This window comes from Streptomyces sp. NPDC054849, from assembly GCF_053610945.1.
In genome coordinates, this window is record NZ_JBSGZI010000022.1 from 52,509 (window position 1) to 94,388 (window position 41,880).

The following is a 41,880-nucleotide window of genomic DNA, read 5'->3' on the forward strand; positions in this document are numbered from 1 at the left end:
GCCGGCCTGGACGAGGAGCTGCGCGCGGCGATCGTTCACGAGTACGGGCAGTGGTGCGAGGAGCGGAGCGATCCGCGGTGGCGGATCGAGGCCCTGTGCACCGAACGGCCGTCCGGTTCCGATGCCGCCGAGCGGCTGCTCCGGGCCACGGCCGCGCTCACCGCCGCGGGACTCGCGCCGAAGGCTCCGGTCTCCTGCGGAGAGGCCAACAGCCAGGGGGACGGTACCTACGACGTGATCGGCTACGGCGCGGGCGACCGCGAGGTGCACATCAGCACTCTCGGCCGCTTCGCCGCCGATCACGACGACGATCCGGCTGTCCGCCGCGCCCTTGAAACGGCCGGCTTCCGCTGGATCGACCCTGCCGTCGGCTCGGTCCGGGTCACCGGCCTCGGGGTGTACTACTTCGGCAGCCGCGAGCCGTTGGACGTCCACACGCTGTTGTTCTACTGGCAGGACTAGACATCGCCATCGGAGCGCGCACCACACCGGCGCGCTCAACGGTGTGGCCCCGGGCTGCTGGGTCCGGGGCCACAGGGGGCTGCTTTCGGCAGTGGACGAGGTCACCGGTACCGGGGCCGGCCGGCCCGGCGCCGTTCGTGGTCGCCGAGCTGGTGCTCAGCCCATTTCGTCGCGGATCACGTTGCGGTGCTGCTCGTAGACGAGCCGCGCGTCGGCGTCCGGGAGCGCCGACGTCGTGAGGCCGCAGGCGCAGGTGACCACCGTGAGGTCGCACAGAGCGCGCAGGGTTTGCCCCGCGGGGCTGGTCCGGGCCGCCCCCGCCGGCTTCTCGTACCGGAGGTGGTGCGGGTAGTGAGGTCTGCGTACAACGTCCGGGGCGACGTGGGCGCTGGAGTCGTCGAGGGTGAAGCGGTGCTCGCTCATGGGTCCAGTGTGTCTTCTGCCGGACGCGAGTAACGAGCGCACGCGCGGCAGAACGCGACGACGCCATCACCGAGCTGCCCGCGGGACACCGGTGAACCGTTCGGCGGGTCGCCGCGCCTACCGCCTCGCAGGTGCCGCCCGGGTCTCGGGAATGCGTTCGAGGACGCCGCCCGCGAAGACGTCGTAGAGCGGGAGGGACTCCAGATGGACGTAGCCGATGTGACAGTCGCAGACGGCCAGGGGGCAGGGCCGGGGGCTCAGGGCGGCCCGGTATGAGCCGTCGTAGAGATTGCCGAGATCGGTTCGGACGAAGTGGCAGCGGCGGACCGTGCCGTCGCCGTCCACCGAAATGACCGACTCCCCCGTGCGGCACGGCAGCCCGGCCGAGCGGTGGGGGTGGCGGCTGTACGGGAAGAGCGGGTCCAGGGCGGTCCAGTCGTCCGCCTCGGCATCGGTGTACGTGTGGCCCTCGGCGGCATTGGCCCAGAGGTAGACGTGGTCGGGCAGATCCGCGCGCAGCCGGCGCGCGTGGGGCAGGTTTTCGGGCAGGCCGACGATGCCGACGCTGTGGCGGATGCCCCGTTCGTGCAGCTCCCCGACCTTCGACAGGAAGCGTGCGTAGGGCGTCTGGCCTGGGTGGTACGTGCACCAGAGGGCCACGGTGGCCGGGTCCGCCTCGGCGAGCCAGTCCGTCCGGCAGCTGAGGTTGGTCTGGATGACGACGCGTTCGACGTGCGGCTGGTGCGAGAGGTCCACGAGGGCGCGGCGGTACCAGGACCGGACCAGGCCCTCGCCCCAGGGGGTGAAGAGGATCGAGAGCCGGTCGTCGCGCTGCGCCGCCGCCCATGCGGTGAAGCGGTCGAGGGCCGCGCGGTCGGCGCGCAGTTGGGCGGCGGTGTCGCGACGCTTGGCGAAGGGGCAGTACGGGCAGTCGTAGTCGCAGGAGGCGAGCGGGCCGCGGTACAGGATGGTCAGGTCCACGGCGGCTACTTCGGATCGTAGGCGGCCATGGCGGCCCGCACGGCGGGTGAGAAGAGCGCCGGGCCTAGGGCGTCGGAGTGGGCGAGCCCCTCCGGGGTCAGGCGCAGCTCCTCGCTCTGCGCCCCGGCTCCTTCGAGCCAGCCGCGGGCGGCGAAGGCGGCGAGTTCGCCGGGGAAGTCCTCGTACGGGTCGGTGCCGAAGCGGTCGCGGTAGTCGGCGAGCGGCATGCCCTGGGCCTGGAGGAGGGACTGCAGGAGGTGGCGGCGGCGCGCCTCGCCGCCGTCGACGAACCTGCCGTGCACGGCGCGCCCGAAGTCGTCGGTGGCCGTGTAGTCGTCGATGATCGACCGGATCTCGCCCATGTCGACGGCGTAGTCGAAGGAGTAATGGAGGGCCGAGGTGTAGGAGCGGGCGCCGCAGCCCAGGCCGATCATGCCGTCCGTCTGGCATGCGTGGTCGTCGGGCCCCTGCGGCGCGGTGCCGGCCCGGCGGAACATGCGCATCGACACCTGCTCGTATCCGCGGGCGAGGAGGTGGTCGCGGCCCTGACGGTAGAGGTGCAGGCGCTGCTCGTCCCACTGGGTGTCGGTGTGTGCGGTGCGCCGGGCGAGGCCGGTGAGGGGGCGGACGTACAGCGGGTAGAGGTACAACTCCTCGGGCTCCCAGGCGAGCGCCGCGTCCAGGGAGGCGCGCCATGTGGCGGGTGTCTGGCCGTCGATGCCGTAGATGAGGTCGATGTTGAGCACCGGGATGCGGGCCTCGCGGATCCGGCCGAGCGCGGCCTCGACGTCGGCACGGCGCTGAGGGCGTACGGCGGCCCGCGCCTCCGCGTCGACGAAGCTCTGGACGCCGATGCTGAGACGGGTGGCGCCGCGCTCGGCGAGCACGGCGAGCCGGTCGGCGGTCGCGGTGGCGGGTGAGGTCTCGACGGAGAGGGGGACGGCGCGCAGGTCGGCGCCCAGGCGCCGCTCGGCGATGTCGCAGAGCCGGGTCAGCTCGTCGGCGGTGAGGAAGGTCGGCGTGCCGCCGCCGAACGCGGCGTTGACGAACCTGACCGGGCCGTCGTCGCCGTTGCCGAGGGCCTCGTGGACGGCGGCGGCCTGGCGGTCGAGTGCGTCGAGGTAGCGGCCGGTGAGGCCGTCGGGCGCCCCGATGCGGGTGAAGAGGTTGCAGAAGCCGCAGCGGACCTCGCAGAAGGGTATGTGGAGGTAGAGGGAGAGCGCGTTCTTGTCCTCGCCGCGCCAGAGGTCGCGCAGGGCGGGCCGGTCGGGCAGCGGGCGGTAAGCGGTCTTGTGGGGGTAGGCGTAGACGTAGCTCTGGTAGGGGCGGACCTGGCGACCGGTGTCCGCCTCGGTGGGAGTGGCGGTGGCAGCAGTGGCAGCGGTGGCGGCGGTGGCGGCGCCGGCCAGGGCGGGCGCGGTGTCCATGCCGGTGCCGGTGCCGGCAGCGGTGGCGGTGGCGGTCATGCGGACGGCTCCAGGAAGAAGTGGGCGTACGGCACGGTCCACACGGCCTCGTGGGCGAGGCGGTGGCCGGTGTAGCCGTCGTCGCCGTAGGTCGTGCCGTGGTCGGAGCAGACGAGGGCGAAGCAGCGGCGGCGCGAGCTCATGGCGGCGAAGAGCCGGCCGATGTGGCGGTCGATGTACTCCAGGGCGGCGGCGTGGGTGGCGCGGCTGTCCCCCGCCTCGCGGGTGGCGCCGGGCAGGTGGAACCAGTTGGGCTGGTGCAGTGCGGACGCGTTGAGGAAGAGGAACAGCCGCTGCTCCGCGGCGAGGGATCCGACGATCCGCTCCGCCCGCTCCACCTGCGCCTCGAAGGAGGTCGGGGACGCCACGCCGAACTCCGGCTCCCAGTGGCTCTCCTGGAACATCCCGGGGAGTACGTCGCCCAGGGCGCCCTGTTTGTTGAAGAAGCCGACGCCGCCCACGCACACGGTGCGGTACCCGGCCGCGGCCAGACCGGAGACCAGGTCCGGGGTGTCGAAGACGTAGGTGCGTCCGGCGGTGGTCTCGCTGCCGGCGAAGCGCGCGGCGAACAGCCTCGGGTGCGGTCCCGGCACGGCCGGGGTGGGCAGGAATCCGGCGAACATCGCCTGGTGGGACGCATAGGTGAAGCTGCCCGGGGCATGCCGCCGCTCCCACGCGCCGCCGGGCAGATGGCGGGCCAGATGCGGGATGCGACCTGCTGCGGCCAGTTCCGCCGCGACGTCGTACCGGAGGGTGTCCAGGGTGAGCAGGAGCAGGTCGTCGCGGCCGACGACCTCGTTCATGTCGGGCCCAGCCGTTTCCGGCGCGTTCCCACCGGGCTCGTTCACACGCGGCTCGTTCGTGCGCGTCCCGGTGGCACGGGGCTCGGACGTGCCAGGGATCGGGCCGTGCTCAGGCTGTTGCATGGTGGTGCTTCCTCGCGTGGTGCTGCGGACGTGCGCGGTGCCGTACGTACGGCGGGGCGGCGGCGACCTGGGCGGCGTACGTGTCGAGGCCCTCGGCTCCGCTGCCCGGCAGGCCGCTCAGGCCGGGCAGCAGGTCACCGAAGGCGTTGACCTCCGCGACGGCGAACCGCCGCCAGCCGACCGCGGGCAGCAGGTCGACGCCGACGCACAGGGTGCCGGGGAAACAGGCCGCGGCCCGTTCGCAGATGTCCAGGGCGTCGGCCCAGCCGGGGCCCGCCGCCTCGACCACGGCGGACAGGTCGCCGCGGGTCCCGCCGAGGTGGAGGTTGGTCATGGGCGAGTGGCTCGTGCGGACCACGGCGTGGGTGGCCCGGCCCGCCACGACGACGACGCGCAGGTCGGCCGCGCGGCCTCCCAGGGAGGCCTTGGGCCACCAGCGTTCCACGTGGAGTCCGTCGGGGGCGAGTGCGTCGACCAGCGCGGCGGTCTCCCGCTCGCCCGTGAGGCGCCGCACCCGCAGGGAATTGTGCAGGCGTCCGTCCTGGGCCGTCTCGACCGAGGTGGTGGCCCGGACGCGGCCCCGGCCGGCCGTCTCGACGGCGACGATGCCGGACGCGGACGAGCCGTGGGCGAGTTTCACGAACACGCGGGGCATGTCGTGCGCGTCCATGAGGGCACGTACGTCGTCCCAGCCGCGCACCGGTGTACCGCCGCCGGAGGTGGGGGACCGGGGAACGGGTACCCCGGCGGTGTCCAGGGTGCGGTGGCAGTGCCGCTTGTCGAAGAGGACGGCCAGTTCGTCGGGGTCGTCGAGGCGTACGCCGCCGGTGAGGCTCCGTACGGCCGCGGTGAATCGCGCGTACCAGCGTGCGCCGCCCTCCACGCGGGTGGGGTCGTCAAGGCCGCGCAGGGCCCGGTCCACCTCGGCGTTCTCCCCCGGGGAGTCGAGGCGTACGAACTCGTCGGTGGCGAACGCGGCACCGCCCTCGCGCAGGACGGAGGTCCAGGGCACGATGCGGGGCGCGGACAGCCCGGAGTCGCGGACGGCCCGGGTGAACAGGGCGACGCGGCGGTTCTCCGGGTTGCCGACGACCGCCCAGCGCGGGGGCGTGTGCTCCGTCATGGCCGCCGCGCTACTCGCCGACGGCCACGAAGCGCCAGACGCGGCCGTCCCACTCGTCCTCGTCGGCGCGGCCCCGGTCGAGGTTCAGCCGAACGCCGGCGCTCTCCAGGGTCTCCCGGAAGCGCTCCTTCAGCGGGTCGCTGAGGTAGTTGTGGTGGAGGTCGAGGGCGGCGAGGTGGGTGAGGGGCTGGCCGCCGAGCAGTGCGGCGCCGCCCTGGTCGGTGAGGACACCCATGGACAGGTCGAGGATCTCCAGCCGGGCGACGACCGGCGCGGAGGCCATGGCCGTTGCGATCTCGTCCTGGATGTCGCTGTTGCGCAGGCCGAGGTGGGACAAGCTCGGCAGACGGTCGCCGGCCATGATCGGTTCCAGGTCGCCGAGCGTGCAGTCGCCGCTGTACTCCGCCGTGCCCAGCCAGAGGTCGAGGCGCTCCAGGGCGGGCAGGTCGCCGGCGGCGACGTTGCGTACGGCCCGGGCGGGCATTCCGCCGGTCTCGACGGTGAGGGAGCGCAGCCGCTGGTGGGTGAAGGGAGGGATGACGAGGCCGCTGCCCCCGCGGACCCCGAACTCCTCCAGTTCGGGGAAGCCGTCGAGGAGCGGGCCGACGTCGCCCTGGTTGATCCAGGAGATCTCGCACTCCTCGGACTCCATGTCCCCGAGGAACAGGGCCCGCAGAGCGGGGAGTCGGGGGCGGGCGTCGAGGAGCGCGGCGATGATTTCCGCGGGGCCGCTGTCGTACGCGTCCTCCCATGCGCCGACGACGATCGCGCGGACGCGGGTGGTGTCGACGGCCGCGGTGAACCGGGCGAACGCCTCGGGCCAGGTCTCCTCCGCATCGTAGGTGTCGGAGGAGACCCGCCATGCGACGGCGTCCGCCTCGGGCAGCCGGTCCATGCCCTTCTCGTCGCCGGACCCCGGAAAGTCGAAGACGGGCAGTCCGTACGACTCCCGCAGATGGCTCGCGTAACTCATGGTCCCCGCCGTTCCTCGCCTGTCTCGTCCGGTGCTGAGTCCGGTGCGCCGCTTCCGATGCGTCAGCAAGTTGTAGCAAGCGGCTCTGACACCGCCCGAGGCAGGGCGGGTGAAGAGCCGTTGTCAGTGCCTCGCCGTAGCTTCGGAAACGACGCGGCGCACCGGGCGGCGCGTGGGAAGGGGACACGCATGTACCGGCAGGGGGACGTTCTCATCGTGCCGCTCGCGGAGGCGGAGGTGCCGCTGTACGCCGCGGATGCGCCTTCGGAACCGCGGGACGGGCGCGGGCGGCTCGTACTGGCGCTGGGCGAGGTGACCGGGCACGCACACGCCGTGCTGGGGCCGGGCCGGCTGGTGCGGGAGCCGGGACCGCTGGCGCCGCTCCTGCTGCATCTGCCCGACGGAGGGCGGGTGGTGCACGAGGAGCACGCAGCGATACCGCTGCCGAAGGGCTGGTACCGGGTGGTCCGGCAGCGGGAGTACGTGCCGGGCTCGGTGCGGATCGTGGCGGACTGAGTGACGGCGGGAGATGTGGTGAGCGCGACGGAGGGGGCCTTGGTGGAGGGGACGGACGAGGTGGGCGGGGCGGAGCTGCGGGACATGACGGGAGCGGCGGGTGCGAAGGGTGCGACGGACATGACGGACGTGACGGACGTGACGGACGTGACGGTCGATGTGAGGGACCTGCCGGAAGTGACGGGCGCAGTGCACGGTCTTGGCGGGTGGCGGGCGGTCGCGGCGGCGACCGGGCCGGCGGACCGTGCGTCGGCGGAGGCGGGCGTGCGTCTCGCGTACCGCGCGGCGGGCCTCCCCGAACCCGAGCGGATCGTATGGGCGGATTCGCCGCGGGCTGCGATGGGCCTGCTGGGTGATCCGGACGGCCCGTGGGGGACGGACGTGAGGGGGCGGAGCGTGCGGGAGACGGTTCGCAGCGCGCCGTGGGCGGCCGAACGCGCGCGCTCGCAGGAGCGGCTGGGTCCCCGGGGCTGGGGCCGGAGGTGGGGCCTGACGGGCGCCCGGTTGTGGGAGAACACCGAACGGCTGGCCGGGCGTATCCGCACCGGGCTCGTGGAGGAGCTGGCGGAGGACGCCGCAGAGGAGGCGGAGGTCCGACTGCTGCTCCTGGACGCCGTACTGGGTCAGCACGACGCGGCCTGGCTGTGCGCGTTCGACACGGGCGAGGGCGCACCGCTGGAGGGGCTCGCCGCGGTGGCCCGGGCAGCGGGCTGGTGGTGGCCGTACGAGCGGCTGGCCGTGGTGTGCGAGCGCCCGGTGGAGCTGCACCGTGACGAGGCGGGCCGCCTGGACCGCGGTGACGGGCCCGCCCTCGCCTTCCCGGACGGCTTCGCGCTGTACGCGTGGCGTGGGATGCCCGTGCCCGCGGATTTCCTGGCCGGCCTGGACGCGTTGACGCCCGAGCGCATCAGGGAGGAGGAGAACGCGGAGCTGCGCCGGGTGATGCTGGAGCACTACGGCTACGAGCGCTACCTCACCGCATCCGATGCCGAGCCGGTGCACCGGGACGGGACGGGTGTCCTGTGGCGGATGCCGCTCCCGGGCGACGAGGACGTCGTGATGGTGGAGGTGGTCAACTCCACGCCGGAGCCGGACGGTACGAGCCGCACGTACTGGCTGCGGGTGCCCCCGGACACACGGACCGCGAGGCAGGGGGTGGCCTGGACGTTCGGCCTCGACGCGGAGGTGTACTCGCCGATGCGGGAGACCTGACGTCGCGGCCGGCAGCCGCAGCCCTGGACCGACGTGTGGAGGCAAGCGGCCGCGGAGGCCGAGCCGACCGTCCGTCCGGTCAGGCTCCCGTGGCCGGCGCCCTGGGAAGGAACGCCGCGGCGGCGAGTCCTACGAGTCCCACGGCGGCGAGGGCCATCATGGCGGCGGCGTAGGCACTGGTGGTGAGTCCTGCGACGAGGATCGTGCCGGCGACGGCGGTGCCCAGTGAGGAGCCGAGGTTCGACACGCTGCGCGAGAGGCCGGAGATCTCGCCCTGCTGAACCTCGGGGAAGCTCGACTGGACGATGTTGACCGACGGCGTCAGCATCACGCCGAGGCCCAGGCCGAGCAGGAGCAGTCCGGGGGCGAAGGCCCAGGCGCTCGGGAAGCTGTTGACCATGGCGATCAGCACGACGATGCCGGTGACCGTGACGACGAACCCCGCGATGATCAGGGTGCGCTGGGCCCGCTGTTTCGCGAGGCGTTCGGCGGCCAGGGACGAGGCGAGCAGGCCGAGGGTGGCCGCGGTGAAGACGATGCCGGTCTCGATGGCGTCGTAGCCCCGTACGACCTGCAGATAGGCCGCCACTGTGAACGAGGACCCCATGAGCAGCAGCCATTGGACGTTCTGGGTGACGAGCCCGAGATTGGAGGTGCGGTTGCGGAACAGGCTGGTGGACAGCAGCGGTTCCTTGCCGGCCGCCTCGCGGGCGCGTACGTGGCGGAAGAACCACAGCAGAGTCAGTGCGCCGAGGGCGACCAGGCCGGTCATCAGCCAGACGTTGTCGTCGGCGGCCAGGATGCCCAGGACGACGAGGACGAGGCCGGCGGCCGAGAGGAGGGCTCCGACGGTGTCGAAGGGGCGCGTCGGATCCGGCGGCAGGGGATCCTCGAGGTGACGGCTCAGCACGATGATCAACGCGATCACCAGGGCCTGGAAGACGAAGGCGGCCCGCCAGCTGATCCACGTGGTGATGAGCCCGCCGATCAGCGGACCTGCGGCGGCGCCGATGCCGCCCAACGCCATGATCGTCCCGAACGCGCGAGCCCGGGAGGCCATGTCCGTGAAGAGAAGTGTCGTAAGGATGTACACGGGCGGGATGAGCAGGGCCGTGCCGACACCCTCGAGGATCGAGTTGCCGAGGATCAGAACCCCCAGACCCGGGGCGGCCGCGCTCAGCAGGGCGCCGATCCCATAGACGACGAGGCCGGCCAGGAAGCAGCGCTTGCGGCCGTACCGGTCGGTCAGCTTGCCGCCGGGGATCATCAGCGCAGCCATGACGAGCAGGAAGATCGTGATCGCGACCTGCACACCCTGCACGGTGGTGTCGAGGTCCTCACTGATGTCATTGATCATCACGTTCATGTTGGAGCCGGCGAAGCTGCAGATGAACTGAGCGAGGGCGAGCGGGGCGAGGATCCGCCGCTGTGCCGCCGACGGACGTCCCGGCGCATCTGTGTCAGCCACTGGCTTCACCTCCGCTCCCCGCAGGGCGGGGACGTCCGGCCCCGGGGCCCTGCCGTGTCTCCGCCTTGTCGAGCTGTTCGTCGAGGGCCATGGCCGCGGCGACGAGGGCGAGATGAGTGAACGCCTGTGGAAAGTTGCCGAGTTGTTCGCCCGAAGGTCCGATCTCCTCGGCGAACAGGCCGACGTGGTTGGCGTAGGTGAGCATCTTGTCCCGAGGCGACAGGAAGCCGACCCGGGGCATGAGCAGGAGCGAGGCGTCCAGGACGTCGGTGTCGTAGTGCTGTACGAACGCCTGCCGCTCCTCGTTCCACCCGCGTTCGACGATCTGCCGGAAGACCGCGTCGCGGGCCCCTGTCCAGCGGGTGACGTCGGCGGGACGGGAGTGGGTGGTCGCCAGGCGGATGCCGCGGTCGAAGGCGACCCAGGTCATCAGCCGGCTGTAGGTGAAGTTCTGGCGGCCCCCGCGGGTTTCCCAGATGCCTTCGTCCGGGCGGTCCCAGTTGTCGGCGAGCCAGTCCAGGACGTCGCTGATGGCCTTCCAGCCGCGGATGGCGCCCATGTCGCCGGGCACGGCGAGGGCGTCGGCGGCCTCGCCGTAGATGTCGAGCTGGAGCTGGTCGGCCGCCGCGTTGCCCGCCCGTACGGGCGAGGAGCCCATGTAGCCCTCCAGATGGTCGAGGGTCTCCTCGCTCAGATGGGGCTCTCCGTCGACCCGGTACATGATCTGCAGCGGGTCGCCCGATGGGGTCGGGCCGGCCTCGATGCGGTCGCGCAGCCAGCGGCGGAAGGCGTGCGCCTCGTCCTCGAAACCCAGGTCGATCAGGGCCCGGACGGACAGCGAGGCGTCGCGGACCCACGTGTACCGGTAGTCCCAGTTGCGCTCGCCTCCGACCTGCTCGGGCAGTCCCATGGTCGCCGCGGCGATCGGTGCCCCGGTGGGGGCGTACGTCAGCAGCTTGAGGGTGATCGCCGAGCGGTTGACCATGTCGCGCCAGCGGCCGCGGTAGGTGGAGGAGCGCAGCCAGGCGTGCCAGAAGGTGCGGCAGCTCTCCAGCTCGTCGGCGACGTCGTCCGGGGAGGGCGCGAGCGTGCCCGGGTCGCCGCTCGCGGTGCTGGTCAGGACGACAGCGGCCACTTCGCCGGCCCTCAGGGTGAAACGGGCTGTGACGTCGTCACCCTCCCGCTGCAGCGTGACGCGATCTGTCGCCTGAACGTGAAGGTCCGTCCCCGGACCGTGGAAGACCGCCGAGTGGTCATCGGTCCGGGTGAGCGAGTGGGAGGCCCGGGCGTAGTCGAAGCGCGGGCTGCAGGAGAACGTGAAGGACAGGCTGCCCCGGACCACCCGGACGGCCCTGACCAGACGGTGCCGGTCCGTCGGGACGGTGCCCTCGATCGGCTCCATGAAGTCGGCGACCTCGCCGACGCCATCCGGAGTCAGGAAGCGGTTCACCAGGACGGCGGTGTCGGAGAGGTACAGCTGGCGAACCGTCCCACCACTGTCGGCCGGGAGATCCGCGGCGAGTCGGCAGTGGCCTCCTCGCTCACTGTCGAGGAGCGAGCCGAAGATGCTCGGGGAATCGAAGCGTGGCGTACACCACCAGTCGATCGTTCCGCCGGATGACACCAGCGCGGCCGTCTGGAGGTCGCCGATCAGACCGTGCTCGGCGATGGGCGGGTAGTGGTTCACACAAGCCCTCCTTCGTTCGGCCGAGGCCCCGCAGGCCAGCAGACCCCGGACGCTGAGGGAGGCCCTCGCCGGCCCTGCGCCGGCCGAGTACCGCGATGCCCCCGAGACCGTGGCCCCGACGGCTTTGCGGGGTCGACAGCGCCGCCGGAAGGGGGACGGACCCTCTCGCTTCGGTCATGCGCCACGCATAGCCTGCGCCCGGTGTCGGCGCCGCGCATGCGGAGGAGGACGGGCGTTCGCCACGGGGCACCCCGGGGAGGCGCCCGGTAGCGTGAGGCCGAGGGGAGGGGGAGACGAACCGTCGGCGAATCCGAAGGACTGACCCTCATGCCCTGCCGTGACCCCGACGATGCCGAGCGGCGAGAGGTACGGGGCCGCGCCGCGGGCGGCGCGGCAGGGACCCGACGTCTCGGACGGATCGGCACCTGGCCCGCCGTGGTCCTCACGGTTGCCGTACTCCTCGCCGCCAACCTGGTCATGCACCGATGGACCGCCTTGTCAGGGCTGTCAGGGCTGGCCCGCCTGGTGCCGGCCGTCGTGGTCGGCGTCCTGCTGCTCGGCGTGCTCCGCTGGGCCGGCGGTACCCGGGCCGACGTGGGCCTGGCGTCCGGCACGCTGGCCCGCGGTACCCGGTGGGCGCTGGTCCTGATCGGTCTGGTCGCCGCCGTCTACTTGGCCGGGGCGCTCCTGCCGGCCACCCGAACGCTGTTCGAGGACCGGCGGTACGACGGGATGGACGGGGGCGAGCTGTTGATGCGTGTGCTCGTGCTCGTGCCCGTCGGCACCGTTCTGGTGGAGGAGTTCGCCTTCCGCGGCGTGCTCTACGGTCTGGTGCTCCGCGACCGCGGGGCCGTCTGGGCCACCACCGTGTCGAGTCTGTTGTTCGGCCTGTGGCACGTGCTGCCGTCCTTGCACCTGGCGACGGCCAAACCCGCCCTGACCGCGGTCTTCGGCGACTCCGCGCTCGGTGGCGCCCTGACGGTGTCGGCGACCGTGCTGTTCACGGCGGCAGCGGGCGTCCTGTTCTGCGAACTGCGTCGCCGCAGCGGCAGTCTGCTGGCTCCCATGGGCCTGCACTGGGCGGTCAACGCGTTCGGCTACGTGGCCGGGTTCCTGCTGCGCTGAATGCGCTGAACCACGCGACGGCGAGGCCGCGTGGCGTCCGGGCTCAGCCCTCCGGCCGGATGATGTTCCTCAGCCGCTCCAGGTCCTGCGCCGTGAACCCCGTCGGCCGCATGACGGCGTTCCAGCCGTCGACGTACGCGGCTTTGTACGTGTGGCCGTGGCCGTCCGGGACGCCCGTGGAGAACGGCAGGTCGGCGGTGACCTGCCAGAAGGTCACGAAGGGCATCCAGACCATCGCGCCGAGCACGTCCTTGCCGGGCGCCTGTCCGATCCAGTCGGGTTCGGAAAGGGCCAGATTCGGGCTCCACCAGACGATCGGGTCCGAAGGGTGCATGAGGTAGAGCACCCTCGTACCGTCCCACGGTCGCTGCGCGGGAGACATCCCGGCGGTCGGGTCCTCCGTGAACCGCACGGTCCGCCCGTCCTTGTAGACGGGCTCGATCTCGGGACTCCCCGAGTCGCGGTGATCGCTGAACTCGCGGAACAGGGTGTTGAAGTTGGGCGGACCGGCGAACAGGGTGCCGGCGGTGCGGTTGCGCAGGTCGTATTCCCCGCTGAAGGCCGTCTCGCCGCCGAACGAACCAAGGCTCTCACCGGCCACGAACAGCTGGGGACGCCGGTCCGGGGGCAGCTTGGACCAGACGTCGTAGACGGCGTCGAACAGTTCGCGGCCGGCCGCGCGCGCCTTGGACTGGTCGACGAGATAGGACAGCCACGACGGCAGATACGAGTACTGCACCGCCACGGTGGCCGCGTCGCCGTTGCCGAGGTACTCGAACGAGTCCACAGCGGCGGGATCGACCCAGCCGCTTCCCGTGGTGGTCATCACGAGCAGGTTCTCGCGTGTGAAGCCGCCCGCCCGTTCGAGGTCCGCGACGGCTCGCTCCGCCCGGCTCTCCGCGTCGTCGGACGTCGCCAGCCCGGCGTAGGCCCGGACGGGCTCCTGCGCCGTGCGATGGGTGAACGCGCCGATGTCCCGGGCCGACGGTCCGCTGCCGGTGAAGGCCCGGCCCTCCCTGCCCAGCGAGTCCCACGGCACCAGAGAACCGGGCCCGCCCGAGCGCAGAGCGGACGTGGGCTGGTGCACGCCCTCCGGCGTCTGCGTGTCGCGGACCGAGAACGCCTCGTTGGCCGCGTTCACGAAGCCGCCCAGCAGCAGACCGCTGAACGCGGACCAGGCCAGCCCCGCCACCAGCAGCCAGCCGACCACCCGCGCCGCCCGCGGCCCGATCCAGCGCCCGAGCAGGCGGGCGGCCCAGCGGTACAGGCGCCGCAGCCCGCGGCCGGCCAGCAGCAGGAGCCAGAAGACGAGAGCGGCGACGAACGGGCAGGCTACGGCGGTGAGGACGTTGTAGTCGGTGACTCCCATGAGCCTGCGGATCTCGTGCTGCCAGTACTGTCCGAGCCCGAACGAGAGGCCGAAGAGCACGATCGTGCAGACGATCAGAACGAGCCATGACCTGTGTGAGGGGGGCCGTGCGTCCCGGTCGGCGAAGGCACGCCACACGTAGGCGGCGAGCACGCCGAGCCCGTACCCGATGACTGCGGTGATGCCGCAGATCAGCCCTTGGAGAATGCCCCCGCGGGGAAGCAGCGACGGAGTGAAGGACAAACACGCCAGGAGGAGCGCGCCCCAGCAGCCGGGCAGCGTCAGGCGGGGCGACCAGCGCCGCTTCCCGGAGCCGGTGGACGGCTCGGGTGGCGGCCCCTCTGACGCGGACACCGGCGGATCGTGATGCATGGCTTTCCTTCGGGGACGGAACGGCTGGGTGCACCTGTCCCCAGGCTCTGGGGGTGGTGCCGTCCGCGCCCCTGCCGACCGCCGACGTCACCCCGTGGCACGCGCGTCTACTCCTCGTCCTGCCCCGTCTCCGTGCCGGCCGCCGTCCGCGATGAGGCGGCCGCGGTCTGCGCGATGGGCCACTTGAGTTCGAACTCCAGCTCGATCTGTCCGTCGTCGACCTCGACCTCGATCTCGGTGCGCAGCTCGTCGGGGATGCGCAGGGTCAGCGTCCCCGGGCCGAGTTCCAGTTCGGCACTGCCGCCGCGCCTCAGCGCCTCCGCGAGCGCGGAGAGCTGATCGGCGGCCTCCAACCGTGACAAGGAGCGCTTCTGCTCGAACGTGAGGTCCGCCATGGGTGGCTCCGATCCGCCAACGATCAGGGGAACAGCAGATAGCCCATTGTCACGCCGCGCGGCAGACCGGGCATCTCCGGGCGTGGCGGGAGGCCGGGGGACGTGCCGCGCGGGGTGACCGCCCCTACCCTGAAGGGGACATCTGCGGGCGGGCTGTCCGGCGGTCGGTCAAGCAGCGGGAGGTTGTCCCATGAGCAGGCGTTGGACCGCGCGTCTGTCCCTCGCGGCGGGCGCGGCGGCGCTTCTCGTGCTGGTGGTCTTCGCCGGGCTCGGAAGCCTCGTGCTCATGGCGGTGGGGTGGGCGGGACTGGTGCTCACGGCGGCCGGCGGGTGGTGGATGCTCACCCACACCGGCTGGATCAGGCTGTTGGCCGCCGTGCTGGTGGTCGCCGCGCCGCTCGGGGTCCTGATCCTCTACGCGGCTGCCGGGCTGCTGTGGGTCGTACTGGTCTCGCTCGGACTGTGGGCGGTGGCCGTTTCCGCGGGCAGGGCCGCCCTCGTGGGCGACGCCACGCCGGGGATGCCGGAGCGGTCCGCCGGCCGGCCCGCACACCCGTTCCTGATCATGAATCCGCGCTCGGGCGGCGGAAAGGTCGAAAAGTTTCACCTGGCGGAGCGAGCCAGGGCCCTCGGTGCCGAGGTCGTCGTGCTGGATCCGGCCCGGCCGCAGGATGTCGCCGAGCTGGCGCGCCAGGCCGTCCGGGACGGGGCCGACCTGCTCGGCGTCGCGGGCGGTGACGGTACACAGGCCCTGGTCGCCGGTGTGGCTGCGGAACACGGCCTGCCCTTCATGGTGATCAGCGCCGGCACTCGCAACCACTTCGCGATGGACCTGGGCCTGGACCGGCAGGATCCCTCCACGTGCCTGGAGGCTCTGACGGACGGAGTCGAACTGCGCATCGACCTCGGCTACCTCCATGCGGGAGAGCTTGCGGACCCGAGCGCGGAGCGCGTCTTCATCAACAACGCCTCGTTCGGCGTGTACGCCGAAGTCGTGCAGAGTCCCGCCTATCGCGACGACAAGGCCCGCACGATCCTGGAGATGCTGCCGGATCTGCTGACCCACCACAGCGGCGCGCGGCTGAGTGTCCGAGCCGGTTCGCTGAGCCTGGACGGCCCCCAGGCCGTGCTGGTGAGCAACAACCCCTACGAGAGGGGCGACTCGGCGGGCCTGGGACGCCGACAGCGTCTGGACTCCGGCGAGCTGGGGGTGCTGGGCGTCGGCGTCGGCAACGCGGCCGAGGCGACGGATCTCCTGCTGCGGGGCGCCCAGGGCCGCGGGCTGACCGCTGTCACCGTCCACGAGGTGGTCGTCGACGCCGACACTCCCGTCGTTCCGGTCGGTGTCGACGGTGAGGCGCTGACGTTGCCCACGCCGGTGCGCTGTCGTGTCGCGCCCGGCGCTCTGCGCGTGCGCGTGCCCAGGAACCGGCCCGGCGTACCGCACGTCGCACCGCCGATGGACTGGCGCCGGGTACGGAGTCTGGCCCTGACGATGGGGCGCGTCGCGGCAGGACGCGGTAGCGCCTGATCAGGGGCTGTTGCCGGTCCACTCGGCTCCCGTGTGGCGGCGGAATGCGGCGACGGCGGCCTCCACGGTGGGGAAGAAGTGGTCGGGGTCGATGGTGCGGGTGAGTTCGTACCGCTCGATCTTCCGCCGCACGGGGTCCTTCAGCTCGGCGAACACCAGGTGCACGTGCTCCGCGTTGAGCGTTTCGTCGAGGTCCTCCAGAACGTCGGCGGCGGTGGTGTCCACGTCGGTCATGGGCTCCGCCGCGACCACGATCCAGATCGGCCGCGGGTCCGCGCCGGCCAGTCGCCTGATCTCGTCGCGGAAGGTCTTGGCGTTGGCGAAGAAGAGCGGGGCGTCGAACCGGTAGATGACCAGCCCCGGCAGCTGCCGGGCCTGGGGGTGGAAGCGGACGTCGTGGTAGCCCTCCAGACCCTTCACCCGCCCGAGGACGGTGTGGTAGGGCCACCAGGCGCGCCGGAAGACGTTGAGGACGGACAGGGCCACGGCGATGGCGATCCCGGGCAGCACGCCGAGCAGGGCCACACCGAGGAAGGCCGCGCAGCACAGCAGGAAATCCGCGCGGCTCTGCCGCCACAGCCGTACCGACCCGGGGATGTCGGCCAGGGACAGCGACGCCGTGATGACCACGGCGGCGAGGGCCGGCTGGGGGAGATTGCGGAACAGGCCTGGAGCCAGCACGAGCATGAGGGCGATGAGCGCCGCTCCGACGACCCCGGTGAGCTGACTCCTGGCCCCCGCACGCTCCGCCACCGCCGTACGGGATCCGCTCGTGCTCACGGGGAAGCCCTGGAAGAGACCGGCCGCCAGGTTGGCCACGCCGACTCCGGCCATCTCCTGATTGCCGCGGATCTCCTGCCCCGTGCGGGCTGCGAAGGCCGACGCGTTGGAGATCGTGTCGGCCAGTGAGACCAGCGCGATGCCCAGGGCACCGCCGATCAGCAGCGGCAGGTCGGCGAGCCGCACCTCAGGGAGAGTGAACGGCGGGAAGCCCTCGGGTAGTTCTCCGACCAGGCTCACGCCGCGACCGCCCAGGTCGAAGACTGTGGCCGCGGCGATCGCCAGGACCACCATCGCGAGAACGGCGGGGATCTTCGGCAGGAAGCGCTGCAGCACCAGGATCACGACGAGCCCGCCGACGCCGACCGCCGCGGCGGCCGGCACCGCCGCCCCCTCGGCGAGCTTCTGCACGAAGCCGGCGCATTCGCCGATCAGGTGGTCCGCCTCGACGTTGAAGCCGAGCAGCTTGGGAAGCTGACCGATCAGAATGGTCAGCGCCAGGCCGTTCATGTAGCCGATCATCGTCGGTTTGGAGATCAGGTCGGCGATGAAACCGAGCTTCGCCACCGATGCCAGGATCATGACGGTCGCCACCATGAGCGCGAGCATCGACGCCAGTGCGACGGCCCGGTCGGGATCCCCGTCGGCCGCCACCAGGGGCAGTACGGTGGCCGCGATCATCGGCCCCAGCGAGGAATCCGGACCCAGCACCAGGAGCCGCGACGGCCCGCACACCGCGTATCCGAGCAGGCAGAGGATGGTCGTGTAGAGGCCGGTGATCGGCGGCAGGCCTGCCAGCTCGGCGTACGCCATGCCCTGCGGCACCAGCAGCGTGGTCAGGACGACCCCCGCGACCAGGTCCTTGACCAGCCACTCCCGCCGGTAGGACGAGACCGCGCGGATCCCCGGCACAGCCCGTGCCCGGGCGAGAAGCCCGTGGCTGTTGTGCAGCCCGGTCGCCGCGGACCGCCGGCGCATCAGGAGCCTCCGGACCGGCGGGCCAGGAGCTTGTCCGTCTCCCACCAGAGCAGGAGCAGGAGCAGCAGCAGCCGAGGAGTGCGAAGCACCAGCCGGCCGAACTGCCCCGGCGTGAAGCCGAAGGAGGTGTGGGCGGGCGCGCCGTCGACGCCGTACCAGGTCACTGCCACCGCCACCGCGTTCGGCATGATCGCGCGTCGTCGATGCCCGCGCAGGTGACCGCCGAGATGGTGGATTTCCCCGTCGAGCCTGCGGCCCGTGCTTGAGACGGTACGCCAGGCGCCGGGGGTCACCACTTCAACGGCGGTCATCCGGTGCGAGCGAGTGAGCGGTCAGGCCGAGAGGACTTTGGCCTTGGCCTGTTCGAACTCGGCTGCCGTGATCTCACCGCGGTTCTTGAGATCGGCGAGCCGGGACAGTTCTTCCGCCGGGGTCGCGGCCTGGGCGCTCTCGCGCACGTAGGAGCGGAACTGCTCCTCGTTCCGCTGAACCCGCCTCAATTCGCGTTCGCCCATTCCACGCCCGCGGGCGATCAGGTAGACGAACACGCCCAGGAAGGGCAGCAGGATCACGAAGAAGGACCATCCCGCCTTGCCCCAGCCGCCCAGCGCGTCGTCCCGGAAGATGTCACCGATGACGCGGAAGAGCAGGACGAACCAGAGCACCCAGAAGAAGATCATCAACATGGTCCAGAACATGTTCAGCAGCGGGTAGTCCACTGCCAGGTGCAGCGTCGAATCCTTCATCGCCGGCCTCCTGCCGGTTCTGCGCGCCCGTTTCTCCGGGGGTGCCGCGCGAGTGTCTGGGTCAGCCTTGGGTGTCGATCTCGGCCTCGGCGACGGCGATGGCGATGCCGAGCGCCGTCGCGATGTTGCCGGCCGCCGTCATGACGCGGGCGGTGCCCACGATGGGGGCGATGGCGACCAGCACGTCCTGCAACTGCTCGGCGGTCAGACCGGCCTTGAGGGCGGGATCGATGTGGGCGATGTAGGAGATCGGCGGAGCGTCCGAGGCGGCGAGGGCCGCGATCCGGGTGAGCAGGAGCATGTCCGGGGCCAGCCCGCACCGCTCGAGCGAGTCGCCTGTCATGGCGAGGAGAGTGTCCAGAACGGGGGTGTCGGATGCAGCGGACATGAGGATGTCCTCCTGGGTGTCGTCGCGCCCGAGTACGGGGGAGTGACAGCGTGCCGCCGACGGACCACTGACACCACCGGCAGGCCCTTCGCTCCACCTTAGAACCCCTCCTGCTCCTGCGCGCGGGGTGTGTCGGTGATCAGGGCCGCGACCGCGGGCAGGCCGGTCTCGGCCAGGGCGCGGCGTTGTCGGTCGGCCGCCGTGCCCTGCTGGAGGAGCCGATGCACGAGCGAGGACACCTCGCGGTAGTCACCGTTCTCCTCCAGGGCGGGGCGGATGTGCCGCATCAGCATGCCCAGCATGTCGCCGCTGCTGTGCGACCGGCCTCCCGGGTCCACCAGCGTGCTGTTCAACCCATGCCGGGCGGCATGCCACGTCGCGGCCTGCAGGAGCTCCGGCCGGCAGAGCGCGGGAGCGGCTCCCGCCTTCTCCTCGGCGAGCGCGGTGGCGGCGAGCCCGCGGACGACACCGGCGAGCATCACCGCGTCGTCCGCCTCCAGCTGCACGTCGCAGCAGCGCACCTCGATGGTCGGGTACCGCTCCGAGAGCCGCGCCTGCCAGTACATCTGCCCCCGGTCCGGGATCACTCCCGACTCCACCAGCCCGTCGGCACGCGCCTCGTAGTCCGCGACCCCCGCGAAATAGGGGGGTGGGCCGCTGACCGGCCAACGGCCGAAGATGATCGTGCGCCAGCTGGCGAAGCCGGTGTCCCGCCCGTCCCACAGGGGCCCGTTCGCGGACATCGCCAGCAGCGTCGGAAGCCAGACGCGCATCCGGTTCATCACCGCCACCGCGGTCTCCCGGTCCGGCATCCCGACGTGGACGTGCATCCCACAGATCAGCTGCTCGTCCACCAGCACCCGGGCCTCTCCCCGCATCCGCAGATACCTCGCCGTGCTGGTGACCGGTACCGGCAGGACGTCCCTGACCGGGGCGGTGGCGGAGATCGCGATCCGGCAGCCGTTCACCTGCGCGGCGGAGGCGACCGCGTGACGCAGGCGCAGGAGATGGCCCCCCACTTCCTCCAGAGCCGTGCACACGGGGGTGGCGACTTCGATCTGCGCCTGGAGCAGTTCGTCCTGGACCTCCCGCTCGTCCGCGATCGGTGCCAGGCTGGCCGTCGCACGTACCTCCTGCACGAGCGGAGTGGGAAGGAGCGTCTCCGGCTCGACCAGCAGGTACTCCTCCTCGACCCCAACAGTGATCATGCTGAGTGGCTACCCCGAACCCGTCGTGATCACCCCGGGGCTAGAACCATCTGGCCGTAGCCGGTGCCGGCTCGTCCCGGCACGTGGGTCCGTCCTGCATCCCGGCGGGGCTCCCGCAGCGGTGCCCCTGACAACACGGGGACGTATGCGCTGACCTGCCCGTTTTCGCGGACGGGGGACCGCCGGTGGCGAGGAGGGCGCCGGCCGCGACGCGCAGCGGGGGCGACGTGCCGCGACCGCCGGGCCAGGGGACGGAGGGTGAGGCCGACCGCTTCACGCGCCTCGCGGCGGCGGGGTTCCCCCCTAATCACCGGCGGGGTTCCCCCCTAATCACCCGACTGGTTGAAGCGGGTTTCGTCGCGGCGATGAGTCTGCGGGCCTCCGCAGGTCTATCTCTTGACGGAGACAACCGACTCATCGGGAGTAAGCCATGGGCCTCATCCACATCGAGATGTTCGCGACCCTCGACCTCGTCGGGCAGGCGCCCGGCGGCCCCGACGAGGACCCGGTGGGGTTCCCGTTCGGCGGCTGGCAGGCACCCCTGCTGGACGAGGTCGCCGGGGCGCAGGTCGGTGCCGCGTACGAGGGCACGGACGCCCTGCTGCTCGGCCGGCGGACGTACGACATCTTCGCCGCCTACTGGCCCCACCAGGAGGGCGGCGAGGACGAGGAGATCGCCACGCTCTTCAACAGCGTCCCGAAGTACGTGGCCTCCCGCGGCAGGCCCGACCTCTCGTGGGCCGGGTCCACGCAGCTCGGCCCGGACCTCGCCGACGCGGTGCGTGAGATCCGTGAGCGGCACGAGCACGTGAAGGTCGTCGGAAGCCTGAACCTCGTGCAGACGCTCCTGCGCGAGAAGCTCTTCGACCGTCTCGATCTCTGGCTGCACCCCATCGTGCTCGGCGTCGGGAAGAAGGTGTTCGCCGACGGCGCGGTGCCCACCAACGTCACGCTCCTCGCACCCCCGGTAGCCGGCCCGAAGGGCACCGTGTACCTGCGCTACGGGCTCGCCGACGGCACTCCCGCGACGGGCGACATGAGTGCACCCGATCGCGGTGCCGGAAGCGACGACTGAGCCCGCCCCCCGCCTGGTGGGTCTCCGTTCCGTGCGTAGCGGGCAGGGGGACAGCGGCCGCCCGCTGTCTTCGTCAGAGCGCTATGCCCCCATTACGCGGATATCCTGATGAATGTGATCGAGTCTGGACGGCCGCGGCTCCGCAGGCGCCCCGGCGCCGGAATGCTTGTGCGGCTGTCGCCGGTCATCCTGACCGTCGTCATCGCCAGCCTGGCGTACACCACTCCGCCGGAACTGGCCTTCAGCCGCCTCCTGCCCGCGGCGCCGGCCCTCGCCGCCGCCATGTGGCCGGTGCTCCCCACCGTCCTGCTCGGGACCGTCTGCCTGATTCTGATGATCGGCCTCAGCCTCGTCTTTCCCGATCTGGGTACCTGGTGGACGGCCGCGGGGATCATCGCGGTGACCGTGGCCGCCGCGTACGGAAGCCACGTCCGCCTCCAGCGGGAGCGTACGCTCTTCCAGGTACGGCTCGTCGCCGACGCGGCGCAGCAGGTGGTGCTCAGCCCCATGCCGCGCCGCTTCGGCAACATCGAGATCGAGTCGCTGTATCTCGCGGCCGCGGCGGAGGCCCGCATCGGCGGGGACTTCTACGAGGTGGTCGACACGCCGTACGGGGTCAGGCTGCTCATCGGTGACGTGCGGGGCAAGGGCCTGCCGGCCGTGGGGGCGGCCGCGGCGATCGTCAACGCCTTCCGGGAGGCGGCCTACGGCGAGACCGACATGGTCAACGTCGCGCGCAGGCTCGACGCCAGCAGCACCCGTTACAACGCCGCCTTTCCCCCCGAGGGGCCGATGGAGCGCTTCGCCACCGCCCTGCTCGTCGAGATTCCGCACGAGGGCAGACGTATCGACATCCTCAACTGCGGACACCCCCCGCCGCTGCTCCTGAACCGCGGGACACTCCGTGTCCTCGAGTCGCCCACCCCATCGCCACTGCTCAGCCTCGCGGAGCTGATCGGGGATCACTACAACGTCGACACCTTCGACTTGGCCCCCAACGACCTGCTGCTTCTCTATACCGACGGGATCGCCGAGGCACGCGCCCGCGACGGCGAGTTCTTCCCGCTGGCAGCTTGGATGCGTCGACAGCCCCCGACACCGCCCCGCGAACTGCTCACGGCTCTGCACCGCGACCTCCTCCGCTACAGCCGAGGACGCCTTGACGACGACATCGCCGCACTCGCCGTACGCCTGTGTGAGCCCTGAGACGCGGAGTCCCAGGAGTTGCACGAGAACCGCATGAGCGCCCCCGCAGTTTCCGACAAGTCCGGGGGTACTTGCCCTGCGGGGGCGTTTTTTGTCCGCGCGATAGAAGCCTTCCCCAGGGCTGCGCCGTGCGCGGTAGCCTCCGCACAGGGGCCGCCTTCCGGAAGAACTTTTCCGATTGTGCGTGTTCGGAGCGCCCTGCACTCGAAATCGACCGGTACGCGCGGACCCGCGGACACCATGCACTGCCGTCGTCTACGCACCGCGCACTCCCTGGAGGGACACACGTGAAGGACTCGAAGGACAGGCTGGAAGCACTGCGGGCCGAGATCGAGCGCCGCAACCCCGCGCAGCCCGAGTTCCATCAGGCGGTACGGGAGGTCCTCGAGAGCCTGGCCCCCGTCTTCTCCGCACGGCCCGAGTACGCCGATCCGGCCGTGGCCCTCGTGGAGCGGCTCACCGAGCCCGAGCGGCAGATCCTCTTCCGCGTCCCGTGGCAGGACGACCGAGGCCGGGTCCACGTCAACCGCGGCTACCGCGTCGAGTTCAACAGTGCGCTCGGCCCGTACAAGGGCGGCCTGCGCTTCCACCCGTCGGTGGACATCGGTGTGGTGAAGTTCCTCGGCTTCGAGCAGATCTTCAAGAACGCCCTGACCGGACTCGGCATCGGCGGCGGCAAGGGCGGCAGCGACTTCGACCCGCACGGCAGGTCGGACGCCGAGGTCATGCGGTTCTGCCAGTCCTTCATGACCGAGCTGCACCGGCACATCGGAGAGCACACCGACGTGCCCGCCGGGGACATCGGTGTCGGCGGCCGCGAAATCGGCTACCTCTTCGGCCAGTACCGGCGCATCACCAACCGCTGGGAGGCCGGAGTCCTGACCGGCAAAGGACAGGGCTGGGGCGGCTCCGCGATCCGGCCGCAGGCGACGGGTTACGGCAGTGTGCTGTTCGCCGCCGAGATGCTGAAGGTCCGGGGCGAGTCGCTGGACGGGCTGACCGCGGTGGTCTCCGGCTCCGGCAACGTCGCCCTGTACACGATCGAGAAGCTCCAGCAGCTCGGCGCGAACCCGCTGACCTGCTCGGACTCCCAGGGCTACGTCGTCGACGACAAGGGCATCGACCTCGCCCTTCTCAAGCAGGTCAAGGAGGTCGAGCGCGGGCGTGTGAGCGAGTACGCGGCGCGGCGCGGATCCTCGGCGCGGTTCGTGCCCGGCGGGCAGATCTGGCAGGTGCCGGCGGACATCGCCTTCCCCTCCGCCACCCAGAACGAACTGGACGCGCAGGACGCCCGTACGCTCGTCGCGGGCGGGGTCAAGGCGGTCTCCGAGGGCGCCAACATGCCGACCACTCCCGAGGCCGTACGAATCCTGCAGGAGGCCGGGGTCGCGTTCGGGCCCGGCAAGGCCGCCAACGCGGGCGGGGTCGCGGTCAGCGCCCTCGAGATGAGCCAGAACGCCGGCCGGGTGGCCTGGAGCACGCAGCGGGTGGAGGATGAACTCGCCGCCATCATGCGCTCGATCCACGCCGTAGCCCACGAGACCGCCGAGCGGTACGGCGCCCCGGGCGACTACGTCACCGGCGCGAACATCGCCGGCTTCGAGCGGGTCGCGGACGCGATGCTGGCGCAGGGCGTCATCTGATCCGACGCTCACGCCGCGCTCGGACCGAGTGGGGCGGGCCTGCTGCGCTCGTAACCTGGTGGAGCGGCCCGGGACGTGTCTTCCGGACCGCTCTTCCGCGTCCGGGCGGGGGTCGCAACCCGGCTCCCTGCGCTGCTGGTTGACCGGATGAGGCATGCGCGTGCCGACCGCGCCGACCGCGCCGGACGGGGTGCAAAGGGACCGGAAGGATGCGATCGGCGTCGGGGGCGGACCGCCTCGCACGAGGAACCGCAGGAGAGTCCGCCGGGACCGTCGACGTCCCCACCTCGAGGGTGGGGCTATTCGCCGAGGTACTGGTGTCTGCCGTCGGCGGACGAGACGACGAGCCGGCCCTCGCGGACCTGCCACTCAGTCGTTCCATCGACTTCGTGGCTGGCAAGGAACAAGCCCCGGACGAGGTCTCCGTCGTCGTCGGAAGCCGGGACCTGGGCGATCTCTCTGAGCTGGTTCATGAACCAGTCCACGGCCGACTCCCGGATGTCGGCGCCGTAGAAGATGTAATGGGTCCAATTGACCTGCTGCCGAGGTGTGCTCCATCCGAGGGAGTAGTGATCGTCGGCGTGGGACGCGATGAGCTCTTGGACGATGGCGAGTTGCGTCCCGTCGCACTCCAGCCATCCTCTGACCGACACGTAAACGCCCATGTGTATCTCCCTTCTGTCATCGTCAGTCCGCGGGCAGCTCGGCGGCGAGTGATTCATCAATCATGGGCGGGGATGTCCAGGGCGGTCCCGTACAGGCGGGAGACCCGGATCAGGATCACCACGCGCCGATCAGGCAGCGGATGCTCCCCAGGGGCCGTTCCGTCGGCCGGGTCCACTATTTCCGCTTCGCCCTCCGCTACGGCGAACGACCAGACGTCTGGGCCACTGACGTGCAGTGAGGTGTGCGGGTCGCGGCGCAATTGGCGGACCTTGAGACGGTCGGCGGTGGAGGAGATGCGCAGTACGCGCTCCTCGGCGTTCCAGTCGTAGAGGACAGTCGACAGATGCGGGTGGCCGGTGCTCCTGACGCTCGCGAGTACGCCGAACTGCTGCTGCCGCAACAGCTGGGAGAGCTCATGGTCGGTGAGCGTCCGGGGGGCCGGGCCGTCGTTCTCGGTGGTGCCGGCGGTGGACTCGGTGGAGGTGTTCTCGCTCATGGGGATCGGCCTTTCCGGTGGTCGGGTGCGGCAAGGGGGCGAGTCAGACAGCTGTGGCGTGGGTGGGAGCCAGTGTGTCGACGGTCGACTCCCTGGCTGTGGCGTCGACTCGGAGGGCGAGACGGCGTAAGTACGCGAGCCACAGGATAGACCGTAGCAGATAGTTTTGTTGCAGACTATCTGTGGGGTGGGAGGTCGGTGATATGCGCGAAGGCGCCAACGAGGAGCAGGCGGGCTGCAGTAGCGCACACCACCATCACCATCCAGTGTGTGGGCGGTGCGGTGCATCGGTGGCCACCCGCTACGAGAGACTCGCCGGCCGCTACGCCACCGTCCTTGTCGCGGCCATCAACGATGACTGTGACCGGCACGGAAATCGACTCGCCCCGCTGCGGCGTGACCGGGAAACTCGCCCCATGACGACAGCCTTCACCGTGCGCCCCGCCCGACCCGCTGATGCGGGCCGTCTGGCCGAACTCCGATGGATGTTCAAGCAAGAGGACCACAGAGGACAGCCGCCGACCCCGGTGCGGCTTCTGGAAGAGGCAGAGCACTGGATCCGCGACCGGCTCAGGGATAGCCACTGGTTGGCCTGGGTCGCGGAGACCGAAGGTGAAATCTGCGGTCACGTCTTCCTCTGTCTGGTGGAGCGGATGCCGGAGCCCTACGAGGACAACAACCCGGTCGGCTATGTCACGAACTACTTCGTCCTGCCGTCACTCCGGAACAAGGGAGCCGGCTCCGCGCTCCTTGAGGCGCTGAAGCAGCATTCACGCAGTGCAGGCCTCGAGGGCTTGATCGTCTGGCCGTCAGAGCGCAGCGCCCCGCTCTATCAGCGCCTCGGTTTCCAGCCCCCAGAGGAACTGCTGGAACTTCCACTCGACACCTGACCACGAGATCCACTTCAGATGCGCGGCCCAAGCGGGTGGAACGGTGACCACTATGTCGCCGTCGACGTCCCGCCTGGGTGAAACCTGCGACGCTTAAGTCGAGATCATGGAACGCGAGGTGCTCGAGGCCCGCGCCTTCCGGGAGTGACAGGGAGCAGTGTGCAGCCGCCTTTCGTCCATCGGATCACCAAGTACGACCCCGCCGACCGCAACGAGCACGGCCACTACACCGGCGCCGAGGACTCGGTCAGTGACCACGGCCCGGTCGAGGCCGCATACCTGGAGGCGATCGCCGCCTTCGCCGAGGGCGCAGGCGTCGACCGGCTGGCGATCCGTGAGCCGCAGGTCAACGCCTTCGTCCACTTCGGCCTGGAGCCGCCGGTCGAAAACTCCGGCCTCACCGGCCTCTTTCCGCCCGACCTCACCGGCTTCCACGATGGAGCCGAGGTTTCTCTCGCCGTGGCCCTCGAACTGGTACGGGCCATGCTCCGCGACAGCGGCGTCTGGTGCCGGCTGGAGATGGAGGGCGTGTTCACCGTGCACGTCGGCTGGGACCAGTACGTGTACGTGGGAAGCGACAAGCCCTGCGCGGACGCCGTGGCCCGCACCAGGGCGCTCGGCCTCTTCCCGGAACGGCTGGCGGCCTCGCCCTATGCGGCGGAAGCCGACGAACCGGGAGAGTCGCAGCCCGCGGACGAGGAGTTCTGGGCTCGCATCAGACGGACCCTCGCCGTACGAAATGCGGTGATCCTGCAGGAGGCCTACGCCGGGAACGCCTCCCGCCGGCACCGGCTCACCGGAGCCACCCTCGACGCAGTGCGCGCCGGGCTCACCCCGCGGGCCCGGTTGACCGTCTGGCCCGACCTTTCCCCCGACGTCGGTGCGGTTCTCGCGGCCCTGCCCGAGGACGGCGTCGTGGAGTTCGTTTGGGAGGCGGAAGACGGGACGATCACCGGCGTGTTCGTGGACGAGACCGAGTACGGGGAGCTGGCCGCCCTGGTGGCCGGTGCCAGAGCGGCCGCCGCCTTGCCCCTGTACCTCGACGAACGGCATCCACTTCTCTCCGCCGTCCTTCCTGACAGCGACGGTGTGCTGCGCGCCCGGTGGTGAACCGACCACCTCGGGGCGCGCCGTGTGCCCGGGGTGATCAACGCGCGCGGCGCGCCCGGGCGCCAGGTCCGCGGCGCCGTGCGTGGCGGCTGCGGTGCACCGTCGACCGCCCCGCCTTGTGGCGTCCGGAGCGCTCCCGTGCCGTCTCCGCCGACTGCCCCGCCCCGTCCGTGGCGGGCGCCCCCTGCGTCGGCCCGGGGGGTCCGTCCCACATGCTGTGGCGTCCTGCTGTGGGGCCTGTCGCCATCGTGCGTGTCCGGCCTCCTTCCTAGGCTCTCACCCAGTTGATCCCGATGGCCCGGCCAGACCTGGCAGGCGGCATCCGGGCAGGGGCGAAGGAGTGGTGGATGGGCGTGGACAAGGTGGTCGGCGACTCCCTCGAAGCGATCGCGGACGTCGAGGAGGGCAGCTCCCTGGCGGTCGGCGGCTTCGGACTGTGCGGAATTCCCGGAGTGTTGCTCGAGGCCCTGCGCGAGCGCGGAGTCGGCGGTCTGCGCGTGGTGTCCAACAACTGCGGCGTGGACGACTGGGGCCTCGGCCTGCTGCTGCGCCAGGGGATGATCGCCCGCATGACCAGCTCATACGTGGGGGAGAACAAGGAATTCGCGCGCCAGTACCTCAGCGGTGAGCTGGAGGTCGAGCTGGTCCCGCAGGGGACGCTGGCCGAAAGGCTGCGCGCCGGGGGAGCGGGCATACCCGCCTTCTACACACCCGCGGGAGCCGGAACGCAGATCGCGGACGGCGGTCTGCCCTGGCGTTACGCACCGGACGGGAGCGTCGCCGTGGCGTCCCCGCCCAAGGAGACGAAGTCCTTCGGCGACCGCGAGTACCTCATGGAAGAGGGCATCACCACCGACTTCGCCCTCGTGCGGGCAGCCGTCGGTGACCGGCACGGCAACCTCGTCTTCCACTCCTCCGCCCGTAACTTCAACCCCCTCGCCGCGATGGCGGGACGCGTCACCGTGGCCGAGGTGGAGGAACTCGTCGAGCCGGGCGAGATCGACCCGGACCACATCCATCTGCCCGGCATCTTCGTCCAGCGCGTCGTACGCGTCACGGCCGATGATCCCCCAGCGGCGAAGCGCATCGAGCGGCGCACCGTGCGACCGCGTACCGAGGAGAGCGTCTGATGGCCCTGACACGAGAGCAGATGGCGGCCCGCGCAGCCCGGGAGCTGGCGGACGGCTCGTACGTCAACCTCGGGATAGGCCTGCCCACCCTCATCCCCAACCACATCCCGGCCGGTGTCGAGGTCGTCCTCCACTCGGAGAACGGGATTCTCGGCGTCGGGCCGTATCCGCACGAGGAGGACGTCCACCCCGACCTGATCAACGCAGGCAAGGAGACGGTCACCCTCGCCGCCGGCGCTTCCGCCTTCGATTCCGCGCTGTCCTTCGGCATGATTCGCGGCGGTCACATCGACGTCGCCGTCCTGGGGGCCATGCAGGTGTCGGCATTCGGCGACCTGGCCAACTGGATGATCCCGGGGAAGATGGTCAAGGGCATGGGCGGGGCCATGGACTTGGTCCACGGCGCCCGCCGGGTGATCGTGCTCATGGAGCACACGGCACGGGACGGATCCCACAAGTTGGTCGAGGAGTGCACGCTGCCGCTCACCGGCTGGGGAGTGGTGCACCGCGTGATCACCGATCTCGCGGTACTCGACGTCACGAGGTCCGGCCTCATGCTGCGCGAGGTGGCTCCCGGCGTCAGCGTGGACGAGGTGAGGGCGGCGACCGGCCCGCAACTGGTGGTCGCCGCGGACCTGGTGGTCGCCGCGGACCTGGCGGTCGGTGTCTGACCCGCCAGCGCGCGGCGTTAGCAGGGCGGTGTCGGTGACGCAACGGGGCGAAGCACGCAGGCGCCACGGCGGGCTGTGGGGCGCGGCGCCATTCTGAGCCGACGGTCTCCGCTTCTACATTTGCGGCCACCCCCACGCACCGGCCGCCTCGTCGCCGGCCGTGCCGGGGGTCGCGTGATCCGATCCGATCGCGCGTCACCCGTAGAGGGAGCCACAATGCCGTCGCGTGACATACGTCCGAAGTTTCAACCGCAACCGCAACCGCAACCGCAACCGAAGCCGCAACCGCAACCGAAGCCGAGCTCCCGGTCGAAGGCGAGTTCGCCGTCGCCGTCGCAGTCGAGTCCGCGGCCGCCGTCGTTCGAGACCCCCAGGCGTCCCGCGGAACGGACGGGACGATGGCGCCGCGCACTGTGCCGGGTGACGGCGGTCGTCGCCCTGGTGGCGGGGGCGGCCCTCCTGCCGCCCGCAGACGCACCGGCCGTCGCCGCGGCGGCCGGCGTCCCCCTGCAGAGAGTCAGCGGCTTCGGCCCCAACCCCGGTGCGCTGAACATGTACGTGTACCGACCTGCCGGTCTGCCCGCCAACCCGGCGGTGGTGGTCGCCCTCCACGGCTGCACCCAGACGGCCCAGATCTACGCCGACAACTCGGGTCTGGCGAAGTTCGCCGAGCAGCATCGTTTCGTGCTGCTCTTCGCCGAGACCACCTCCGCCAACAACGGCGGCCAGTGCTTCAACTTCTTCGAGCCCGGGGACAATCGGCGCGGACAAGGAGAGGCCGCCTCGATCCGTCAGATGGTCGCGCACGCCGGTTCGGCCTACGGCACGGACCCGGCACGCGTGTACGTCACCGGTCTGTCGGCCGGCGGCGCCATGACCTCGGTGATGCTCGCCGCGTACCCCGACGTCTTCGCGGCGGGCGCGGTGATCGCCGGCATCCCGTACGGCTGCGCGAACACCGTGTCGGCCGCGTACACCTGTATGAGCCCCGGCGTGGACCGGACGCCCTCGGCCTGGGCCCAGAGCGTCCGCGACGCCAACCCCGGGTACACCGGTCCCTGGCCGAAGGTGACCATCTGGCACGGCGACAACGACACCAAGGTCGTGCCGAGGAACGCGGTGGAACTGCGAGACCAGTGGACCGCCGTCCACGGCCTGGGCCAAAGCCCGGACCGCACCTCCACGATCGGCCCCGACCAGACCAGGAGGGAGCAGTACCTCGCGCCCGGCGGCGCGGTCGCCGTCGAGGTCAACCGGGTGCCCTCCATCGCGCACGGCACGCCGGTCGACCCCGGGACCGGTCCCCAGCAGTGCGGCGCCACCGGTACCGCGAACTTCATCCGATCGATCTGCTCCAGCTACTGGGTCACCTCGTTCTTCGGCCTGGACGGCGCTGCCCCCAACCCCGGAGGGCTGCCCGCCCCGAGCGGCCTGAGCGCCACGGAAACCACGGACACCTCGGTCACCCTGAACTGGAACGCGGTCACGGGCGCCGCCTCGTACGCGGTGTACCGGGACGGCGCCCGCGTCGCCACGCCCACCGCCGCCCCGTTCACCGACACGGGCCTGAGCGCGGGCAGCGGCCACGTCTACAGCGTGGCCGCCCGCGATGCGGCCGGCACGGAGGGCGTGCGCTCCGCCGAGATCACCGCCACCACGACCGGCGCGGCTCCCCACTGCTGGACGGCGAACAACTACCAGCAGGTGCAGGCCGGTCGGGCAACCACCAACGGCGGCTACGCCTACGCCAAGGGCTCGAACCAGAACATGGGCCTGTACAACACCTTCGTCACGCACACCCTGAAGGAGTCACCCGCCGGCTACTACGTCATCGCCGACGGCACCTGCTCCTGACTCCGCGCCGACCGGTCTCGTGCCGCCCCCTGTGGTGCGGGGCCCCACCCCCGGGACCGGGCTTGTGGTGCCCGCACGCCTGACCCGGGCGGTGTCCCACGGCATAGCGTCCGCTTGCCCGCAGACGCCCAGACCCCCGCCCTCCTTGGAGGTATCCGTGCCGCCAGTGACGCCCCTGCGTCCCTCGCACCCGTCGCCCCTGTCCGTCCCCGCACGGCCCCACGACCGATCGAGCCCGAGGAGGTGCTGTACGCGGACCCTGCGGCGGGCCGCCGTGGCGGCAGCCGTTCTGCTGGTCGTCGCCGCCGTCCCCGCTGTGGCCCAGCATCGAGCGCAGTCCGCAACGGCGGGCCATTGCGCGGCGATGTCCCGGCTGAAGGTGCCCGGCGCCGAACGGCAGGAGACCTCGTGCCTGGACGAGCTGACCACGGCAGGGACGGTGGCTTCGGGGCACACCGACACGGCCGACTGGACGGGTTTGACCCCGGCCGGACTGGCCGTGCCGAGCGGAGTGCCCGGGATCCAGATCGACGGGTACTTCCCGGACACTTCCCGCAGCAACACCAACCACGGCTGGAACCACGACGCGCAGTTCGTGATCCGCCTGCCCGACCACTGGAACGGCGGCCTCGTCGTCGCGGGCTCACCCGGTGTCCGTGAGCAGTACGCCAACGACCGCGCCATCGGCGACTGGGTCCTGTCCCGGGGGTATGCGTTCGCGGCGACGGACAAGGGCAACACGGGCGCCGCCTTCCACCGGGACGGGGCCGCCCCGGGCGACGCCATCGTGGAGTGGAACAGCCGCGTCACCGAGCTCACCCGGGCCGCCCGCGCCGTGGTGGGGCAGCGCTACCACCGGCCCCCTTCGAAGACACTGGCCACCGGTATGTCGAACGGCGGCTATCTGGTGCGGTGGCAGTTGGAGAACCATCCCGAGCTCTACTCCGGGGGAGTGGACTGGGAGGGCACGCTCTGGCGCGCGCAAGGGCCGCACCTGCTCACCTTCCTGCCGCCCGCACTGCGCGCCTACCCCGCGTACGCGGCGGGCGGCGAAGGCGCGGACCGCGCCCACGCCGAGATGACCGCTGCCGGCTTCCCCACCGGGTCGGAGTTCCTGTGGCCTTTTCACCACCAGTACTACTGGGACCTGACCCAGCGGATCTACCGCGAGGAACTGGATCCGGACTTTGACGGCGCGCTGGAGGCCGGCACCCCGTTCTGCGCGCCGGGCTCACCGGCCTGCGACAGCGACTACGACTACGCCTCCCGACCGCCGAGCGTCCACGACGCGATCGAGAAGATCGCCCTCACCGGGCGGATAGGCAAACCCCTGATCACTCTGCACGGCACCTTCGACGTGCTGCTGCCCATCGGCCAGGACTCCGACGTCTACGCGAAGATGGTGCGGGACGCGGGCCGCGGTCACCTCTTCCGGTACTACCGCGTCGAGGGAGGAACACACGTCGACTCGCTCTACGACGCCTTCCCCGACCGCCTCCGCCCGCTGGTGCCCTGCCACCGCTCGGCCTTCACGGCGCTGGAGGGCTGGCTGGGCCGAGGCGTTCAGCCGCCTCCCAGCCGCACCCTGCCCCGCCCGGACACCGCGGCCACCGCCGACACCGCGGACACCGCGAGCCTGCTCACCCACTGCCGGCTCACCGCCTGACACCACTTTGGTTCCGTCCCGCTGACATGCATGTGCTTCATCCCTTCGCCGAGAGCGGGGTCCCATGAGGGGCCCCGCTCCCGTGCGTCCGGTACCTGCCCCGACGCCCGTCCGGGGACGGCTCGGAACCCGCCCGCTGGTGAAGACGTACACAGCGCGTCGCTCGACTGTGGCGGGCGCACACATGGGAGTGGCATGCGCACGTCCCGCATGATTCCGGCCATGACAAGCGGAATCACTCCCGCGTTCGACGGGACAGCAGGTGTCGACCTGACCGGCCGCACCGCCTTGGTGACCGGCGCGGGCAGCGGCATCGGACGTGCCTGCGCCACGGCGTTCGCGGCCGCCGGAGCCCTCGTCCACGTGGTGGACATCGACGAGCAGTCGGCCAAGGCAGTCGCCGAGGAGATCGGCGGCCGGGCCCACGTGGTGGACCTGGCCCACCCCGACTCCGTGGGAGAACTGCCGGCCGAGGTCGACGTGCTGGTCAACAACGCCGGATTCCAGCACGTGGCGCCGCTGACCGAATTCCCCCCGGAACGCTTCGAGCTCATCCAGAAGGTGATGGTCCACGCTCCCTTCCTGCTCCTGCGCCGGACCCTGCCGCACATGTACGCACGGGGCTGGGGCCGGATCGTCAACATCTCCAGCGTCCACGGCCTGCGTGCCAGCGCCTTCAAGTCCGGCTACGTGACCGCGAAGCACGCCCTCGAAGGGCTGAGCAAGGTCGCCGCGCTCGAAGGCGCCCCGCACGGTGTCACCAGCAACTGCGTCAACCCCGGCTATGTCCGCACGCCCCTGGTCGAGCAGCAGATCGCCGCCCAAGCCGAGGCCCACGGCATCGACCCGGAGCAGGTCGTCAGTGAGGTGATGCTCAGCCGCTCCGCGATCAAACGGATGATCCGACCCGAGGAGGTCGCCGCCGTCGCCCTGTGGATCTGCGGCCCCCACACCGGCTACATCACCGGTTCCTCCATCCCCCTGGACGGCGGCTGGACCGCAGCCTGACCGGCCCCCGCCCCACACCCGGTACCTACACTCCCACCACCGCTCCCAGCCGAAATGTGGTTCCCCGCCATGCCAAACCAGACACCCAGAACCGGCATCGCGCGCGTCATCAGCGCGAGTCTGATCGGCACCACCATCGAGTGGTACGACTTCTTCCTGTACGGCTCCGCAGCCGCCCTCGTCTTCAACGAGCTGTTCTTCCCGAGCAGTGAGCCCCTCGTCGGCACCCTCCTGGCCTTCCTCACCTACGCCATCGGCTTCGCGGCCCGACCGCTCGGCGGCCTGGTCTTCGGACACTACGGCGACAAGATCGGCCGCAAGAAGCTCCTCGTCCTCAGCCTGCTGCTGATGGGCGGCGCCACCTTCGCGATGGGGCTGCTGCCCACCCACGCGAGCATCGGCGTCGGAGCCCCGATCCTGCTCACCCTGCTGCGGCTGGTCCAGGGCTTCGCGCTCGGCGGCGAATGGGGCGGCGCGGTCCTGCTGGTATCCGAACACGGCGACGACGAGAACCGCGGCTTCTGGGCCTCCTGGCCCCAGGCCGGCGCGCCCGGCGGCAACCTGCTGGCCACCGGTGTACTGGCGCTGCTGGCCGCGTTCCAGTCCGAGGAAGCGTTCCTCGCCTGGGGATGGCGGATCCCGTTCCTGCTCTCCGGCGTACTCGTGCTGATCGGCCTGTGGATCCGCGTGTCGGTCTCGGAGTCCCCCGTCTTCCTGGAGGCACAGGCCAAGGCGGCCGAGCGGGCCGCCGCGGGCGTCAAGGAGAAGCCGCCCGTGACCGAGGTGTTCCGGACGAACTGGCGCGGAGTCCTCACCGCCGTCGGCACCCGGTTCGGCGAGAACATCTCGTACTACGTCCTCACGGCCTTCCTCCTCGTCTACATCACCACCCACCTCGGGCTCTCCAAGAGCCAGGGGCTGAACGCCGCGCTCATCGGCTCCGCCGTCCACTTCGTCACGATCCCCGCGTGGGGAGCGCTGTCCGACCGGATCGGCCGCCGCCCGGTCACCCTGATCGGCTCCGTCGGCATGGCGGGCTGGGCGTTCGCCTTCTTCGCGATGCTGGACACCAAGTCCTTCCCCGTGATCGCCGCCGCCGTCACCGTCGGACTGGTCCTGCACGGCGCGATGTACGGACCGCAGGCAGCCTTCATCTCCGAGATGTTCGACACCAGGATCCGCTACTCCGGTGCCTCCATGGGCTCCCAGCTCGCCTCCATCATCGGCGGCGCACTCGCACCCCTCATCGCGGTCGCGCTCCTCGACGCCTACGACTCGTCGACACCGATCTCGATCTACCTCGCCGCCGCGGCGGCCGTCACGACCCTGACCGTGCTGATGGCGAAGGAGACGCGCGGGCGTAACCTGGCGCAGGACCGGGTCCCCGCCGACGCGGCGGTCCCCGGCAGCCGCAAGGCCCAGCACGACCCGGTCCCGGCCGACAGCTGAGCGGGGACCCCGCCGTACCGCGCCGCCGGGAGCGGTACGGCGGGCACCGCACCGCGTCCTCGCCGACCAGCGGAACATGCGGGGCGCACACCACCGCATCCAGAACCATGGAGAGCCGCTCATGCCCACCACGGTGAAGAAGACCGACACGGGGCAGGCGTTCGCCGCCGTGCGGCAACTCCTGGACCTGCTCGCCCAGGGCGCGCCCCTCGAACACTTCACGCGTCCGGGCGAGGCGGCCCAGGCCGCGGGCGCCTCCGAGCCGGACAAGGCGGCCATCGCCGAAGCCACCCAGGTCGCGCTCCGTATCCGCCGCACGCTCGCCCAGCACAGGCGGCGCGAGGTGGAACTCGCCGCGCTCTTCGACACCGCCGGCGACCTCGCGGCCCTGAGGGACCTCGACGCCGTCCTCCGGGCGATCACCCACCGGGCCAAGCTGCTGCTCGGCACGGACGTCACGTACCTGTCCCTCAACGACGACGAGGCAGGCGACACCTACATGCGGGTGACCGACGGCTGCGTGTCCGCCGCGTTCCAGCAGGTCCGACTCGGCATGGGCGAGGGCCTCGGCGGCCTGGTGGCCGAGACCGCCCGCCCGTACACCACCGGCGACTACGGCGACGACCCGCGCTTCAAGCACACCACCACCATCGACAGCGCCGTGACGGAAGAGGGCCTGCGGGCCATCCTCGGTGTACCGCTGCGGGTGGGGACCCGCGTCATCGGAGTCCTCTACGCGGCGGACCGCACCGCCCGCACCTTCACCCCCGACGAGATCGCACTGCTGTCCTCCCTGGCCGACCACGCCGCCATCGCCATCGACAGCGCCCGCCTGCTGGAAGAAACGCGTACCGCTCTGGTCGACCTCAACGCGGCGTCGCAGACCATCGAGGCCCACAGCCAGGCCATGCGGCGGGCCGAGGACGCCCACGACCGGCTGACCGACCTCGTGCTGCGAGGCGGGGACATCGCCGAGGTCGCGAACGCCATCGGCACCGTGCTGCAGGGCGGGACCCTCATCCACGACGCGGAGGGAGCCGAACTCGCCCGGGCGGGGGCGGACCCGCAACCCCCCTCGGCGCAAGCCGTCGCGGCCTCCCGTGCCGGAGGGCGGGCCGTCCCGGTCCAGGGCACCTGGGTGTGCGCCGTCCTCGCCGGACACGAACTCCTCGGCAGCATCGCCCTGACCGGCCGCGCCGACCTCAGCGAGGCGGACCGCCGCCTCTTCGAACGGGCCAGCGTCGTCACCGCCCTGCTCCTGCTCCTGCGCCGCTCCGTCGAGGAAGCCGAGGACCGGGTACGCGGCGAACTCCTGGGAGACCTGCTCACCCGAGCCGCGGACGCCACGAGCCTGTCCGCCCGTGCCCGTCGGCTGCGGCTGAACCTGAGCCATCCCCACACGGTCTTCGTGCTCCACGCCGAGACGGCGCCGCGGCAGCGGCTGCTGTCCGCGGCCGCCCGCACCGCACAGAGCCGGAAGGGCCTGGCCGGATCCCACCAGGACGACGTGGTCCTCGTCTATCCGTCCGACACCCCCAGCTCCTGCGCGCGCGCTCTCGCCGAGGAACTGAGCCACGCCGTGGGCTCCCTCGTCACCGTCGGAGCCGCCGGCCCCGTCGCCGGCCCCGGCGGCTTCGCCGACGCCCACGCGGAAGCCCGACGCTGCCTGGCCGCGCTCCGTGCGCTGGGCCACCACGGCACCGGCTCAGCCCTCTGCGACCTGGGTTTTCTCGGCGTACTGCTGGGAGACCAGACGGACCTGGGCGGATACGTCCGCCAGACGGTGGGTGCGGTCATGGAGTACGACGCGAAACGCGGCACCGACCTCATGCACACCCTCCAGGTGTACTTCTCCGTCGGAATGAGCCAGTCCAGGGCGAGGGAGGCCCTCCACGTGCACATCAACACCGTGGTCCAGCGCCTGGACCGGATCGGACAACTCCTGGGCCGTGACTGGCAGACGCCGGAGAGGGTGCTGGAGATCCAGCTCGCCCTGCGCATCGCCCGGATAGCGCCGACCGGGTCGGGACCCTCCCTTTAGGGCGTGCAGACGCGTGTGCAGTGGTGTGCGTCGTCGTGGTCGGTGATGCTCCGAGCGTTCCGACGCTCCCGGCGGCCCGCCCCGCTCGTCACAGGCCGGACGGATCCTCGGGTTGGGCCCGCCGCGCGACGTCCTGGAGGCGGCCGGTCACCACCAGGTTGCCGTCCGGGGTGCGCCGCGCGAGGTCGCCGGTGCGGAAGTAGCCGTCGCCGGTGAAGGAGCGGGCGTTGTGCTCGGGCGCCCGGTAATAGCCGCGCACGGTGTACGGACCGCGGGCGAGGAGTTCGCCGGTCTCCCCGTCCGGCAGGTCCCCGCCGTCGACGCCGACGATGCGGATCTCATCGTCCGGCGAGAGCGGGCGGCCCTGCGTGGTGAGCGCGGTCTCGTCCGGATCGTCGGGACGGGTGAGAGTGAGCAGCCCCTCTGCCCTGCCGAAGACCTGCTGCAGGCGACAGCCCCATACGCAGCCCATCCGTTCTGCGGCCGTCCGTTGCAAGGGCGCGCCGCCGCCGATCTGCACGAGGCGCAGACTGCTCACGTCGGCACGGACCCTGGGAAGGGCGTCGAGCCAGAGCCCGGCGACGGCGGGCTCCACCGACGTGATGGTGACCCGCTCCCGTTCGATGGCCGTCAGGCACTCGGCGGGCACCGGGTCCTCGACCAGGACGACGGTGCCGCCGACGGAGAGGGTGCCGAGAATGCCGGGACAGCCGAGGGCGAAGGTGGACCCGGCGGGCAGCGCGGCGAGATACACGTCGTTCTCGGTGAGGGACACCAGCTCGGCGGCGGCCCGCGCCTGGTAGGCGTAGTCGTTGTGGGTACGCGGGACGAGCTTCGGCGCCGCGGCGGTACCGTCGGCGAGAAGAAGGAACGCCACCTGACCGCCGCCCAGCGCAAGCGCCGGCTCGGGCGGGGCGTCGATGGAGCCCAGCGGGCTGTACTGGCAGCCCGACGGGTCGGTCGTCAGGCCGCCGTACGGGGACGAGGTACCCGGCGCCTCAAGGGTGAACACCCGCCGCAGGAAGGGCTCTCGGGCCGCGATGACCGCCGCCATCGCCGTGTGGTCGAAGCCCCGGTACGTCGAGGGACCGACGTAGCCGACGGCCTGGGTGACCTGCACGAGATGGGACACCTGGGACACCCGGTGCGAGAGCGGGCAGAGCACGGGGACGGTGCCGGCGCGCATCAGCGCGAACAGGGTGGTGACGAACTCGGGAACGTTGGGCAGCTGGACGACGACCCGCTGCCCGGGCCGGAGCCCGCGCAGCCGGAATCCGGCGGCCATGCGGTCCACGCGCCGGTTCAGGGACGCGTACGTGACGCGGGTGGCGCCCTGAACGAGCGCGGTCCGCGGTCCGTACTGCAGCGCCCAGTCGCGCAGGAGATTTTCCAGCGTAGTGCCACGCCAGTGCCCGGCCGCCCAGTAGCGGTCGACGAACTCCTCGGGCCAGGGCGTGCAGCCTCCGAGTATGGATGTCATCCGCTTCCCTCCGTGCCGGTCGGGGGCCGGTCCGGCACGACGGCGAAGCCCGGCCGGGGCGCCCTCCCACGCCGGGGAGCAACCCCGCCCCCTTGACCGGCAATCCAATCCGTCAACGTCCCCATGCACAATGTGGCTTCCCGACCACGGACACCGGATTCCCTCGGCAGAAAGACCAATGGGCGACGCTGACCAGGAGGAACGGCCGGCCCGGACGCGCATACGGCTTCATGAGGGTGACGGCGCGGGTACGTGCCTCGCCCAGTCCACGATCCGAACCGCCGCACCGGCGGCCTCCGTGCCCCGGCAGTGCGCGTGGTGCCGGTGAGCGATGCCGTCCAGGTCGAGGTGGGACGCGAAGGCGGGGGCGGCCGCCAGCCGCCGCGCGTACGCCCACAGGTGCGGGTGGTCGGTGATGCGGTACACCGCCGCGGCGTCCAGATGCCAGCGGTGCACCGTGTCCAACTGCACCAGCGTCACCCACAACTGCACGTCCGCAGCCGTGAGTTCCGCACCGAGCAGGTATTCCGTCGTGGCGAGCCGCCGCTCCAGAGCGTCCAGTCCGCGCAGCAGGGTGGCGAGAGCGGTGTCGCGCGCCGCCGCACCGACACCGGACCGGCCGGCGCGCTGCGCCGCCGCATTGACGCCCTGCTCGCAGAGCCGGCCGATGGCCTCGATCCGCTCGTCGGCGCCGTCCGGGTACAGGTGGGGGCCGGAGGCGCCGAACCGGCGGGTCAGGTCCTGAAGGATGTCGGGGGCGTGCGTGCTGACGATCCGTCCGGTCCAGCCGTCGCTGAGCACCGGCGCCACGGCCGGACCGGCGTACTGGTGCGAACTGGCCTCGTACAGCGGGCGCAGCGCCAGGTGACCGCCGTCGGGCGCATCGGGCACCGCCGGCAGCAACGTCATCGGGAGGGCGTCTTCCAGACCGAGGAGGCTGTGCGTGATGGCGATCTGGAGACAGCGCGGACAGGACTGAGCGAGGTGGAGCCGGTAGCGGTGCGGCACGGCGGGATAGCCGCTGCACGCGTCACGGCCGATCCTGCTCCGGAACGACGGCACGGCATGCGGGGAAGTGGTGGACATGCGTCTCCCTGGGAGTGCTCGGTCACGGGCCTACGACGACGACGGCCACGGCGACGGCTTCGGCACGGGCCGGGACGCGGCGATGAGTGCGCGGACGGTCAGGGACGGGCGGGTGCGGGCCCGCCGAGGCGCAGGGGACTCGCCGCACTGCACACGCGCAGAAGGTCGATGTGGCGGCGGGACGTCAGCAGCAGCAGTGGCAGCGGCCGGACGGCGATACGGACGCCGTGGGTGCCGCGGCCGCGTGCAGAGCAGTCCATGATTCCCTACCGGTTCACCAGGATTCGCCGGATTGGAGTGTCGATGCGTGTCCGAGCGCTGTCAAGGGGGCCTGCGGCGGCAGCAGTTCGGCAACCGCGGGATGCTGCCGGCGCCGGCCGCCGCTGCGCGCCCGGGCGCGTACCAGTGCGCGGGTGCGGGCGGAAGGAGCGGTCGCGGTCGCCGCGCCGCGCGCGGTGCCGAACGTGATCTGTCCGTTCAGCTCTTGACCAGCAGGCCGCGGCTGCGCAGTACGTACCGCTCGACGGGGCTGAAGATGAGGAGGTCGATGGCGATGCCGACCACCAGGATGAGCAGGATGGCGAGGAACACGCCGGGGAGGTCGATGTTGTTGCGGCCGTTCTCCAGGAGCTGGCCCAGGCCCAGGCCCAGGTCGGGTGAGGAGGCGATGATTTCGGCGGCCATCAGTGAGCGCCAGGAGAAGGCCCAGCCCTGCTTGAGGCCGGCGAGGTAGCCGGGCAGGGCGGCCGGCATGACGATGTGGCGGGCTCCGCGCAGGCCGGTGGCGCCGAGAGTGCGGCCGGCCCGCAGGTGGAGCGGTGGGATCTGGTCGATGCCGGAGACGAGGCCGTTGGCGATGGACGGGACGGCGCCGAGCAGGATGACGGTGAACATCATGGCGTCGTTCAGGCCGAACCACAGGACGGCCGGAGGTACCCAGGCCACCGACGGCAGGGACTGCAGGCCTTGCAGGATCGGGCCGATCGCGGCGCGTACGAAGGTCACGCGGGCGACCAGCAGGCCCAGCGGGGTGCCGATGGCCAGGGCCAGCAGGAAGCCGAGCAGACCGCGCGAGACGGAAGTCCAGATCACGTCCAGCAAAGTGCCCTGCAGCCACATCTGGGACAGGCTGTCCCAGACCGCGGACGGTGCGGGCAGCTTGGTCTCGTTCGTGACCTTCGTCGCGACGAGGACCTGCCAGACCAGGAGGACGAGGCTCACCGCCAGGGACGGCGGAAGGACCTTCTTGACGAGGACCTCGCGGACCGGGGTGCGGTGGGTCTGGACCGCGTCGAGCGCGTCGAGGCCGGCCTCCAGGCCGGCCAGGTCGTCGTTCTTCGCCCTGGCCTTCGGTGTGGTGTCAGTGCTGGCCATGGCGGCGGATCTCCCCACGCAGGTGTTCAGTGATCTCGAGGGACAGTTCGGCGACGTCCGCGTCCTCGATGCGGCGCGGCTGGGGGATGTCCACGGTCCATTGTTCGGCGACCCGGCCGGGCCGGGAGGAGAGCAGGACCACGCGCTGGGCGAGGCGGACGGCCTCGCGGACGTTGTGGGTGACGAACAGGACCGACAGCCCCGTCTCCTGCCAGATGCGGGTGAGTTCGCCGTGCAGCACGTCGCGGGTGATGGCGTCGAGTGCGGCGAACGGCTCGTCCATCAGCAGGAGCCGGCTGTCCTGGGCCAGGGCCCGGGCCAGGGCGACGCGCTGGCGCATGCCGCCGGACAGTTCGTGGACCCGCTTGCCGTGGGCGCCGCCGAGGCGGACCAGTTCCAGGAGCCGTTCGGCCTCCGGCTTGCGGTCGGCCTTGGGCACCCCGCGCAGGCGCAGGGCGAGTTCGATGTTCTTGCCCGCGGTCAGCCACGGGAAGAGGGCGTGTTCCTGGAACATCAGGGCCGGGCGGCCGCCGGGGGTCTCGATGGAACCCGCGGTCGGCTTGTCGAGGCCCGCGACCAGGTTGAGCAGGGTGGACTTTCCGCACCCCGAGGCGCCCAGGAGGGTGACGAACTCGCCGGGAGCGACATCGAGGCTGATGTCGTCCAGGACGAGCTGCGATCCGGCCGGGCCGGAGAAGGACTTCGAGACGTGCCCGATGCGGGCGGCGTGCGTGGGCTGCTGCGCTACGGCGGCCTCGGCAGCCTTGGCGAACGTGGTGGCCATGGTCGTCACCTCCTGGGGTTGCTGGAGTCGGGGGGTTACTTGGCGCCGAGACCGGCGTCGGAGACCTCGGGCCTGCCCGCGGCCTTCAGCACCTTGTTCAGGAGCGTCAGGTCGTAGATGCC

The 41,880-nt window shown here is 71.3% G+C and carries 39 protein-coding genes (1 of these 39 cut by a window edge); 17 read left to right on the forward strand and 22 right to left on the reverse strand.

Annotated features, from left to right (window positions below):
* A protein-coding gene (locus ACWGIF_RS13105; protein WP_453495434.1) for a hypothetical protein crosses the window boundary here: on the forward strand, positions 1 to 462 show its final stretch. It extends 753 nt beyond the left edge of the window; 462 of the gene's 1,215 nt are visible here — the last part of the coding sequence; its start codon lies off the left edge, out of view; the stop codon is at positions 460 to 462.
* Positions 463 to 618: 156 nt separating this feature from the next.
* On the opposite strand, the gene ACWGIF_RS13110 is transcribed toward ACWGIF_RS13105, so the two are convergent.
* From ACWGIF_RS13110 to ACWGIF_RS13135, 6 genes are all read right to left on the reverse strand, one after another.
* Positions 619 to 885: a hypothetical protein gene (locus ACWGIF_RS13110; RefSeq protein WP_453495436.1), complete on the reverse strand. Its 267-nt coding sequence runs from the start codon at positions 883 to 885 to the stop codon at positions 619 to 621.
* Between the two features lie 117 nt (positions 886 to 1,002).
* Positions 1,003 to 1,866 carry an STM4011 family radical SAM protein gene (locus ACWGIF_RS13115; RefSeq protein WP_453495439.1) on the reverse strand — a complete coding sequence of 288 codons (864 nt, stop codon included), beginning with the start codon at positions 1,864 to 1,866 and terminating at the stop codon, positions 1,003 to 1,005.
* Between the two features lie 5 nt (positions 1,867 to 1,871).
* A complete protein-coding gene (locus ACWGIF_RS13120) occupies positions 1,872 to 3,293 on the reverse strand; it encodes an STM4012 family radical SAM protein (RefSeq protein WP_453495558.1) in 1,422 nt (473 codons plus the stop codon).
* Between the two features lie 35 nt (positions 3,294 to 3,328).
* Entirely contained in the window at positions 3,329 to 4,135 is an 807-nt protein-coding gene (locus tag ACWGIF_RS13125; protein ID WP_453495561.1) for an STM4013/SEN3800 family hydrolase, read from the reverse strand.
* 109 nt (positions 4,136 to 4,244) lie between these two features.
* Positions 4,245 to 5,381, reverse strand: coding sequence for an STM4014 family protein (locus ACWGIF_RS13130; protein ID WP_453495442.1), 1,137 nt, complete (start codon positions 5,379 to 5,381; stop codon positions 4,245 to 4,247).
* A 10-nt stretch (positions 5,382 to 5,391) separates the two neighbouring features.
* Positions 5,392 to 6,354 carry an STM4015 family protein gene (locus ACWGIF_RS13135; RefSeq protein ID WP_453495445.1) on the reverse strand — a complete coding sequence of 321 codons (963 nt, stop codon included), beginning with the start codon at positions 6,352 to 6,354 and terminating at the stop codon, positions 5,392 to 5,394.
* A gap of 189 nt (positions 6,355 to 6,543) precedes the next feature.
* Here ACWGIF_RS13135 and ACWGIF_RS13140 point away from each other — a divergent pair, with 189 nt between their 5' ends.
* Both ACWGIF_RS13140 and ACWGIF_RS13145 read left to right on the forward strand, forming a co-directional pair.
* A complete protein-coding gene (locus ACWGIF_RS13140) occupies positions 6,544 to 6,870 on the forward strand; it encodes a hypothetical protein (RefSeq protein ID WP_453495448.1) in 327 nt (108 codons plus the stop codon).
* A gap of 18 nt (positions 6,871 to 6,888) precedes the next feature.
* The gene (locus ACWGIF_RS13145) at positions 6,889 to 8,082 is read left to right on the forward strand and encodes a DUF6745 domain-containing protein (protein WP_453495451.1); all 1,194 of its coding nucleotides are present in this window, start codon (positions 6,889 to 6,891) and stop codon (positions 8,080 to 8,082) included.
* Positions 8,083 to 8,161: 79 nt separating this feature from the next.
* On the opposite strand, the gene ACWGIF_RS13150 is transcribed toward ACWGIF_RS13145, so the two are convergent.
* Both ACWGIF_RS13150 and ACWGIF_RS13155 read right to left on the reverse strand, forming a co-directional pair.
* Positions 8,162 to 9,550 carry an MFS transporter gene (locus ACWGIF_RS13150; protein WP_453495454.1) on the reverse strand — a complete coding sequence of 463 codons (1,389 nt, stop codon included), beginning with the start codon at positions 9,548 to 9,550 and terminating at the stop codon, positions 8,162 to 8,164.
* Entirely contained in the window at positions 9,543 to 11,237 is a 1,695-nt protein-coding gene (locus ACWGIF_RS13155; protein ID WP_453495458.1) for a glycoside hydrolase family 15 protein, read from the reverse strand. Before ACWGIF_RS13155 ends, ACWGIF_RS13150 begins: the two co-directional genes overlap by 8 nt.
* A gap of 327 nt (positions 11,238 to 11,564) precedes the next feature.
* On the opposite strand from ACWGIF_RS13155, the gene ACWGIF_RS13160 reads away from it, so the two are divergent.
* Positions 11,565 to 12,362, forward strand: coding sequence for a CPBP family intramembrane glutamic endopeptidase (locus ACWGIF_RS13160; RefSeq protein ID WP_453495461.1), 798 nt, complete (start codon positions 11,565 to 11,567; stop codon positions 12,360 to 12,362).
* Between the two features lie 43 nt (positions 12,363 to 12,405).
* On the opposite strand, the gene ACWGIF_RS13165 is transcribed toward ACWGIF_RS13160, so the two are convergent.
* Complete coding sequence (locus ACWGIF_RS13165) at positions 12,406 to 14,085, reverse strand: alpha/beta hydrolase (RefSeq protein ID WP_453495464.1); 1,680 nt, start codon at positions 14,083 to 14,085, stop codon at positions 12,406 to 12,408.
* Positions 14,086 to 14,210: 125 nt separating this feature from the next.
* Complete coding sequence (locus ACWGIF_RS13170) at positions 14,211 to 14,498, reverse strand: amphi-Trp domain-containing protein (protein WP_453495467.1); 288 nt, start codon at positions 14,496 to 14,498, stop codon at positions 14,211 to 14,213.
* A gap of 190 nt (positions 14,499 to 14,688) precedes the next feature.
* Between ACWGIF_RS13170 and ACWGIF_RS13175 the strand changes: the two genes are divergently transcribed.
* On the forward strand, positions 14,689 to 16,029 hold the full coding sequence (locus tag ACWGIF_RS13175) for a diacylglycerol/lipid kinase family protein (RefSeq protein WP_453495470.1): 1,341 nt from the start codon (positions 14,689 to 14,691) through the stop codon (positions 16,027 to 16,029).
* Here the strand turns inward: ACWGIF_RS13175 and ACWGIF_RS13180 are convergent, their stop codons facing one another.
* The 5 genes from ACWGIF_RS13180 to ACWGIF_RS13200 all read right to left on the reverse strand — a co-directional run bounded on the left by ACWGIF_RS13180 (position 16,030) and on the right by ACWGIF_RS13200 (position 20,129).
* Positions 16,030 to 17,787 carry a SulP family inorganic anion transporter gene (locus ACWGIF_RS13180; RefSeq protein ID WP_453495473.1) on the reverse strand — a complete coding sequence of 586 codons (1,758 nt, stop codon included), beginning with the start codon at positions 17,785 to 17,787 and terminating at the stop codon, positions 16,030 to 16,032.
* A complete protein-coding gene (locus ACWGIF_RS13185; RefSeq protein WP_453495476.1) occupies positions 17,787 to 18,098 on the reverse strand; it encodes a hypothetical protein in 312 nt (103 codons plus the stop codon). Before ACWGIF_RS13185 ends, ACWGIF_RS13180 begins: the two co-directional genes overlap by 1 nt.
* 21 nt (positions 18,099 to 18,119) lie before the next feature.
* Positions 18,120 to 18,533 (reverse strand): SHOCT domain-containing protein, encoded by a 414-nt coding sequence (locus ACWGIF_RS13190; protein ID WP_453495479.1) that lies wholly within the window; start codon positions 18,531 to 18,533, stop codon positions 18,120 to 18,122.
* Positions 18,534 to 18,594: 61 nt separating this feature from the next.
* Complete coding sequence (locus tag ACWGIF_RS13195) at positions 18,595 to 18,921, reverse strand: carboxymuconolactone decarboxylase family protein (protein WP_453495481.1); 327 nt, start codon at positions 18,919 to 18,921, stop codon at positions 18,595 to 18,597.
* Between the two features lie 98 nt (positions 18,922 to 19,019).
* Positions 19,020 to 20,129 (reverse strand): carboxylate-amine ligase, encoded by a 1,110-nt coding sequence (locus tag ACWGIF_RS13200; RefSeq protein WP_453495484.1) that lies wholly within the window; start codon positions 20,127 to 20,129, stop codon positions 19,020 to 19,022.
* A gap of 430 nt (positions 20,130 to 20,559) precedes the next feature.
* On the opposite strand from ACWGIF_RS13200, the gene ACWGIF_RS13205 reads away from it, so the two are divergent.
* From ACWGIF_RS13205 to gdhA, 3 genes are all read left to right on the forward strand, one after another.
* The gene (locus ACWGIF_RS13205; RefSeq protein ID WP_453495487.1) at positions 20,560 to 21,204 is read left to right on the forward strand and encodes a dihydrofolate reductase family protein; all 645 of its coding nucleotides are present in this window, start codon (positions 20,560 to 20,562) and stop codon (positions 21,202 to 21,204) included.
* A 108-nt stretch (positions 21,205 to 21,312) separates the two neighbouring features.
* Positions 21,313 to 22,410, forward strand: coding sequence for a PP2C family protein-serine/threonine phosphatase (locus tag ACWGIF_RS13210; protein ID WP_453495490.1), 1,098 nt, complete (start codon positions 21,313 to 21,315; stop codon positions 22,408 to 22,410).
* Positions 22,411 to 22,697: 287 nt separating this feature from the next.
* Complete coding sequence (gene gdhA / locus ACWGIF_RS13215) at positions 22,698 to 24,053, forward strand: NADP-specific glutamate dehydrogenase (protein WP_453495493.1); 1,356 nt, start codon at positions 22,698 to 22,700, stop codon at positions 24,051 to 24,053.
* A 299-nt stretch (positions 24,054 to 24,352) separates the two neighbouring features.
* On the opposite strand, the gene ACWGIF_RS13220 is transcribed toward gdhA, so the two are convergent.
* Both ACWGIF_RS13220 and ACWGIF_RS13225 read right to left on the reverse strand, forming a co-directional pair.
* Positions 24,353 to 24,718: a hypothetical protein gene (locus ACWGIF_RS13220; protein ID WP_453495496.1), complete on the reverse strand. Its 366-nt coding sequence runs from the start codon at positions 24,716 to 24,718 to the stop codon at positions 24,353 to 24,355.
* A 56-nt stretch (positions 24,719 to 24,774) separates the two neighbouring features.
* A complete protein-coding gene (locus ACWGIF_RS13225) occupies positions 24,775 to 25,215 on the reverse strand; it encodes a pyridoxamine 5'-phosphate oxidase family protein (RefSeq protein WP_453495499.1) in 441 nt (146 codons plus the stop codon).
* Between the two features lie 290 nt (positions 25,216 to 25,505).
* On the opposite strand from ACWGIF_RS13225, the gene ACWGIF_RS13230 reads away from it, so the two are divergent.
* The 9 genes from ACWGIF_RS13230 to ACWGIF_RS13270 all read left to right on the forward strand — a co-directional run bounded on the left by ACWGIF_RS13230 (position 25,506) and on the right by ACWGIF_RS13270 (position 37,034).
* Complete coding sequence (locus ACWGIF_RS13230; RefSeq protein WP_453495502.1) at positions 25,506 to 26,105, forward strand: GNAT family N-acetyltransferase; 600 nt, start codon at positions 25,506 to 25,508, stop codon at positions 26,103 to 26,105.
* A 159-nt stretch (positions 26,106 to 26,264) separates the two neighbouring features.
* A complete protein-coding gene (locus ACWGIF_RS13235; protein WP_453495505.1) occupies positions 26,265 to 27,215 on the forward strand; it encodes an RNA-binding protein in 951 nt (316 codons plus the stop codon).
* Between the two features lie 347 nt (positions 27,216 to 27,562).
* Positions 27,563 to 28,345: a CoA transferase subunit A gene (locus tag ACWGIF_RS13240; RefSeq protein WP_453495508.1), complete on the forward strand. Its 783-nt coding sequence runs from the start codon at positions 27,563 to 27,565 to the stop codon at positions 28,343 to 28,345.
* Positions 28,345 to 29,016 carry a CoA transferase subunit B gene (locus ACWGIF_RS13245; protein ID WP_453495511.1) on the forward strand — a complete coding sequence of 224 codons (672 nt, stop codon included), beginning with the start codon at positions 28,345 to 28,347 and terminating at the stop codon, positions 29,014 to 29,016. The genes ACWGIF_RS13240 and ACWGIF_RS13245 overlap by 1 nt, the downstream gene beginning before the upstream one ends.
* Before the next feature lie 420 nt (positions 29,017 to 29,436).
* Positions 29,437 to 30,870 (forward strand): extracellular catalytic domain type 1 short-chain-length polyhydroxyalkanoate depolymerase, encoded by a 1,434-nt coding sequence (locus tag ACWGIF_RS13250; RefSeq protein WP_453495514.1) that lies wholly within the window; start codon positions 29,437 to 29,439, stop codon positions 30,868 to 30,870.
* A 274-nt stretch (positions 30,871 to 31,144) separates the two neighbouring features.
* Positions 31,145 to 32,536 carry a 3-hydroxybutyrate oligomer hydrolase family protein gene (locus ACWGIF_RS13255; RefSeq protein ID WP_453495517.1) on the forward strand — a complete coding sequence of 464 codons (1,392 nt, stop codon included), beginning with the start codon at positions 31,145 to 31,147 and terminating at the stop codon, positions 32,534 to 32,536.
* A 222-nt stretch (positions 32,537 to 32,758) separates the two neighbouring features.
* Positions 32,759 to 33,544 (forward strand): 3-hydroxybutyrate dehydrogenase, encoded by a 786-nt coding sequence (locus ACWGIF_RS13260; protein WP_453495520.1) that lies wholly within the window; start codon positions 32,759 to 32,761, stop codon positions 33,542 to 33,544.
* A gap of 69 nt (positions 33,545 to 33,613) precedes the next feature.
* Positions 33,614 to 34,993 carry an MFS transporter gene (locus ACWGIF_RS13265; RefSeq protein WP_453495523.1) on the forward strand — a complete coding sequence of 460 codons (1,380 nt, stop codon included), beginning with the start codon at positions 33,614 to 33,616 and terminating at the stop codon, positions 34,991 to 34,993.
* 121 nt (positions 34,994 to 35,114) lie between these two features.
* The gene (locus tag ACWGIF_RS13270; protein WP_453495526.1) at positions 35,115 to 37,034 is read left to right on the forward strand and encodes a helix-turn-helix domain-containing protein; all 1,920 of its coding nucleotides are present in this window, start codon (positions 35,115 to 35,117) and stop codon (positions 37,032 to 37,034) included.
* 88 nt (positions 37,035 to 37,122) lie between these two features.
* Here ACWGIF_RS13270 and ACWGIF_RS13275 read toward each other — a convergent pair whose 3' ends face one another.
* From ACWGIF_RS13275 to ACWGIF_RS13295, 5 genes are all read right to left on the reverse strand, one after another.
* A complete protein-coding gene (locus ACWGIF_RS13275; RefSeq protein ID WP_453495529.1) occupies positions 37,123 to 38,514 on the reverse strand; it encodes a (2,3-dihydroxybenzoyl)adenylate synthase in 1,392 nt (463 codons plus the stop codon).
* 228 nt (positions 38,515 to 38,742) lie between these two features.
* Complete coding sequence (locus ACWGIF_RS13280; RefSeq protein ID WP_453495532.1) at positions 38,743 to 39,600, reverse strand: glutathione S-transferase C-terminal domain-containing protein; 858 nt, start codon at positions 39,598 to 39,600, stop codon at positions 38,743 to 38,745.
* 98 nt (positions 39,601 to 39,698) lie between these two features.
* On the reverse strand, positions 39,699 to 39,860 hold the full coding sequence (locus ACWGIF_RS13285) for a hypothetical protein (protein ID WP_453495535.1): 162 nt from the start codon (positions 39,858 to 39,860) through the stop codon (positions 39,699 to 39,701).
* 217 nt (positions 39,861 to 40,077) lie between these two features.
* Positions 40,078 to 40,974 (reverse strand): ABC transporter permease, encoded by an 897-nt coding sequence (locus ACWGIF_RS13290; RefSeq protein ID WP_453495538.1) that lies wholly within the window; start codon positions 40,972 to 40,974, stop codon positions 40,078 to 40,080.
* Positions 40,961 to 41,758, reverse strand: coding sequence for an ABC transporter ATP-binding protein (locus tag ACWGIF_RS13295; protein ID WP_453495541.1), 798 nt, complete (start codon positions 41,756 to 41,758; stop codon positions 40,961 to 40,963). Before ACWGIF_RS13295 ends, ACWGIF_RS13290 begins: the two co-directional genes overlap by 14 nt.
* Positions 41,759 to 41,880: the final 122 nt, after the last annotated feature.

What these genes read in the sequence shown, in the direction of transcription:
- ACWGIF_RS13140 (WP_453495448.1), top strand. Translation starts at nt 6,544, where the DNA reads ATGTACCGGCAGGGGGACGTTCTCATCGTGCCGCTCGCGGAGGCGGAG.
- ACWGIF_RS13270 (WP_453495526.1), top strand. Translation starts at nt 35,115, where the DNA reads ATGCCCACCACGGTGAAGAAGACCGACACGGGGCAGGCGTTCGCCGCC.
- ACWGIF_RS13275 (WP_453495529.1), bottom strand. Translation starts at nt 38,514, where the DNA reads ATGACATCCATACTCGGAGGCTGCACGCCCTGGCCCGAGGAGTTCGTC.
- ACWGIF_RS13240 (WP_453495508.1), top strand. Translation starts at nt 27,563, where the DNA reads ATGGGCGTGGACAAGGTGGTCGGCGACTCCCTCGAAGCGATCGCGGAC.
- ACWGIF_RS13290 (WP_453495538.1), bottom strand. Translation starts at nt 40,974, where the DNA reads ATGGCCAGCACTGACACCACACCGAAGGCCAGGGCGAAGAACGACGAC.
- ACWGIF_RS13260 (WP_453495520.1), top strand. Translation starts at nt 32,759, where the DNA reads ATGACAAGCGGAATCACTCCCGCGTTCGACGGGACAGCAGGTGTCGAC.
- ACWGIF_RS13135 (WP_453495445.1), bottom strand. Translation starts at nt 6,354, where the DNA reads ATGAGTTACGCGAGCCATCTGCGGGAGTCGTACGGACTGCCCGTCTTC.
- ACWGIF_RS13160 (WP_453495461.1), top strand. Translation starts at nt 11,565, where the DNA reads ATGCCCTGCCGTGACCCCGACGATGCCGAGCGGCGAGAGGTACGGGGC.
- ACWGIF_RS13265 (WP_453495523.1), top strand. Translation starts at nt 33,614, where the DNA reads ATGCCAAACCAGACACCCAGAACCGGCATCGCGCGCGTCATCAGCGCG.
- ACWGIF_RS13280 (WP_453495532.1), bottom strand. Translation starts at nt 39,600, where the DNA reads ATGTCCACCACTTCCCCGCATGCCGTGCCGTCGTTCCGGAGCAGGATC.
- ACWGIF_RS13225 (WP_453495499.1), bottom strand. Translation starts at nt 25,215, where the DNA reads ATGAGCGAGAACACCTCCACCGAGTCCACCGCCGGCACCACCGAGAAC.
- ACWGIF_RS13130 (WP_453495442.1), bottom strand. Translation starts at nt 5,381, where the DNA reads ATGACGGAGCACACGCCCCCGCGCTGGGCGGTCGTCGGCAACCCGGAG.
- ACWGIF_RS13180 (WP_453495473.1), bottom strand. Translation starts at nt 17,787, where the DNA reads ATGCGCCGGCGGTCCGCGGCGACCGGGCTGCACAACAGCCACGGGCTT.
- ACWGIF_RS13245 (WP_453495511.1), top strand. Translation starts at nt 28,345, where the DNA reads ATGGCCCTGACACGAGAGCAGATGGCGGCCCGCGCAGCCCGGGAGCTG.
- ACWGIF_RS13195 (WP_453495481.1), bottom strand. Translation starts at nt 18,921, where the DNA reads ATGTCCGCTGCATCCGACACCCCCGTTCTGGACACTCTCCTCGCCATG.
- ACWGIF_RS13210 (WP_453495490.1), top strand. Translation starts at nt 21,313, where the DNA reads ATGAATGTGATCGAGTCTGGACGGCCGCGGCTCCGCAGGCGCCCCGGC.
- ACWGIF_RS13110 (WP_453495436.1), bottom strand. Translation starts at nt 885, where the DNA reads ATGAGCGAGCACCGCTTCACCCTCGACGACTCCAGCGCCCACGTCGCC.
- ACWGIF_RS13285 (WP_453495535.1), bottom strand. Translation starts at nt 39,860, where the DNA reads ATGGACTGCTCTGCACGCGGCCGCGGCACCCACGGCGTCCGTATCGCC.
- ACWGIF_RS13295 (WP_453495541.1), bottom strand. Translation starts at nt 41,758, where the DNA reads ATGGCCACCACGTTCGCCAAGGCTGCCGAGGCCGCCGTAGCGCAGCAG.
- ACWGIF_RS13175 (WP_453495470.1), top strand. Translation starts at nt 14,689, where the DNA reads ATGAGCAGGCGTTGGACCGCGCGTCTGTCCCTCGCGGCGGGCGCGGCG.
- ACWGIF_RS13120 (WP_453495558.1), bottom strand. Translation starts at nt 3,293, where the DNA reads ATGGACACCGCGCCCGCCCTGGCCGGCGCCGCCACCGCCGCCACCGCT.
- ACWGIF_RS13200 (WP_453495484.1), bottom strand. Translation starts at nt 20,129, where the DNA reads ATGATCACTGTTGGGGTCGAGGAGGAGTACCTGCTGGTCGAGCCGGAG.
- ACWGIF_RS13170 (WP_453495467.1), bottom strand. Translation starts at nt 14,498, where the DNA reads ATGGCGGACCTCACGTTCGAGCAGAAGCGCTCCTTGTCACGGTTGGAG.
- ACWGIF_RS13205 (WP_453495487.1), top strand. Translation starts at nt 20,560, where the DNA reads ATGGGCCTCATCCACATCGAGATGTTCGCGACCCTCGACCTCGTCGGG.
- ACWGIF_RS13185 (WP_453495476.1), bottom strand. Translation starts at nt 18,098, where the DNA reads ATGACCGCCGTTGAAGTGGTGACCCCCGGCGCCTGGCGTACCGTCTCA.
- ACWGIF_RS13220 (WP_453495496.1), bottom strand. Translation starts at nt 24,718, where the DNA reads ATGGGCGTTTACGTGTCGGTCAGAGGATGGCTGGAGTGCGACGGGACG.
- ACWGIF_RS13190 (WP_453495479.1), bottom strand. Translation starts at nt 18,533, where the DNA reads ATGAAGGATTCGACGCTGCACCTGGCAGTGGACTACCCGCTGCTGAAC.
- ACWGIF_RS13125 (WP_453495561.1), bottom strand. Translation starts at nt 4,135, where the DNA reads ATGAACGAGGTCGTCGGCCGCGACGACCTGCTCCTGCTCACCCTGGAC.